The following is a 45,955-nucleotide window of genomic DNA, read 5'->3' on the forward strand; positions in this document are numbered from 1 at the left end:
TTTTTCGAAACCCCCCCGCCCCGGGGCCCCCGGGGGGGGGGCGCCCCACCCCCCCCCCCCCCACCCCGGCTCCCGTCGTCCGGCCCGCGACCGGCCGGCCGCTCAGGCCCCCGGCGCCCGGTGCCGCCACCGCACCGGGTCCACGGCCTCCGCCGCGCCCGGTGCGCCCGCCGCACCCGGTGCGGTCCGGGCCGACGGCCGGTGGGCGGCGGTGGAGAGCACCAGCAGCTCGTTCCCCCCGGGCCGGTACTCGTAGGACACCTGCTCCACCCGGCTCGGGACGCCGAGTTCGGCCAGTTCCCCGCGCAGCCGGTCCAGGCCCTGGTAGCGGACTCCCGTGTCGTACACCACGAGCGGGAAGATCCGGACCTCCCGGCGCGCCACCCGGGCGAGTTCCAGCAGGGCCGCCCGGTGGAAGTCCTCGTCCAGCCGGTTGCCGTAGGAGAACAGCAGGTGCGAGCTGAGCACCAGGTCGAAGGAGTCGTCGGCGAAGGGGAGTTCGGGCAGCGAGCCGGCCACGTAGCGCTCGGGGCGGGCGGCGATGTCGGCGCGGAAGGTGCGGGCGTTGGCGGTCCACTGGCGGATCATGTCGTCCGCGTCGGCGTACCAGGACCGGTCCCAGCCCTCGGTCTCCTTCACCAGCAGCTCGCGTTTGAACGCGGTCTCCCGCTCCACCAGCAGGCCCAGTTCCTCACGGTGTTCGGCGTACTGGAGGTCGACGGCTACGGCGTCGACACCGCGCCGCCCGGCCTCGGCGACGAAGCTCGCCGCGCCGGCCGGGCAGTCCAGGATGCGCTGCTCCAGGTCCCGCTCCCCCAGCGCGAACATCGCCCGGTACTCCGCGAAGGAGCGTGCGCTGACCAGCACGGCTCAACCCCGTCCGACGAACGGCATGGTGGTCGGCAGCACCACCAGGGACTGGATGGTGGTGTCCGGCGGCTGCGAGGCCATCAGCACCAGCGCCTCGGTGAAGCGGTCCACCGGGATGGTCGCCTCGACGGCCATGGTCCGGTCGGCCTGCATCGCGGCCGGCTGCGGGCCGCCGTCCACCGGGGTGACGTTGCCGACGTCGATCTGCCCGCAGGAGATGCCGTACGGCCGGCCGTCCAGGGCGAGCACCTTGGTGAGACCGAGGACGGCGTGCTTGGCGGCGGTGTACGCGATCGAGTTGGGGCGCGGCACGTAGGCCGAGGGCGCGCCGTTGTTGATGATCCGTCCGCCCTGCGGGGACTGGGTGCTCATCACCCGGAAGGCCTCGCGGGCGCAGAGGAATCCGCCGGTGACGATGGTGTCCAGCACCCGGTTCCAGTCCTCGAACGGGGTCTCGGCGATCGGCCGGCGCGGGGCGGCGGCGCCCGCGTTGTTGAACAGCAGGTCCAGCCGGCCGTACCGGTCGAGGACGGTGTCGAAGAGCCGGGCTACCTCCTCCGGGCTGCGGATGTCGGTCGGGACGGGCAGCACCCGGTCGGCGGCCGGACCGGCCAGGGCCGCGGTCCCCTCCAGCGCGTCCTTGCGGCGCCCGGCGACGACCACGGTCCAGCCGGCCGCCAGCAGGGCCAGCGCCGAGGCCCGGCCCAGCCCGCTGCCCCCGCCGGTGACGATCGCCACCCGTCCGTGCGGTGCGGTCACCGCACCGCGATCTCCTCCGGTGGTCACGGCGCCCACTCCTCCCCCTCGTTCACCCAGACCCGCAGCATCCGCCGGGAGTACGGCCCGGGCTCGTCGACGAACGGCGAACGCCCGTGCAGCACCCGGCTGTTGCGGATGATCAGCAGGTCCCCGGCGGCCATCGGCAGCCCGAAGGCGATCTCCGGCCGGTAGAGCACCTCGTCCAGCACGCCGAGCGCCTCCCACTGATGGTCCGTCAGTTCCGGTCCGCCGCGGTCGGGCGAGGAACGGACGGTGCGGGTCTGGTAGTAGCAGCCGACCGTCCCGTCCTTGCGGTCGTACAGGATGGGGGTGACCACCACCTGCGGGCCGGCCCGGCCGCTGCGCTCGAAGGTCCACTCCTCGCGGAGCGTGGCCAGCGCGTCGGGCCGCTCCCGCTGGATCAGGTCGTGCACGTGCCGGGCGCTCGCCAGCTTGGTCAGCCCGCCGCCGTCGAAGGCGGGCCGCAGGCACAGCAGGACCAGCAGGTCGCAGGTGTCGCAGTGGAAGCCGAGTTCGGTGTTGCCGTCGCCGTCCTGGTCGTGCAGCACCGAGGTGAGGTCGCCGCGCCCGTTCTGCGGGACGATCCGGCCGAAGTCCCGCAGCAGGAAGGAGAGCACCTCGGTGATCTCCTGCTCCGGGCGGGCCGGGTCCACCAGGCCGCTCACATGGGTGATGCCGACCGAGTCGGCGGCGTTCCGGACGAACTCCCGCAGCCGGGCCCGCACCTCCCCGGCCGCGTCCCACCGCCCGGCCCGCGCGTCGGCCCAGAGCAGCCGCCGCTCCTGCTCCCCCAGCGGGAGCGACCAGAGCTCCCGCCGGGCGTCCAACTCCAGGCTGCTCCAGCCGATTTCGGTCACCGCATCCATGTCCTCTCCTCCCTACCGGCCGCCGGCCGCAACGGCCTTCGCCCACAACTCCAGGCCCTCGTCGATCTGTTCGGCCGTGACGACCAGCGCGGGGATCATCCGGACCACGTTGAGGTGGATCCCGCACAGCAACAGCAGCAGCCCGTGCTCGGCCGCGGCCTGCTGGGCGCGCCGGGCCGCCTCCGGGTCCGGCGTGCCGTCGGGACGGCAGAACTCGCTGGCGGCCATCAGCCCGAGCCCGCGGACGTCGGCGATCCCGGGCGTCCCGGCGGCCACCGCCCGCAGCCCGGCCAGCAGCCGGACGCCCTGCTCGGCCGCGTTCTCGACCAGCCGCTCCTCGCGCAGCACGTCCAGGGTCGCCAGCGCGGCGGCGCAGGCCACCGGGTTGCCGCCGTAGGTGCCGCCCTGCGAGCCCGGCCAGGCGCGCCCCATCAGCTCGGTGGACGCGGCGATCGCGGACAGCGGGAAGCCGCTGGCCAGCCCCTTGGCGGTGATCAGGACGTCGGGACGGACGCCGGCCCCGTCCGGGTGGGCGCTCTCGTGCTCGTGGGCCCAGAACCGGCCGGTACGGCCGAAGCCGGTCTGCACCTCGTCCACCACCAGCAGGATGCCGTGCCGGTCGGCCCGCTCGCGCAGCCCGGCCAGGAAGCCGGGCGGGGCCGGGACGTAGCCGCCCTCGCCGAGCACCGGCTCGACGAACACGGCGGCCGTCTCGGCGGGCGCGGAGACGGTGGCGAGCACCTCGTCCAGTCCGCGCAGGGCGTGCGCGACCGCCTCGTCCTCGGACAGGCCCAGCCGGAACGCGGCCGGGAAGGGCGCCACCGCGACCCCGGGCATCAGCGGGCCGATACCGGCCCGGAACCGGGTGCCGGCCGTGGTCAGCGAGGCCGCGCCCATGGTCCGACCGTGGAAGGAGCCCTCGAAGACGATCACGTTCTGCCGTCCGGTGGCGTGCCGGGCGAGCCGCAGCGCGGCCTCCACCGCCTCGGTGCCGGCGGTGGCGTAGAACAGCGAGTCCAGGCCGGGCGGCAGCACCTCGCCGAGCCGCTCGGTGAGCGTGAGGAGCTGGTCGTGCAGCACGGTGGTGTACTGCCCGTGGATCAGCCGGCCGGCCTGCTCCCGGACGGCCTCGACCACCTTCGGGTGACAGTGGCCGGTGCTGGTCACCCCCACTCCGGAGGTGAAGTCGAGGTAGCTGCGGCCTGCGGCGTCGTAGAGGTGGAGTCCTTCGCCGCGTACGGCGACGACCGGGGTGGCCTGCTTGAGCACCGGGGAGAGCTGGGACACGGGGCCTGCCTTCACGGGTTGGTCCTGCCTTCACGGATGTCGTCACGACGTCGGTCGCGACGTTCGTCACGGATGTCGTCACGGATGTCGTCACGGGTGGGTGGGATCGGGCCGGCGCCCGGCAGGTAGCCGGCCTCGGCGGCCCAGGTGAGCGCGGCCGACCACCACTGCGGGGTCGGCGCGGCGAAGCGCACGCCCAGCCGGTCGAGCACCGCGGTGGTGTACGCGCTGTCCACCAGCACCCGGCGTTCCTCCTGCGCCGCCCACGCGGCGGCCACCCGGACGGCCGTCGGGTGGCGGCGCTCGGCCCGGGCCAGGGCGGCCGCGAAGCCCTCCTCGTCGGTGAGCCGCACGGGGTGGCCGTGCCCGGCCAGCCACCGCACCAGCTCGTCGTGCGGGACGGCGTGCGGCGTCTCCACGTGGTACGCGCCGGGCGCGGCGTACGGGTCGAGGGCGATCGCGGCGATCCCGGCGGCCACCGTGTCCACGTACGAGAACGCGAAGGCGGTGTCCGGCCGGCTCGGCGCGGCGCCGGCCAGCAGGTAGCCGCGGATCAGCTGGTAGATCCGGTTGTCGCCGGCGTTGGCCTGGAACGCGCCGGTCCGGCTGTGCGCCGCGATGTGGCCGCTGCGGTGCAGGTGGGCGGTGTGCCCGCGGGCGGCCCAGGCCCGGACGGCCTGCTCGGCCCGGTACTTGGTCCGCTCGTACGGGGTGCGGAAGTACTGGCCGATCTCCAGGTCCGCCTCGCTGAAGCGGCGCGGCGGGCCGTCGACGCCGCCGGAGACGGCGAGCGTGGAGACGTGGTGGAGCCGGGCGTCCGGCGCGTTCTCCCCGAGCCAGTCGAGCAGCCGCCGCACCGCCGTGTGGTTGGTGCGCTCCAGCTCGTCGGGCGAGGCCACCAGCCGGACGTCCGCCGCCGCGTGCACCACCAGGTGGGCGCCCCGGGCGAGTTCCAGCCCGGCCGGGGAGAGGCCGAGGCCGTCCCGGTCGATGTCCCCGGCGAGCGCGCGGACGGGGCCGGCCGCCCCGGCACCGAGCCGCTTCAGCGCCTCGGCGTCGTCCGCGGCCCGCACCAGGCAGGTGACCTCGGCCCCGCGTCGGAGGAAGGCCTCCAGCAGGTGCCGCCCGAGGTAGCCGGTGGCGCCGGTGAGCAGCACCCGGGCGGGTTCGCCCACCCTCGCCCGGGCCGCCGGGGCGACGCCGGGGTGCAGCAGCTGGCCGGAGGTGGACAGCGGCGCCCGGACGACCGGTGCGGCCTCCGGGGCCCGCGCCTCGGCCGCCACCGCCCGGGCGAACCGCCCGGTGATCCGCTCGGCGGCGGAGTGCGGCAGGCCGGGCCGCCCGTACACCAGGTCGGCGACCAGCCGCTGCTCCACCACCCTTGCGGTGAGGCGCAGTTCGTACAGCGGGTCGCCCCCGGTACAGCGGGCCGTCCCGGCCTGTTCGGCGGCGACCGTCCAGTCCAGCGCGGGCTCCTCGGGCAGCCGGAAGGTGCCGAGGAAGTTGAAGCCGACGGCGGGACGCCCGCCGGGCGCGTCCATCGGCCGGACGGAGGCCTCGCGCAGCCGCCGCGCCACGGTGTCCGGGGCGGCCCCGGCGTCCAGAGCGACGTGCTTGACGGCGGTGAACCAGCCGACGGTGTCCAGGAATTCGCCCTCGTCGCCGACCGCGTCCCGGCCGTGGGTCTCGACCTCCACCGCGAGCCGGGGACGGCCGCTGTCGCCGGTGACGGCCCCGGCGAAGGCGGCCAGCAGCACGGCCTCCAGCCCGGACCCGGCGCCGTGCCGGGCGATCAGCCGGGCGGTGGCCGCCGGGTCGAGCGCCCAGCTGAGCGCACCGGGCTCCTGGACCTCTCCGACGGCGGCCTCCCCGACGACGGGCTCCCCGACCGCGGGCTCCCCGACCGCGACCTCCCCGACCGCGGGCTCCCCGGCCTCCCCGGCGACCGGCTCGACGGCGGGAGACGCGGCCGCCGCCCAGGCGTAGAAGTCCGCCGTCGGCGGCAGATCGGCCGGCTTCCGGTCGAGCACCGCCCGGTACGCGTGCGCCAGGTCGTCCAGCAGGATCCGCCAGGACAGCCCGTCGACCACCAGGTGGTGCGCGATCAGCGCGAGCCGGTCGTCGGTGCCGGGCGGACCGGTGAACAGGTGGGCGCGCAGCAGCCGGCCGGCCGCCGGGTCGAGGCTGCGGTGGAGTTCGGTGCAGACCCCGGCGACGGTGTCGGCGATCTCCCCGGCCGCACGTGGGATCCGGGAACAGGAGACCGGGTCGAGGCCGGCCACCTCCCGGAGCTCGCCGCAGCCGTCGGGGGTGACCGGGCGGCGCAGCGCCGGGTGCCGCTCCAGGACGGCCGCGACGGCCGCCGAGAGCGCCTCCGGGTCGACGGCGGTGCGGCAGCGCAGCAGCACGGACTGGTTCCAGTGCCGCGGCTCCCGCAGCGACCGCTGCCGGTACAACCAGCGCTGCGCCGGGGCGAGTCGGTAGCCGCCGGCGTCACCGCGCGGGGCGGGGACGGACGGCACGGCCGGGACGGCGACCGCCGCCAGGCCCTCGGCCGTCGGGTGCCGGTAGAAGTCCTCGTAGGCGACCCGCAGGCCGGAGCGCCGCAGGAAGGCGATGGTGCGCATGGCGAGGATGGAGTCCCCGCCGAGGGCGAGCACGTCGGCGCGCGGCCCGACCGCGGGCAGGCCGAGGGCGCCCGCCCAGAACCGGGCGATCTCCCCGGCCGGGCCGCTCCCGGCGGTGCCGCTGGACTCCGCCCGGGCCTCGACCAGTTCGGCCGCCAGCTCGGCCAGCCGCTGTCGGTCGAGCTTGCCGTTCGGCCCGACCGGGAACTGCGGCAGCACCAGGATCGGCTGCGGCACGGAGTAGCCGGGCAGCCGGTCCCGCAGGTACGCGCGCAGGTCCTCCAGCGTCTCCTCCCCCGCCGACCCCGCCGACCCCGCCGACTCCGTCGGCCCTGCTGTCCCCTTCGGCCCCTTCGGCCCCTCCGAGCCGCCGACGCCTCCCGACAGCCGGACGACGCCGATCAGTTGGTTGCCGAGTGCGGTCTCCCGCAGCAGCGCCGCCGAGCGGGCGACGCCGGGGTGGCCGTCCATCGCCCGCTCGACCTCGGCGAGGTCCACCCGGTAGCCGCGGACCTTCACCTGGCGGTCCACCCGGCCCAGGAAGACCAGGTCACCGTCCGCCCGCCGGCGGCACAGGTCCCCGGTGCGGTAGACGAGTTGGCCGTCGTGCCGGACGAAGCCGCGTGCGGTCTCGGCCGGCCGCCCGTAGTAGCCGGCGGTCACGCCCCGGCCCCCGATGAGCAGTTCGCCGACCGTGCCGTCCGGCACCGCCCGGCCGGCGCCGTCCACCACGGTCAGCAGCACCTCGCCGATCCCGGTGCCGATCGGTACGGTCGGCTCCTCGGCGGGCAGTTGGCCGGCGGAGGCGACGAGCAGGCAGGTGGCGCCGACGGTGGTCTCGGTCGGGCCGTAGTGGTTGGCCAGCCGCACGGTGGTGCCCCGGTCGAGCAGGGCGGCGGCCAGCGGACGGGGCAGCGGCTCGCCGCCGAGCAGCACGGTGTGCAGCGGCGGGGAGTCGGCCGGACGGCCCTCCAGCAGGGCGGTCAGGTGCGAGGGGGTGGTCTTCAGCACGTCCACCCGGGCCCGCCGCAGCGAGGCCCAGAAGGCCTCCGGGTCGCGCACCTCGCGGTCCGGCACGAGGTGCACCGAGCCGCCGGTGGCCAGGGCGAGCAGCCAGGCGGTGTGGCCGAGGTCGGCGGCCAGGGTGGTGACGTGCGCGGCGCACGGGGCGTCGGCCTCGGTGAGGCCGAGCCGCCCGGCCAGCGCCCGGGCGTAGTGCACGGCGTTGGCGTGGGTGACGGCCACCGCCTTGGGCTCGCCGCTGGACCCGGAGGTGAAGGAGAGGTAGGCGAGGTCCTCGCCCCGTACCTCGACGGTCGCCGACCGCGGCCCCGGCAGCGCCTCGACGGTCGGCGCCTCGGCGTCCTCGGCGCCCGGCGCCTCCGCGCGCTCGACGCCCGGCGTCCGCCCGGCCCCGACGTCCACCACCTCCCCGCCGAGCCCGCCCTCGGTGGCCAGCACCCGGGCCACCCGCACGGACGCCAGCCGCCGGGCCAGGTCGGCCGCCGACCAGTCCGGATCGGCCAGCACGGCCGCCGCGCCCGAGCGCAGCACCCCGTACAGCAGCACCAGCATCCGGGCGTCCCGGGGCCCGACCAGGGCGACCCGGTCGCCCCGGCCGGTGCCGGCGGCGGCCAGCCTGGCGGCGATCCGGCCGGCCGCGGCGTCGACCGTGCGGTAGTCGAAGCTGCGGACCCCGTCGCCCAGGGCGGGCCGGTCGGGGTGGGCCCGGGCGAGGTGCGCGAGCAGTTCGGGCAGCGAGCGGGCACCGCGGACGGGGTCGGCCGCGTGGCCGCGGGACGCGGAGCGGAGGTGCTGCGTCGCGGGGGTCACGCCGAATCGCCCCCCGTCCGGCCCGCCCGGGCCGGCCCGGCGACCACCCCCGGGTCGCCCACCAGGTACCCGTCGAGCAGCGCCCGCTCGGGCAGCCGGCCGGCCAACTCCCAAGCCAGCATGCGGTGCAGGCCGTCGAGGTGGATCAGCCCGGACCGGACCGCGAGGTCCCCGTAGTCGGAGTGGTCGACCGGCGCGGTGCTGAGGAAGACGGGCGTGAACGGTGCCCACCGCAGCAGCCGCAGCTTGGCCGCGCAGACCGGGTTGGCGACGGCCCAGGCGGCTCCGCCGGCGCGGACCCGCTCGGCCGCCTCGGCCACCGTCAGCCCGGAGCGCGGCACCGTTTCGAGTTCCCCGCCCTCACTGAGGTGCCAGGGCAGCACGACGCCCAGGACGTCCGCCCGGGCGAGCCGGATCCGCCACCAGCCGCCGGGGATGCGGTCGGCACGTTCGAGGTTCTCCTCGCCGTACATGTTGCTGTTCGCCTCGTGGGCCCGCTCCACCGGGTGGTCCCGCAGGTAGGCGTCGTGGACCTCGGGGAAGGCGACGGCGGTGACGATCTCCACGGCAGTGCTCCTCAGACGGTTCCGGTGTACTCGGTGCGGGCGTGTTCGCCGGCGGTGTACTCGGTGAAGTGCCGCTCGGCGAACAGCTCGGGCCACTGGCCGTCGGCCAGGTCCAGTTCGCGGGCCCGGGCGAGCATCTGCCGCCAATAGGGCTTCACCGGGCGCCAGCGCGCCCCCACCTGGCAGTAGGAGGCGTCGACGAAGTACCGGGGGTGGCCCGGTCCTTCGGGCGCCGGTCTGCGGGTGTGGAACAGCGCCGAGTTGAGCAGCACCGTCGAGCCGGGCGGCAGCCGGTCGAGGACCACCTCGCCGGGCAGCTCCGCGGTGCCGTGGTGGGCGAAGGCGGACTTGCCGACGGTGCGCAGGTGCGAGCCGGGCAGCACGGCCAGGCTGCCGACCCGCTCGTCCAGTCCGCCGAGGTAGTGCAGCGCGTGGACCATCAGCAGCGACGGGTCGGAGCGGTCGTTGGGCTCGCAGTCGTGGTGCCAGGCCTTGCCCGGGATCCCCGGGTCCTGACGGTCGCTGTGCAGGTGGTGGAAGACGAAGTCCGGCCCGAGCAGGCGGGTCAGGGTGCGCAGCAGCGGTGGGTGGGTGAGGAGTTCGCCGTGGGCGGGCAGTTCCAGTTCCAGCAGCGGGGGCGGTCCGTGGCGTAAGGGGTCGGCGCACGCGGCGATCGACCGGGCCCGCAGGCCCTCGTCCACCCACCGGTCGACCTCGGGGGCGAGCCGTTCGCGCAGCGCTTCCGGCAGCAGGCCGGGCAGGACCAGGTACCCGGACTCCAGGAACTGGCGGCGGTGCTCGGTGTCGAGGGCCTCACGCCCTCCGGAGTGCAGCGTCACCGAACCGATCCCCTCCTTCCGTCGGGCGGGCACACACAGGGTCGTGACGCCACAGGACGTGGCGCGGGCAGTGGAGGCACACGGTGTCGTCCAGACCTCGGGTGGCGGCGGTGCGTCCGTCACAGGCGTCTCGGCCGCCACAGCTGAATCGCGATCACCACGAAGAGGCATGCGTTGATCACGCAAAGTAGTCCGCCCCAGGAGTATGAACCTGTCATCGCGTCCACGACAAGGCCTATACCAGCTCGTGGACACCTTCCCGCCACCGTGCCGTTCAGCTCCGGCCACCAGTCGGCTCCCGTCCCACGGGGAACTCCGGGCCGTTCGCGCCCCGGTGATTCGCCGCCGTCACGGCGGATGCGGCACAGTGAGGTCATGAGCGACAGGAGTCACCCCGCCCCCGGACCGGTCAGGCGCCGCCCGGTCCAGCAGCGCAGCCTGGAGCGGTACGGCCGCATCCTGGACGCCTGCGCCGGGCTGCTGGACGAGGTCGGGGCGACCGCGCTCACCACCAAGGAAGTCGCCCAGCGCGCCCAGGTGCCGATCGGCACCCTCTACCAGTTCTTCGCCGGCAAGGAGGACCTGCTGGCCGCGCTCGCCACCCGCAACCTCGACCACTACCTCCAGCGCCTGGACGCCCGGCTGGCCGCCGCCGCGCCGGTCGGCCCCGCCCTCTTCACCGACCTGGCCGTGGAGGAGTTCGTGGCGATGAAGCGCGCGGTGCCGGGCTTCGGCCAGCTGGACTTCGGCCTGGCGGGCCCGGCCGTCCCCACCGGCGTCCAGGACGACCTGCACCTGCTGGACGCGGGCGTGGACAACAACACCGCCGTCGCGCTGCGGCTCCAGGCGCTCGGCGGCGAACTGTTCCGGACGGGCGACCCGTCGGCCACCACGCTGGCCCTGCGGGTGGCCCTGGAGGCCGCCGACGCGGTGCTCAAGCTGGCCTTCCGGGAGGCGCCCGACGGCGATCCGGCGCTGATCGCCGAGTGCAAGCGGTTGGTCCGCGGCTACCTCGCGCAACAGTCCTCCGCCCGCTGACGCAGGACCCCGCGCCCCTCGCGCGCCCCGTCCGCCCGAGGCGTTGCGCGCCCGCCGCACCCGCAGCACAGTGGATAGCGGGAACGGCCGTGGAGGCGGCCGGGCACACGACCCGAGGGAGCAGACCATGCAGGCAGCGGTAGGTGACCAGCTCCACATCCACAGCAGGTCGGTGGGCATGGTGGACCAGAAGGGCGAGATCGTCGAGGTGCGCGGCACCGACGGACAGCCGCCGTACATGGTCCGGTTCGAGGACGGCCACGAGGGTCTGATCTACCCGGGCCCCGACTGCAACATCGAGCGTCGCGAGGCGAACCTCTGACCGACACCCCCGTCACCCCGCCCCGCGCGAGGTGGTGAGGAGCGGTGTCCGCTCCCACGACCCCGCTGCCCGGGGCACTCGCCGGGCTCGCGCCACTGCTGGACCACTACGGGTACCTCGCGGTGGCGCTGCTCGTGCTGCTCGACAACTGCGGCATCCCGGTGCCCGGGCAGACCGTGCTGGTGCTGGCCTCGGTGTACGCCGGCGCCGGACACCTCGACTTCGCCGCCGTCCTGCTGGTCGCGACCGGCGCCGCCGCGCTCGGCAACAGCCTCGGCTACCTGATCGGCCGCACCGGCGGCCGCGCCTTCGTCCACCGCTGGGGCCGCTACGTGCTGCTCACCCCGGCCCGGATGGACCGCGCCGAGGACTTCTTCGCCCGGCACGGCGGCAAGGTGGTCACGGTCGCCCGCTTCGTGGACGGGCTGCGCCAGTACAACGGGATCATCGCCGGGACCACGGAGATGCCCTGGCGCCGGTTCCTGCCGTTCAACCTGCTGGGCGCGGTGCTGTGGACGGCGGTCTGGGGCACCTTCGGCTACCTCGCCGGGGCCAACATCGGCGCGGTGTACCGCACGGCGCTGCGCTACCAGGTCTGGTTCGCGGTCGGGCTGGGCGTGCTGGTCGCCGCCGTCCTGCTCCGGCAGGTGCTGCGCCACCGGCGCCGGCGCCGCACGGGCGCCGGCACCGGCATCGACACGGGCTCCGGCACAGGAACAGGAACAGGCACCGACACCGGCACCGGGCCCGAGTAGCCGCGGGTCAGCGCAGCGGGAACACCTCGAACGGCACCGCGAAGCGCGTCCCCAGCCGGCTGCCCGCGCCCCGGCCGAAGCCCTCCAGGAACTCCCGCGGCTCCGCCATCGCCCCGCCCAGCCCGGCCAGGTACGCCTTGTGCTCCTCCAGCGAGGCGACGCCCCGGTCGAAGTGCGCGGTGGTGTCCACCGCGTGCCCGGCGTCCGGCGAGGCCACCGCCCAGATCTGCCGCACGCCGTTCCACGGCTCGTGGCCCTCGGCCAGCAGCTCGCGGAACACCCAGCGGTTCCCGGCGTCCCGGACCCCGTCCAGGGTGGCCCGGCCGACCGCGATGTGGTCCGCCTGGTTGAGGAACTGCCCGCCGTAGGTGTCCCGGAAGTTGCTGGTGATCACGATGTCCGGCCGGTGCCTGCGCACCACCCGGGCGATGTCCCGGCGCAGCGGCAGCCCGTACTCCACGACCCCGTCCGGGTGTCCGAGGAACTCGACGGTGTCGACGCCGACCACGCGCGCCGAGGCGATCTGCTCGGCCTCGCGCAGCGGGCCGCACTCGGCCGGGTCCAGCGAGTCGATGCCCGCCTCGCCGCTGGTGACCATCGCATAGACGACCTTCTTGCCCTGCGAGGTCCAGCGGGCGACGGCCGCGGCCCCGCCGTACTCCATGTCGTCGGGGTGGGCGACGATCGCCAGCGCGGTCTGCCAGTCCTCGTCGACGGGCTCGAAGGGCTCGGGGGCCTGCTCGGTCATGCTGCTCGTTCCTCTCGGTGCGGCTCGCGGTCGTACGGACGCACCACAGTCGCACGGCCGTACCACCCGTGACTCTAGAAGACCGGCTTCCCCCACGCCCCGTCGGACACCGCCGACCCGTCGGACACTGCCGACCCGTCAGACACCGCCGCCCCCGGTCGGCTTGCCCCTGACGCAAGCGTCAGGGGTTAGCGTCCGGGCGTCCCGCGGCGGCACCGGCCGCCGCCCCCTCCTGCTCCGAGGAGCGCCGCCATGGCCCTGCCCACCACCGCCCGCGTCGTCCGGCTGACCTCCGCTCCGGCCGGGCTGCCGACCCCCGGGGACTTCACCGTCACGGAGGAGCCGCTGGCGGCGCCCGGCCCCGGGGACGTGCTCGTCCGCAACCGGGCCTTCCTGGTCTTCCCCGGCCTGCGCACGCTGATCGGCGGCGCGGGCTCCGGCCTGCCGGTGCCGCACATCGCCGTGGGGGACGCGCTGTTCGGACCGGCCCTCGGCGAGGTGCTGGCCGCACCGCAGGACGGACCGCTGCGCCCGGGCGACCTGGTCACCCACCCGCACGGCTGGCGGGACCACGCGCTCGCGCAGGCCGCGCAGTTCACCCCCGTCCCGTCGGACTTCCCGGACCCGCTCGCCCTGGTCTCCGCCGCCTCGGCCGGCTACGGCGGGCTGACCCGCTCCGCCGGGGTGCGCCCGGGCGACGTGGTGCTGGTGACCGGTGCGGCCGGCGCGGTCGGCACGGTGGCCGGGCAAATCGCCCGGCTGCTCGGCGCCGCCCGGGTGATCGGCACCACCCGCTCCCCCGCCAAGGCGCGGCGGCTGACCGCCGAACTCGGCTACGACGCGGTGCTGGTGCCCGGCGGGCGGCCGTTCGCCGAACAGCTGGCCGGGGCCGCGCCGGACGGCGTCGACGTCGTGCTGGACCTGGTCGGCGGCGAGCAGCTCACCGCCGCCGTCGACGCGGCCCGGCGCGGCGCACGGTTCGCCCTGGTCGGCGCGCTGGCCGGCCAGCTCGCTCCGGAGCGCCCGGGCGGCGACGGCCCGGTGGTGATCGACGGCTTCCGGGTCGTCACCCTCGGCCTGACCCTGCGCGGTTTCACGGTGCTCGACCACCCGGACCTGGAGGCCGAGTGGCGGGAGCGCCTGGCCGGCTGGCTGCGCGCCGGAGAGATCACCTTCCCCCGGACGTCGGTGGCGGGCATCTCCCGGGCCGCCGCGGCGTTGACCGGACTGTTCACCGGCGACACCTTCGGGACGACCGTCGTGGAACTCTGACGACCAGGGAGCGGGCATGCGGATCGGGGACGCGGCGGCAGCGGCGGGCACCACACCCAGGGCACTGCGCTTCTACGAACAGCGCGGCCTCCTCCCCCCGCCCGCCCGCTCCGCCTCCGGCCAGCGCGAGTACGGACCGGCCGAGGTCGCCCGGGTCCGGGTGATCCGCCAACTCCTCGCCATGGGGCTGACGGTGGAGGACCTGGCCGGCCGCGCCCACCGGCTCGACCTGCTCGCCCAGGACCCGCCGGTCCGCTGCTCCGAGACCCCCGGCCCCGACACCTTCGCCCCCGTCGTCCACGCCCGCCTGGCCACCCTGGACGCCGAGATCGCCCGCCTCACGGCCCTGCGCGGCAGGCTCGCCCACCACATCGCCACCGGCGGCTCGGACGTACCGGCCGGGCGCTGACGGGGCCCGGGCGGGTGTGCGGGAGGGTCAGCTCAGGTCGGCGGCGAGCAGAGGATCGGCGGGAGCGGCGGAGGTGTCCTGGCCGGGCCAGCGGATCCGGGTGGCGCAGAGGGAGACGACGGCCGCCGAGGCGGCGACGGCGGCCATGCCCCAGAGCAGGCTGGTGGCACCGGCGACGAAGCCGATCACGGCGGGGCCGGCCAGCAGGCCGGTGGTGCCCATGGCGGCGACCAGCGAGAGGGCGTCGGCGCCCTGCCTGGCGGCGGCGACGTAGACGCACGGGGTCACCGCGGCCACGCCGAGGCCGACGCAGGCGAAGCCGAGCAGGGTCGGGACCACGCCGCCGACCGCCAGGGCCAGGGCGAGTCCGAGGCCGGCCAGCAGGCTGCCGGTGCGCACGATCCGGCCGTCGCCGAAGCGGGTGCGCCAGCCGTCCGCGAAGATCCGGGCGCAGACCATCATCACCGAGACCACCGCGATGCCCATCGGGGCGAGCCCCGCGCCGGCGTGCACGTAGTCCTTGAGGTAGAGCGCCGACCAGTCGTTCATGGCGCCCTCGGTGACGGTGCCGAACATCATCGCCAGGCCCATCCAGAGGGTCGCGACGGTCGGCAGCACGAAGCCGCGGCGCCGCTTCCTCTCCTCCGGTTCGGCGGCTGAGGCCGGCCGGTCCGCCAGCAGCCCCGGCCGGGCCGCCACGACCAGCACCGCGAGCAGCGCGGCGGCCACCCCGAAGTGCACCGCCAGGGTGCCGGTGACGGAGGTGACGCCCGAGGCCAGCAGGGCGGCGAGCAGCGAACCGGCGCTGAAGGTGGCGTGCAGCCGGGACATCGTGGCCCGCTCGAAGCGGGCCTCCAGCGCGGCGCCCTGGGCGTTCATCGCGACGTTCAGGCAGCCGACCGCGACGCCGTCGAGGAACAGCACCAGCAGCATCACGGGGTAGTTCGGCACCACCGACAGGGCGAGCAGGATCACGCCGAGGGCGAGCGCGGACAGCACCGAGAGCAGGCGGGAGCCGAGCCGCCGGGTCAGCACCGCGACCAGGGGGAAGGACACCGCCGCGCCGATTCCGCAGGTCATCAGCAGCAGGCCGATCCGGGCCTCGCCCAGATCGAGCCGGGCCTTGAGCGCGGGCACCCGGGAGACCCAGGTCGCGTACTGGAATCCGAGGACGAAGAACAGGGCGCCGATGGCCACTTGGGACCGGCGGAAGTCGTCGCGAACGGGGGACATCGGTATCAGCCCACTTCGGCTCTGGAGTACGGCCCGCGGATCGCGGTGGAATGCGGCAGCGGCCGGACCGGCGCGGCGTCCAGCGGCATCGCCATGTAGACCGCCCGGGTGCCGTAGCTCTCGGGCAGGTCGATCTCGGGCCGGGCGCGGTAGCCCAGCGGGGTCCACAGCACGTGCGAACCGCGGACGGCGACCAGCGAGGCGCTCCGGTAGCCGGCCGTCCGGGCGGTGTGCTCCAGGTGCCGCAGCAGCCGCAGGGACAGGCCCCGGCCGCGCAGGTCCTCGGAGATCACCAGGTCGTGGGCGTGCATGTTGGTCGGCCGCTCGCCCGCGTCGGCCCCGTCCTCGCCGCGGCCGAGGTCCGGGCAGCGGAACAGCGGGTACGGCAGGGCGAGCAGGTAGCCGCCGAGGCCGCCCGGGTGCTCCAGCACGAAGCAGGTGTCCGGCGAGGCCCGGTGCCGGGAGCGCAGCGCCTCGCGGCCCTCGGACAGGCCGCTGGCGGCGTAGGCGCGCTCCTCCAGCGCGACCACGGCGTCCCAGTCCTCCTCCCGGAGCAGCCGGATGCGGTACTCGCTCATCTCTCTCCTCCCTCGCGGCGCCCGCCGATGCAGCTGTACGGCAGCGGCGCGAAGCCGTTGAACCCCTGGGTGGCGTAGGCGGTGGCGTACGCGCCGCAGGAGTGGATCCAGACCGGTTCGCCGGAGCCGATCGCGCGCGGGACGCGCACCAGGCCGCCCTCCTGGGCGTACGCGTCGTCGCTGTCGCAGGTCGGGCCGGCCACCACGGCGTTGACGAACTGACCGCCCGGGTGGGTGGGGAACTCCAGCCGGTACTGGAGCTGGTCCATCTCGTACAGGCCGTTGAACTTGCCGCAGCTGAGGTAGAGCCAGTCCTCCCGGGTGCCGTCGGGGCGGTGGCGGGAGGTGAGCCGGGAGACGTGCGCGCGGATCGCGCCGTGGTCGGCGACCAGGTGCCGCCCCGGCTCCAGCAGGAACTCCAGCGGCCCGGCGTTGACGGCGCTCAGCCGCTCCATGCCCTCGCGGATCACCGCGAACATCTTGTCCAGCGGCGGGTCGAGCGGGCGTCCGCCGCGGTCGAGGACGCCGAGGGCGGGCAGGCCGCCGCCGAGGTTGATCCGGGTCGGGGTGATGCCGCGCCAATTGAGCGCCTCCAGTACGGCGGCCAGCGACTCCACGGCGGCGCTCCAGGCCTCGGCGGTCATCTGTTGGGAGCCGACGTGCACCGACAGTCCGGACGGCACGAGCCCGGCGGTGCGGGCGGCGTCGAGCACCCGCAGCGCGTCCTCGGGCGAGCAGCCGAACTTGTGACTCAGGCCCCACAGCGCGCCCTCGCCGGTGGTCGCGATGCGGCAGAACACCCTTGCGCCGGGAGCGTGTTCGGCGATCGCCGCGACGTCCTCCAGGCTGTCGGTGGCGAAGTCCCGCACGCCCAACCGGTGGGCCTCGGCGATGTTGCGGTCGGACTTGACGGTGTTGCCGTAGTGGACCAGTTCGGGCGGCACGCCGGTGCGCAGCGCCTGGGCGATCTCCTGCGGGCTCGCCGCGTCGAAGCCCGAACCGAGGGCGGCGAGGTGGTCCAGCACCTCGTCCACCGGGCAGGCCTTCATCGCGAAGCGGACGGCCACGCCGGGCAGTTCGGCGCAGAGCGCGGCGTACTGGCGGCCGATGCCGTCGAGGTCGTAGATGATCCGGTCGTCGGTGGCGGCGGCGAGTGCGGCGCGCAGCGCGGTGCGGTCGTGCTCGTCGGCGCGGCGCGTCTCGGTGTGCACCGCGGAGACGGCCGGGGCGCGGTGGGCGGGCGGGTGGGCGGCGCTGTGGCCGCCGGCGCGGCCGCCGGGGTGGCCGGCGGCAAGGCTGGCGGCGTGGCCGGTGGCATGGCTGGTGGTCTGGCGTATCACGTGGAGTTCCCCGTCCGGCTAGCGTGGCCGCCGGTCGACGGGGGTGGCCCTGCTCGCCCGCACCAGCGGGCCCCACGCGTCGATCAGCGCTGCGAAGTCCTCGATGTCCGTCTGCGCCTCGTCGAGCAGGCGTGCCCGCAGGGGCGCCAGGTGGTCCGCGAACTCGGCGTACTTTCCGCCGAGGCGTCGGTAGCAGCGGTCGAGTTCGGCGAGCCTGCGGTGGTTCTCCGCGCGGTCCGTCGCGGCGCTGCGACGGGCGGATTCGGCGATCGGTTCGGGGCGGACGCGGTGCTGTTCGTCCAGCAGGGCGCCGCCGGCCGCCTCCATCTCGGAGTAGACCGGGTAGAGGTAGAGCATGGAGAGCAGGAACTTGGCGTAGCGCAGCTGGTAGGCGGTGAAGCCGGGGCCGGTGCGCCGTTCCGGGGTGTGGTAGTTGACGATGTGGCGGTTGTGGGTGACGCCCGGCAGGGTCGCGTCGCGCACCAGGTGGTGCAGGAAGTAGTCGCTGCCGATGGTGTCGGTGGCGGGCGGCAGCGGCACCCGTTCGTAGACCTCGTGGTGGAGGCCGATGTTGCACATGTCGATGTGCCAGATGTCGGGCAGGTCGAGCACCGCCCGGTCGGCGGTGAAGGGCTCGGTGCCGCCTCCGGTGAAGGACTCGGCGACGAGTTCGCGCTTCTCCTCCTCGCTCGCGCCGGTGGGCGCCCAGAGCGCGACCACGTCGTGGTGGACCTCGGGGTCGAGTTCACGGATCTCGCCGACGTCGACGGAGAGTTCACCGACGAAGGAGGCGCCGACCAGTGCGACCGGCTTGTCCGCGTGCGCCGCGTCGAGGGTGTACTCGGTGACGGCGGCGGCCGCGTCGGCGGCCTTCAGCCCGAGCGTGGCCAGCTCGTGCTCGATCGGGAACACCGGTTCGCCGTCGAGCAGTTGGTAGCGGCTGTCGGAGTCCCGGCGGTGCACCGACTCGCAGCCGAGCGCGGCGGCCAGCAGGAACGCCCGGTTGGTGCAGGCGCCGTAGGAGACGGCGTCGGGCAGCATCAGGCGCAGCAGCCGGTCCGGGTCGACCGCTCCGGAGCGGTCGATCACCTCGCGCAGGAAGGCGCGCTGGGCGTCCTCGTCCAGGTGGTGGACGACCACGCCGTCGACGGCCGGCAGGCCGGCGAGGGCCCCGGCGTGCCGGGCACGGTCCGCGGGCTCGGCGGAGTCCAGCACCAGCAGGTGCACCCGGACGCCGAACCGCCGTACGGCGTGGGCGGCTTCGGCGCCGATCGCGGTGATGGTGTCCGCGCACGCGCGGTTGGTGGGCAGGGTCAGGCAGACGTCGCGCATTCCCGCTCCCCCGTGTCCCCGCATTCGTCGAACGGCTTGCCGCTCCAGGAGCGCAGGCCGAGCAACTTCTCCCCCAGCTCGTTGAGTTCGGCGGTTCCGTAGCGCTGCGCCTCGGGCCGGTCGGCGTCGCCGACCAGCGTGCGGTTCCAGTCCGGCGTGCCGAGCGTGCGCCAGGACTCCACCCGGGAGCGGCGCAGCTTCTCGGACTCCTCCAGCGCGGGCATCATCGACAGGTACTGCACCGCGCGCACACCGCCCGCGGAGGTGTTGGGCGCCACCCCGTGGGCGAGCAGGCCGTTCCAGATCAGCAGGTCACCGGCCTCCAACTCGGGCCGTACGACCGGGAACTCGGCGCGGTCGACGTCCGGGCGGATCGGGTCGCGGTCGGCCGGCTGGGCGGCCCGCCACTCGTCGAAGCGGCGGAACAGCTCCGGGTCGCACTGGAAGCCGCCGTGGTCGGGGGCGGTGTCGTTGAGCGCGATGATGCCCTGGACGCGCTGCGGCAGCATGTCCCGGGTGGTGTCGACGTCCCAGTGCAGCTCGATGTCGAAGCCGCGGTCGGTGGGCTCGATCAGCGCGCGGTCGCGGTTGCGGACGTTCGGCGGGTTGAGGTTGAGCCGGTCGAGGGTGACCCAGAGCTCCTCGCAGTCCCACACGTCCACGAAGGCGTCGTAGACGCGCTGCGACTGGCGGCTGTCCCAGATGAGCTGGTGGTGGTAGGCCTCGACGAAGCCGTAGACGTGCAGGTGCCGGTCGAGTTCGTCGCGGTACTCGCGCTCGCGGTACCAGTCCTCGGGGCGGTCCGGCGACAGGCCCTGGAACTCCCAGGCGAAGTCGAGCAGTCGGCGCGCGGCCCCGGCCGGGATCGCCTGCTTCACCACCACGTAGCCGTAGGTCCGCCAGAACGCGTGGTCCTCCTCCGAGAGCACCCGCAGCGGGTGCTTCTTGCGGACCTCGCGCAGCGCGGTCGGGGCGAGGTAGCTCTCGGTGTCGGCACTGAAGTAGGGGCGCTGCGACGCGGCCCGGTACAGGTATTCCCCGTCGGGTCCGTCGGGGTGTTCGGCAGGGCTCGGCATGGGCAGTCACTCCATGGTTCGTAGTCGACGCAGCGCTTCCTCGCGGGCTCGATGCGGGCACGGCGAGTCGACGGCCGGCCACCGGCCGCAACAGGAATTCGAGTGCGGCCCGGAGGGCCGTCCGCATACGGTCCTTCTCGCCCCGGCCCGCGGGCGCGGAACAGCGCCACGTCAGGGGGCCAACTCTCCCGCCCGGCAAGGCACCTCACCCCGCATCAGCCTTTGCCGAACCGCGCTCCCCATACGTTGGACTAGACCAACTAATGGTGTCAACCCTTTCCTGCGGGTTACCGATTGGGAAATCAACGCAGCTCACGACGCCTCTCGGGGTTCGCTTTATGTTTCGGAGACTGACATAAGAGCGGGTATGTTTCTGGAATTGACATATTCGCGCGCACAGTGAACCGGTCGGGCCGGCCGTACGTTGGGCTCATGGCACCCGCGCTGACGGCTCCCCCGTGGCTGACCGAGGGTCTGCGGCCCCGGGCCGCGCCCGTCCCCTGGGCCGCGGTCGCCCGCGCGTCCGTCGCCCTCTCCGCCCCGCTCGCGGTGGGAACCGCCACCGGACGGCCCGCCTACGGCGCGCTGGTGTCGATGGGCGCGCTGTCCGGAGTCATCGGGGACACCGCCGACGCGTACCGGATGCGGGTCTACAACATCGCCGTGCCCCAGCTGTTCGGCGCCCTGGGGATGCTGCTCGGCACCCTGGTGTTCGGCGCCGGCTGGACGGCCGTCGCGACGGTGACCGTCGTCGCGCTGGTCTCCGGCATGATCTCCTCGATCGGCGCCGTCGCCTCCGTCTCCGGGCTGCTCCTGCTGCTCAACGCGGTCGTCGGGGCGGGGCTGCCACTGCCCTCCCCCTGGTGGCTGCCGCCCGCCCTGCTGCTGCTCGGCGGCCTGGTGGTGCTCGCCCTGACCCTGCTCGCCTGGCCGCTGCGCGTGGGCGTCCCCGAACGGGCGGTGGTGGCCGGCACCTACCGGGCGGTCGCCGACCTGTTGGAGGCGGCCGGCACTCCGGAGTACGACGGACGCCGCCGCGAACTCACCCGGTCGCTCAACCAGTCCTACGACCTGCTGCTCGCCCGCCGGGCCCGCCGGCACGGCCGCTCACCCACCCTGGTACGGCTGCTCGCCCAGCTCAACGCGGTGATCCCGGTGGTCGAGGCGGCCTCGGCGGCCCAGCTGCGCCCGCCCGAGTTCGGCCCGCTGGCCGCCGGCTACCCGGCCGCCGTGCGCGCACTGGCCGACGCCGTCGAGCAGAACCGCACCGGCCCGCCCCCGCCGCTCGGCCTGCCGGTCCCGGCCGGCCCGTCCACCCGCGCGCTGGTCCAGGCGATCGGGCACGCCGCCGTCGTCGTGCACGAGGCCGCACCCGACCCGTACGCCACCGGCGACCGGCTGGGCCGCCCCGCCGGGATCGAGGTCCGGGCCCGGCGGGCGACCAGGGCACTGCTGCTGTCCGGCGCGTCCTGGCGGTACGGGCTGCGACTGGCACTGTGCATCGGGCTGGCACAGGTGCTGGTCTCGGTGATCGCGGTGCCCCGCTCGTACTGGGTGACGCTGACCGTGACCTTCGTGATGAAGCCCGACTTCGGCTCGGTGTTCTCCCGCGCGGTGCTGCGCGCGCTCGGCACCGCCGCCGGGCTGCTGATCGCCGTCCCGGTCCTGGCCGAGGTGCCGCACGGCTGGTGGGACGTCCCGGTGACGGCGGCACTGGCGGCCCTGATCCCGGCCCTGTCCGCCAAGGGGTACGCCTTCCAGACCGCGGCCATCACCCCGGTGATCCTGCTGCTCTCCGACCTGCTCAACCACCAGGGCTTCCACCTGGTGCCGCCCCGGCTCTACGACTCGCTGATCGGCTGCGGCATCGCGCTGCTGGTCGGCTACCTGCTGTGGCCGGACTCCTGGCACACCCGGATCGGCGACCGGCTCGCCGACGCCGTCCAGGACACCGCCTCGTACGTGTCGCTGGCCCTCGCCACCGCGCCCGGACGGGACGAACCGGCCCGCGCCCGCTACCGGCGCCGCCTCTACCGGGACCTGTCCACCGTGCGCAGCGAGTTCCAGCGGGCGCTCACCGAGCCGCCGCCGGTCGGCACCCGGGCGGAGGCCTGTTGGCCGGTGGTGATCGCGGTCGAGCGGATCGTGGACACCACCACCGCCACCCGGGTGCGGATCGAGCACGGCGCTCCGGTGCCGACCGCCGCCGAGGTCGCCACCGTCACCCGGGAGCTGACCGGCCTGGCCGAGGCGCTGCGCACCGGTGGGCCGCCGCCGGGGGCGGAGCCGGACGCGCTGGCGCCGGACTGCGCGCTGGCCCGGCTCCACCACGAGGTGCGCGCCGCCCGGTCGGTGGTCGCGCCGATGCCCCGAACCCCCGCGCCGGCGCCCTGAGCGCGGCCGGTCCCGGAGCCGCAGCGTCCGGTCCCGGAGCCGCAGCATCCGGTCCCGGCCCCTCGGCGTTCGATCCCGACCCGCGGGTTCGGTCCCGGGTCCGCCGGGTGCGCCCCGCCCGCCGGTTTCAGTCCTGGATCCGCCGCCAGGGCCGGTCCGCCTCCAGCGCGAAGGCCAGCTCCAGCAGCAGCCGCTCCTGCCCGTGCGCCGCCGACAGGTGCACCCCGACCGGGAGCCCGCCGGGCTCGGAGCCCGCCGGCAGCGCGATGCCCGGGCCGCCGGTCACGTTGTTGACCGGGGTGAAGGCGACGTAGCGCATCAGCCGGTCCATCAGCTCGTCGAAGTCCACGTTCGGGCTCAGGTAGCCGATCGGCGGGGCGGTGTGGGCGAGCACCGGGGAGAGGATCACGTCGTGGTCGCGGAAGATCCGCGCGTACACGCCCTCGGCCCGGCGCAGCCGCCGCAGCACTCCGGGGGTCTGCGGGAACTCCGCCTGGAACCGGCGGCGCAGTCCGGTGGTCAGGCCGTCCAGCTTCCCGGCCCGGAAGCTCGGGTCGATCAGCAGCCGGCCGGTGGCGGCGATGGCCCAGGCGATGTAGCCCCAGTAGCTGACGAAGTCGCGGGAGAACTCCTCGCCGAAGGGCAGTGCGGTCGGCTCGACCAGGTGGCCCATCGCCTCCAGCCGGGCGGCGGTCTCCTCGACCACCTGCCGGGTCGGCCCGTCGGTCTTGGCGATCGGCGAGTCCACCACCAGGCCGATCCGCAGCCGCCGGTCGCCCGGCCCCTCGACCAGGCCGAGCGGGGGCAGCCCGGGGTTGCCGCGGTGCCGCTCGGCGGCGGCGAAGAAGGCGGCGGTGTCGCGCACCGAGCGGGTCAGCACGCCGTCGGTGACCAGGTCGATCGGCAGTTTGCCGCTCTGGGCATTGGTGACCAGTCGGCCCCGGGTGGGCTTGAGCCCGACCAGCCCGCAGCAGGCCGCCGGGATGCGGATCGAGCCGCCGCCGTCGTTGGCGTGCGCGATCGGCACCACGCCGGCGGCCACCAGGGCCGCCGAGCCGCCCGAGGACGCGCCGGGCGAGTGCGAGGGCTTCCAGGGGTTGCGCACCGGCTGGGCGGTGGCGAACTCGGTGGAGGCGTTGAGGCCGAACTCGGGCAGTCTGGTCTTGCCGAGGACGGCCAGGCCGGTGGAGAGGAACTGGTCGGTGAAGCGCGCGTTGCGGCGGGCCGGGCGGGCGCGGTAGGCCTCGCTGCCCATCGCGGTCGGCAGGCCGCGCAGGTCCACGTTGTCCTTGAGGTAGGTCGGTACGCCCCAGAGCGGACCGCCGATCCCCTCCCGGCTGATCCGCGGTTTGTCGTACGAAGCATGGGCGACGGGCAGCAGCGTGCCGTCCACCCGCGCGGCCCGGTCGGCGGCCGCGCCGACCAGTTCCCTCGGGTTGACCGCGCCGGCCCGGACCAGCGCGGCGAGCGCCACCGCGTCGTGGGCGCCCAGGGCGTCGTCGGCGAACGCGTGGACCCGCTCGTCGGTCATCCGAACTCCCCACTCCCTGCCGGACGTTCCACCGTCCGGCGATCGCACCGGTTGGTCGTACCTGCCCGGTTCTACTGACCGGTAATCTCGCAGGGCTTCGAGTGTAGGCACGACCGGCGGCCGTCGCCCGACCGGGGTCGGCCCTAACGGGTAAACGCTCCATCAAATCTTCGAGGGCGCACGACCGTTCGGCCCGCGCCCCCGCGTTCACCCCGTCCGCCCGTCCACGATCGTTTCGCCGCACGCCGCCGGGAAAGATCACGTTCGCGATTCGTCCCGGTCCTCCCGCCCCAACCAAGGTGACGCCCGTGCCGACCCCCTTCTTCCCGACCGCCCGGTTCACCGCGGCCACCGCCCCCGGCGGCCTCCCGCTGCTCGGCCACGCCCCCGCCCTCCTCCACCGCCCGCACGAGTTCGTCGCCGGCCTGCCCGCCCACGGCGACCTCGTCCGGCTGCGGCTCGGCCCGCTCCACGCGTACGTGGTCTGCCACCCCGAGCTGGTCCGCCGGCTGCTCGCCGACGACCGCACCTTCGACAAGGGCGGGCCCCTCCTCGACAAGGCCCGGGAGGTCCTCGGCAACGGCCTCGCCACCTGCCCCGCCGCCGCCCACCGGCGCCAGCGCCGCATGCTGCAGCCCGCGTTCCACCGCGACCGGCTGCCCGGCTACGCCGCGCTGATGGCCGAGGAGATCGGCGGCGCCACCGCCCGCTGGCGCGACGGCGACGTGATCGACGTCCCCACCGCGATGCACCGCCTCTCCACCGCCGTCACCGCCCGCTGCCTGTTCGCCGCGCACGAGCGGGCCGGCACCCTGCCGGTGCGCCGCTCCATCGACGCCGTCACCCGCGGCGTCGGCCGTCGGGTGATGCTGCCGCTGCCCGGCGCCGACCGCCTCCCCACCCCCGGCAACCGCCGCTTCCGCCGCGCCCGGCAGGACCTGCGGGAGATCACCCGGCGGCTGATCGCCGACCACCGCGCCGCCGGCACCGACCGGCACGACCTGCTCTCCACGCTGCTCGACGCGACGGACGAGGACGGCCGGGGCCTGACCGACGCCGAGGTCCACGAGCAGGTGGCCACCTTCCTGCTGGCCGGCACGGAGACCACCGCCGCCACCCTCTCCTGGGCCTGGACGCTGCTCGCCGCCAACCCGGCCGTCCGGATGCGGCTGCACGCCGAACTCGACACCGTCCTGGACGGCCGGCCCGCCCGCCACGAGGACCTGCCCGCCCTGCCGCTCACCGCCCGGATCGTCAGCGAGACCCTGCGGCTCTACCCGCCGCCCTGGATCCTCAGCCGCACCGCCACCGCCGACACCGAGCTCGGCGGCCACCGCATCCGGGCCGGCGCCACCCTGCTCTACAGCCCCTACCTGCTGCACCGCCGGGCCGACCTCTTCCCCCGCCCCGACCGCTTCGACCCCGACCGCTGGCTCACCACCGCCCGCCCCGCACCCGGCACCTACGCGCCCTTCGGCCTCGGCGCCCGCCGCTGCATCGGCGACGTCTTCGGCACCACCGAGGCCGTCCTCGCCATCGCCACCATCGCCGCCCGCTGGACCATCGCCCCCACCCCCGGCCGGCCCGTCCGCCCCACCCGCGGCTCCTCCCTCGCGCCCCGGCCCTTCACCGCGACACTCACCCGCCGGGTCCGCTGACCGGACGGCGACCGGGCTCCGACGCCGTCCGCGCCGGGTCCGCCGACCGGATCCCGGCCCGGCTTCGGTACTGTCCCGGCGTGGCCGGCCGCACGGGCGCCGGCCGGAACCACGCCGCTCGACCGGGACGCCACCAGACCATGAACGCTCGAACCCCCTCGGGGCTCCTGACCGGGCTGCTGCGCGCCGCCCGGACGTACCCGCGCCGCTCGCCGCTGACCTTCGGCTACGTCGTCCTGCTCCTGCTCGGGCACGTCTGGGTCGAGAACCTGCTCGCCGCGGACCGCGCGGACGCGCTGCGCGACCACATCAGCACCAACCTCGACAACCTGCACGACCACCCGGTCGGCGCCCTGCTCGGCAGCGCACTGCTCTTCGACGGCACCCTCACCGAGATCCTCTCCACCGGCTTCGGCAGCACCCTGATCACGCTGGGCCTCGGCGTCTGCTGCTGCCTCGCCTGGACCGAGCGCCGCTTCGGCGGCCTGCGCGCCGCCGCCGTGTTCCTCGGCGGGCACATCGGCGCCACCCTGATCACCGCCGCGGTGATCCTGCTCGCCCTGCGCCACGGCTGGTACCCGGAGAGCGTCCGCGGGGCCTCGGACTACGGCATCAGCTACGGCGCCCAGACCGTCCTCGCCCTCGCCACCCTCGCCGTGCCCCGTTGGGCCCGGCTGCCCTGGGCCGCCTTCGTCGTCGCCTGGCCGCTCTCCGGCGGCGACTGGCCCGGCCCCCTCCCGGGCTTCACCACCGTCGGGCACCTCCTCGCCGCCGCCCTCGGCTTCGCCCTGGCCGCCGCCGTGGCCCTCGGCGCCTCGCGCCGCCGGCGTGCCGGGGCCGAGCGGCCGGCAGACGTCCACCCGTGACCGGCCCCCCGGCTCTCCAGGGCCTCCCGGCTTCCAGGGCCCGTCGGGGCCGGGGGCCTGTCGGTTCCAAGGCCTGTCGGCTCCAAGGCCTGTCGGTTCCAAGGCCTGTCGGTTCCAGCGCCTGTCGGTTCCAGCGCCTGTCGGGGCGGGGGCCGGAGGCCCGGGCGGCGGTCAGCCGGGCGGACGCCGGTCGCCGGCGATGGCGGTGAGCAGCCGCTCGATCTCCTCCAGCCGGCGCCGCAGGTCCTCGACGTCGCTCCGGGTGGCGCTCTGCTCGCCCGCCTTGAGGGAGACCAGCAGCTGTCCGTCCGGCTCCAGCCGGGCCCGGGCGACGTCGCCGACCTTGTCGCCGTTCTGGATCCGGATGGCGTGCTCCAGCTCGGACGGGCGCAGCGCCAGGCTGTGCAGCGCGCCGGCGACCAGCTTGCCGTCCTTCACCACGGTGGTGGGCCGGCCCTCCAGGATCCGGGCGGCCCTCGGATCGCGCGCGAGCCAGCGGGTGACGGCGGCGTTCACCGCGATCAGGGTCACCGCCCCGATCGCGCCGCCGAGCAGGCTGTTGTCATTGCCGATGATGGCGTTCTGCACCACGTTGGAAAGCAGGAAGACGACCACCATGTCGAAGGTGTTCAGCCCCGCCAGCCCGCGCTTCCCGGCGAGCCGGAACAGCACCAGGATCAGCACGTAGACGGCGATCGTGCGGAGGACCTTCTCCACGATCGGAATCTGGACGGCCATCAGGTCGTGCCACACTGCCCCGCTCCTCCCGCCTCGACCGCTGCGAACGGGGCAGACGCTACGCCACGGTCACCGCTTGGGCCTGCCGCGCCGGGCCGCCGCGCCCCGCCCGCCGGCCTTGGCTCCCCCGGCCTTCGGCGCCCCGGCCCGCTGCCCGCCGGACTTCTGCCCGCCCGCCTTCTGCGCACCGCTCTTCTGCCCGCCGGCCCGCTGCGGCTGCGGCTTGCCCCGGCCCGCCGCCGCCTTCTTCGGCTGCGCCTCCGGAGCCGCCTGCCCGGCCCCGCGGCCGCGCGAGCTGTTGACCGTACGGCCGCGGACGATCCCGATGAACTCCTCCACCAGGTCCGTCGTCCGCTCCTGCGGCCAGGACAGCGCCACCTGGGACTGCGGCACGTCCGCCACCGGCCGGAAGGTGAGGTCCCGGCGGTGGTGCAGCCGGGCCAGGGACTGCGGCACCAGGAGCACGCCGACGTTCGCCGCGACCAGCTCGACCGCGTCCGCGGTGCTGTCCGGACGGGCGACGGCGGGGCGCCCGGGCAGGGTGTCGGCGGTGAGGCCCAGGGTGTCGTCGAGCGGGTGGAAGACCACCTCATCGGCCAGGTCCGCCACCGAGGCCTCCTCGGCGGCGGCGAGCCAGTGGTCCTTGGGGAAGACCACGACGGTGGTCTCGGTGTAGAGCGGGATCGCGCTCAGCACGTCCTTGTCGACCGGCAGCCGGACCAGCCCGGCGTCCGCGCCGCCCTCGCGGAGGGTCCGCTCGGCGTCGCCGGACGCGACCGCGAGGAGGTCCAGCGGCACGTCCGGGAGCCGCTCCTCCCAGACCCGGACCCATTTGCCGGGGGTCACGCCCGGGACGTACACGAGCCGGAAGGTCGGGTTCACCTGCATGTCTGTCACAGGGCAAGGCTACCGACCGTGACCGGGAGCGCCCGCGCACTCCCTTACCCTTGTCACCATGACATCGCTCAAGCAGAAGACCAGCCAGACCATGAAGCCGGCCACGGCGGCCAAGAAGCTGGGGATCTACCTCGACGCCGCGCCGACCGACTTCCAGGAGGGCGTGGTCTCCCGCGAGGAGCTGAACGCGCTGCAGGCCGAGCCGCCGCAGTGGCTCCAGGACCTGCGCAAGAACGGCCCGCACCCCCGCCCGGTGGTCGCCGCCCGGCTCGGCATCTCGATCTCCGGCCTGGCCCGGGGCGGCGTGACCGAGGCGCTGACCACCGAGCAGATCGAGGCCCTCCGGGCCGAGAACCCGCTCTGGCTCCAGCACGAACGCGCCAACCAGGTGGACCTCCGCAAGGAGACCGCCCGGATCAAGGAGAAGCACGAGAAGGAGGCCGCCGCGGCCGCCGCCAAGGCCGCCAAGGAGGCGAAGGCCGCCCAGGCCCGCTGACCCGCCCTCCCCGGGCCCGGCACGACGGCGCTCCGGCGCCGGCTGCCGGGCCCGTTCTCGTCGGGCGCCGCTCGTCGGGCCCGTGCTCGCCGGGCGCCGCTCGTCGGGTCCCTAGATGCGGACGGTCCGCAGGACGGAGTCCCCGCCCTTGAGCCCGGCCAGGTAGAGGGTGCGGCCGTCCGCGCCGAGCTGGACCTGGACGACGGAGTCCAGGCCGAAGCCGGTGACGGTCTCGCCGGGAACGGCCGCGCCGGTCGCGGGGTCGTACGACAGCAGTGCGGCCTGCGGGGTCCTCGCGCCGGTGAACACGTGGACCCGGCCGGAGTCCGGGCTCGTCCCGAGCAGCCGGGGGCCGTCGGCGAAGGCCCCGAGGCCGAAGGCGGACCGGAAGGTGTTCGTCTCCGGGTCCAGGATGTCGGCGGTGACGGTGCCGTAGTCGCGGTAGCCGCTCGCGTAGACGGTGCGGCCGTCGGCGGCGAGCACGATCTCCTCGGCGGAGCCGAAGTCCGCCACCGGGTCGACGACCTCCGGGGCGGCGCCCTCGACGTCCAGGTGGTAGAGGTTGTCCGCGGTGCCGACCCAGGCGTCGGTGGCGTCGGGGCCGAGCAGCACCCGGCCGACGGTGTAGCCGGTGAGGGTCACGCCGCCGGTGAAGGTCCGGGTGGCGGGGTCGTAGGCGAGGACGCGGCCGGCCCGGCTGCCCAGGCGCACGCCCCAGGGGCCGTACTGGGACAGGTACACCCGGGTTCCGTCCGGGCTGACGGTCACCCCGTTCAGCGCGCCCTTGGTCATGGCCCCGGGGCGGGGCTGGTCGGGCGTGGCGACCCGGGCGAGCTGCTGTCCGGTCGCGGCGTCGAAGGTGAGCAGGTCCCAGTCGACGGTCACGTAGACCCGGCTGCCGTCCGGGCTGACGGTCGGACGGCCGACGCTGTCGAAGCCGGTGACGGTGAGCAGGTCGGTGCTCGCCCCGGTACGGGTGTCGATGCTGCGGACGACCCGGGCCGAGTGGCCGGGGTCGACGGCGTGGCCGACCACCGCGTAGACGCGGGTGCCGTCCGGGACGACGGCGAACGACTCGGCCGTGCCGCCGAACGCCAGGGTGTCCGCCGTCGGGACGGCCCGGGCCGCGCTGACCGGCGGGCCCTCGGGCGCCGCGGCCGCGGCCTCCGTCCCGGTCAGCAGCAGCGCCCCTGCCGCCGCCACCGCTCCAAGCCAACGCGCTTTGCGCACAAGCCTGTTCATGCTTCCCCTCCCGCCGGTCGGATCGCGGCCCTGCCGCGTCCGCGTCAGGCTACGACACGGCCCGCGGACGGCGAAGCGGTTCGGTCGCACACTGCCCGGCTCCGTCCGGACACAGCCCCTTCACGGCATCGACAGAACCGGAGCCGGCCATCGGCGGCGGCCGGATCCACCTGCGCCGCGGAAACGGTTCCGCACGCCCGGCGAAGGCTTCCCGCGCCCGCACGTGGCGTCACTCCGACGGCCCCGCGGACACGGTAGGGTCCGCTGGCGCGGCACCGGCCCGTCCGGCGGCCGCCGCCCACGCCCACCCCCGAGGGAGGAACCCCGTGCCGGCTCCCGCCCGCCGCGCTCCGGCCATGGCCGCGGCCGTCCTGCTCGCCGCCGCAGCCGCAGGCTGCTCGCCCGGCGGCGACCACGCCGCCAAGGGGGCCAAGTCCGCCTCCGCCCCGGCCGCTGCGGGTGATGCCGCGGCGGCCGCCCCGCCCCTGGCCGCCGCGATCGTCACCGGCCCCGGCCCGAAGGCGAGTTACGACGTCCAGCCGCAGCCCGCGCCGGGCAGCTGCCACTACCGCTACACCGCGGACAAGCAACCGCTGCCCGACCCCTCCTGCACCCCGGGCGCGATCAGCCCGGCGGTGAACCAGGGCAACCTCAAGGACACCATCTGCAAGCAGGGCGGCTACACCTCGACCATCCGCCCGCCGTCGAACATCACGGGCAAGGAGAAGGCCGAGAACGCCAAGTCCTACGGCTACGACGGCCCGATGGGCGACGCCGAGTACGACCACCTGATCAGCCTCCAACTCGGCGGCGACCCCAACGACCCGCGCAACCTGTGGGTCCAGCCGCCCTCCCCCGGCCACGTCCCCGGCAAGGGCCCGAACAACCCCAAGGACTCGGTGGAGACCCACCTCCACACCGCGATCTGCAAGGGCCAGGTCACCCTGGCCGCCGCCCAGCAGGCGATCGCCACCGACTGGACGACCGCCGAGGCCAAGCTCGCCCTCCGCGCCGCGTCCAGCCCGACCTCCGAGCCCGACGCCGACGGGGACTGACCGGCCGCTCCCCGAAGCTCGGACTCAACGACCCAGCACCGCACCGCCGTTGAGTCCTATCACCTGACCGGTCAGATACCCGGCGGCCGGGGAGGCGAGATAGGCGACCGCCTCGGCCACATCGGCCGGGGTGCCCGCCCGCCCGACCAGGGTGTCCGCGACCTTCCGGGCGTGGAACTCCTCGCTCCAGCCGGCCCCGAAGATCTCGGTGTCCTCGATGTAACCGGGCGCGAGCACGTTCACCGTGATCCCGTCCGGCCCCAACTGCCGGGCCAGACCGAACGCCCAGCCGTGCAGCGCGGCCTTGGCGGCGGCGTACGAGCCCGCCGAGTGCGGGCCCGCGCCACCGCGCTGGGCCGCGGCCGAACTGACCACCACCAGCCGGCCGCCGGGACGGCGCAGCCCGTCCTGGAGCGCGGTGGTCAGCAGCACGGCGGTGAGCAGGTTGCCGTCCAGGTCCCGCCGCCAGGAAGCGGCCAGCGCGCCCAGACTGCCGTCGGCCGGCGGCGTGACGATCGCACCCGCGTTGTTCACCAGCACGTCCACCGGCCCGAGTCCGGTGATCCGGGCCGCCGCCGCCTCGACCGCCGCCGGGTCGGTCAGATCGGCCGCGACCGGCACGACCCGCCCCGGACCGGCGGCCCGCTCGATCTCCTCCCGGGCCTGCTCCAGCACGGCCGGCCTGCGGCCCAGGATCACCACCCGGTGCCCGTCCCCGGCCAACCGCGCCGCGATCGCCCGGCCTATCCCGGTACCGCCACCGGACACCACTGCGAGCCGATCCACCGTCATCACTTCGTCCCCCGCTCGTCAACCGGCCGCACGCCGGTCGCGCCGACCCCGGATCGGGCCGCACACCCCCATCGTGGCAGCCCCGCCCCTTGGCCCCCACGCCGCACCCCGGTACCGTGACCGGGCACCTGGGGGGACGTGGGCGGGCACATGGGCGAGACGGCACCGGGGGACGGTCGCAGTGGCACGGACGCGGACCAGGGGCATCAGGGGCCGGGGCGAGGAGGTGCCCGACACGGTGCTCGCCGCACTGATGGGCGGCCTGACGGCGGTGAGCGACGGGTGGCTGCTGGTGCACCTCTGGCGCGACGCCCGCACCGGGTGGGTGGAGCGCGAACTGCCGCAGGCAACCCTGGCCCTGCTCGGCTTCACCGCCCTCACGGCCCTGCTCGGCGCGACCCTCGCCGGCCGGAGGTCGACCCCGCACCGCCGCTGGCGCTGGGCGATGCTCAGCGCGCTCCTCGGTCATCTGCTGGCACTGGGGGCCCTGATCGGCTACCTCCTGTTCCACCCGCGGGGATTCGTCGTCTTCCTCCTCCCCTGAGGCCCGTTCCCGACGGCCCGCCAACCCCTCGAACGCCCGCCCCGCCGATGCCGCCGCCCCTGGGCACCGCGCTCCTGGCGCGCTGGAGGGCACCCCGTTGCCCCGATCCGCGCTACCGGGCCTCCCAGGCCGTCAACCTCCGTGCCAGGTCGAGCAGTTCGGGCGCGCGGAGCACCCGCCCACCGAACCCGGGCAGCTCGACGTGCAGCGGCCCGGTCCAGCGCTCCGGGATCGCTGCCAGGCCGTACCTGGCACCGGCCAGGCCGCCGGTGACGGCGGCCACGGTGTCGGTGTCCCCGCCGAGGTCGATCGCGGCGCGCAGCGCCTGCTCGAAGCCCTCGGTGGTGCGCAGCGCCCAGACCGCCGAGCCGAGGCAGGGCCATACCGCGCCGTTGACCTCGGTGGCGCGCTCCGGGTGCCAGTCGGGGGCGAGGACGGTGGCGTAGCGCTCCCGGTGGCCGGGGTCGACGTGGGCGAGGACGGCGGGGAGCTCGGCCAGCGGGTCGGCGCCGTGGAGCGCGAGCCGGACGAGCTCGTGGAAGATCGCCGAGCCCTCCCAGGCGGCCCCGTCCCCGTGGGTCAGCGCCGCGATGCGCCGGGCCGCGTCCATGGTGGCCCGCCGCCCGGCGCGGGCGAACGCGACGGCGGAGGTCGAGGCCCGCATCAGGGCGCCGTTGCCGGCGGCGCGCAGCGTGGTGTTGAAGTGGACGGCGGCGGCGAGGTCCCAGGGCAGGCCGCTGGTCAGGACGGCTTCCGTCTGGATGCCGATGTCCCGGGGGTCGGCGGCGGCCCAGCGGCGGAACCGGTCGAAGACGTCCGGGAGGTCCAGGCTTCCCCGCTCGATCAGGGACTCGGCGACCAGGACGGCCATCTGGGTGTCGTCGGTGGCCTCGCCGAGCCCCCAGCCGCCGCCCGCCACCAGGTCACCGGGGGTGTCCGGGAAGCGGGCGGAGAAGGCGCCGGCCGGGCCGAACTCGTAGGGGGCGCCGAGGGCGTCGCCGACGGCGGCTCCGAGGACGGCCCCGGCGGCGCGCTCGTCGGGGCCGGTCATGCCACGGGCGGGACGACCGGCAGGTTGCGCTTGTGCTCGGTGCGGCGGTAGTGGCCCAGGACGGTGCGGAAGACGTCCTCGCTGACCGGCAGGCCCTCCAGGAAGTCGTCCAGTTCGTCGTAGCCGACCCCGAGGGCGTCCTCGTCGGGGCGGCCGGGGGCGAGGTTCTCCAGGTCCGCGGTCGGGACCTTCTTGACCAGCTCGGCCGGTGCGCCCAGCGCCTCGGCGATCGCCCGCACCTGCCGCTTGGTCAGGCCGGACAGCGGCATCACGTCGGCCGCGCCGTCGCCGAACTTGGTGAAGAAGCCGACGGCGGCCTCGGCGGCGTGGTCGGTGCCGACGACCAGCCCGCCCTTGGCGCCCGCCGCCGCGTACTGGACCACCATCCGCTGGCGGGCCTTGACGTTGCCGCCGACGAAGTCCTCGTGGCCGTGGTCGGTGTAGGTCAGGCCAGCGGCCTTCAGGGCGGCGAGCGCGCCGTCGGTGGCGGGCTTGACGTCGACGGTCAGCACCTCGTCGGCGCGGATGAAGCCGAGCGCGAGCTGGGCGTCCGCCTCGTCCGCCTGGACACCGTACGGCAGCCGCATCGCGGTGAAGGTCACCTGGCGGCCCTCGGCCCGCAGCCGCTCGACGGCGAGCTGGCAGAGCCGTCCGGCGGTGGTGGAGTCGACGCCGCCGCTGATGCCCAGCACCAGGCTCCGCGCGCCGCTGGTCCGCACCTGGTCGGCCAGGAACTCCACCCGGCGCTCGGCCTCCGTCGCGGGGTCCGGCACGGGCGCGACCCCGAGGGCACGGGCGATCTCCCGCTGGACGTCGGCGGGCAGGGGCTCGGTCATTCCGACTCCTCGGGACGGTGGTGGGTGGCGCGGTCACGAGGATACGACCACCGGCGATGCGGCCGTCACGGGCGGGGGGTCTCCCCCGGGCCGTCCGCGTCCGCCGGCCCGTCCACGTCCGCCGGCCCGTCCACGTCCGCCGGCCCGTCCACGTCCGCCGGCCCGTCCGGCTTCCGCAGCGAGACCGGCCGCGCGGGGCCCGGCGCCGGGTGCGTCAGGATGTCGAGCACCACCGCACCGTCCACCGTCTCCTGGGCCACCAGCAGCGCCGCCAGCTCGTCCAGGTGGTGCCGGTGCTCGGTGAGCAGGCCGAGGGCCCGCCGCTCGGCCTGGCGCAGCAGGCCGGCCACCGCCTCGTCCACGGCGCGCTGGGTCTGCTCGGAGTACGGGCGGCGCAGCAGGTCCTCGGGGTTGTCGCCGAGGTAGTGCGGGGTGCCGCTGGAGTAGCCGACCGGCCCGAGCTCCGGGGAGAGGCCGAATTCCCGGACCATCCGGGTGGCGACCGAGGTGGCGTTGGCGAGGTCGTTGGCGGCGCCCGTGGAGCCTTCGCCGAAGACCACCAGTTCCGCCGCGCGGCCGCCGAGCTGGACGGTGAGCAGGTCGGTCAGGTAGCCCTCGCTGTACAGGTGCCGCTCGGCCTCGGGCAGCTGCTCGGTGGCGCCGAGGGCGACGCCGGCCGGGAGGATGGTCACCTTGGCGACCGGGTCGGCGCGCTCGCACAGCGCGGCCATCAGCGCGTGCCCGGACTCGTGCACCGCGACGGCGTGCCGCTCCTCGGGCAGCAGCGCGTTGGAGGACTCCCGGCGGCCGAGCAGTACCCGGTCGCGGGCGGTGTCGAGGTCGTCGGCGGTGAGGGTGGCCCGGTCGGCGCGCACGGCGTTGATGGCGGCCTCGTTGACCAGGTTGGCGAGGTCGGCGCCGGAGAAGCCGGGGGTGCCGCGGGCGAGCCGTCCGAGGTCGACGTCCGGGGACAGGGTCTTGCCGCGGGAGTGCACGGCGAGGATGGCGGCCCGCTCGGCCTGGTTGGGCAGCGGGACGGTGACCTGCCGGTCGAAGCGGCCGGGGCGCGTCAGGGCCGGGTCGAGGGCGTCCGGGCGGTTGGTGGCGGCGATGACGACGATGCCGGTGCTCTGGTCGAAGCCGTCCATCTCGGCGAGCAGCTGGTTCAGGGTCTGCTCGCGCTCGTCGTTGCCGCCGAACCGGGTGCCGCCCGCGCGCCGGCCGCCGACGGCGTCGATCTCGTCGATGAAGATGATCGACGGTGCGCGTTTGCGGGCCTCGTCGAAGAGGTCGCGGACCCGGGAGGCGCCGACGCCGACGAACATCTCCACGAAGCCGGAGCCGGTCACCGAGAGGAAGGGCACCGAGGCCTCGCCGGCGACCGCCCGGGCCAGCAGGGTCTTGCCGGTGCCCGGCGGCCCGACCATGATCACCCCACGTGGCCCCTTGGCCCCGGCGGCGGCGTACCGCTCCGGGCTGCGCAGGAAGTCGACCACCTCGCTGACCTCCTGCTTCACTCCCTCGTACCCGGCCACGTCGGCGAACCCGGTGTCCGGCCGCTCGGCCTCGATGATCTTGGCCCGGGACCGCCCGATGGCGCTCAGACCGCCGCCCAGCGAGCGGGCGGCCATCCGGCCGGACCAGAGGAAGAGCGCACCGAAGATCAGCAGCGGCAGGAACAGCAGCAGGGTCGACCAGATCGAGCCACTGCTGCTCCGGCTGCCGGTGACCGTCACGTGGTGGTCGGCGAGCGCGCCGCTGAGCTGGGAGGTGTCCAGGGCGGTGGGGATCTGGCTGGTGAAGTGGGTGCCGTCCTTGAGCGTGCCGCTCACCCCGCCGGTGTCGCTGACGTTCACGGTCTGCACCTGGCCGGAGTCCACCCGGCTCACGAAGTCGGAGTAGCCGTAGCGCGTGCCGGGCTTGCCGGAACTGGAGAAGAGCACCAGCAGGAGCAGCGTGACCAGCACCGCGACGGGCAGCAGCCAGCGGCGCCACGACGGCGGAGGCGGAGCTTTGGCCGGACCGCCGGGGCCCTGGTTCCGGCCCTGGCCGGGGCCCTGACCGGGGCCCCGGTTCCGGCCCTGGCCGGGGCTCGGGCCTCGCGGCTGGCCCCAGCTCTGCCTCGGGCGCGGGCCCGGGTCGGAGCCGCGGTCGGCGCCGGGGTCGGGGCTGGAACCGGGACCAGGTGGAGTCGCGGAGTGACGGACAGCGCGCAGCCGGATTCGTACGATCATCCACGCTCACCGCCTCTCGGGGGGCCGAACAGCCTCCGCCCCTCCATGGTCGGACGGTCCGGGCCCGGACGGGAGCCCGAAGGGGGTGGTAACGGTCCACTCGGGGGAGAACGACCCGCTCGACGCCCCGGCCCGCAGCGCCGGATCGGGCTCGGGCGTCGGGCTCGGCGTCGGGCACGGGAGGCGGACTCGGGCACGCCGAAGGCCGATCCGGTACGTGGGGGCGGGCCGTCGCGAACGGTTTGCGGAAGCCTGCCGGGGGCTTCCACCGCACCCGGCGAAGCCTTCGCCCGGCCGCTTGTTCGGCCGCTCCTTCGGCCGCTCCTCCGGGCGCGCTCAAAGATCCTCGGGCCGTGCGGAGTTGGCGATCGAGCCGCCCACCAGGACGATTCGTGACCTAGAGTAGCCGCATGGTCAACGAGGAACTGCCAGCCCTGCACAAGACGCCCGAGGCCGCCGTGGAACCCCGGGCCGGGGACAGCGACCGGGAGGCGGTGGCCGAGCAGTTGCGGGTCGCCGCCGGTGACGGCCGCATCGACCTCGGGGAATTGGAGGAGCGGCTCGACCGCACCTACGCCGCGCGGACGTACGGCGAACTCGACATCCTGGTGGCCGACCTCGGCGGCCGGGTGGAGGCCCGGGAGGCGTCCGCGGCGGAGGAGGTCCTCACGCTCCGGCCCCGGATGAACAACATGGTGCAGAGCGGCCGCTGGTCCGTGCCCCGCCGGATCGTCGCGGAGACCAAGATCTCGCTGCTCACGGTCGACTTCACCGAGGCCGTCTGCCCCCACAAGGAGATCACGGTCGAGGCGTCGACCGGCATGGGCCACATCCGGCTGATCGTCCCGCGCGGCTGGGGCGTACGGATCGACCCGTCGAGCACCAACACCGGAAACATCGTCAACAAGGCCGCCGAGCAGGCGGAGCCGGGCGCCCCGGTGCTGACCGTGATCGGCCACCCCCGGTCGGGGCCGATCAGGATCAAGCAGCGCCGCCGGGGCTGACGGGCCGGAGGCCGGGCCCGCAGCAGTCCTCCGTGCGGGCACCGTGGGGGCTCGGCGGGGGTCCGACGAGGGCACGGCGCGGGCACGGCGCGGCCTCCGCCGGGGTGGCTCAGGAGAAGTCGAGCCCGCCCGTCCGGGTCCGCTTGAGCTCGAAGAACTTCGGGTACCCGGCCAGCAGTCGCACGCCCTCGAAGACCCGTACGGCGTCCTCGCCGCGCGGGATGGCGCTCAGCACCGGGCCGAAGAAGGCGACGCCGTCCACGTGGATGGTCGGCGTGCCGACCTCCTCGCCGACCGGGTCCATGCCCTCGTGGTGGCTCTTGCGCAGGGCCTCGTCGTACGCGGTGCTGTTCGCCGCCTCGGCCAGCTCCTCCGGCAGCCCCGCTGCCACGAGCGCCTCGCGGATCACGGCGTCGTCGGCCTCGCGGTCCTGGTCGTGCAGTCGGGTGCCGAGCTCGGTGTACAGCTCGCGCAGCACCTGCGGACCGTGCTGTTCGGCGGCGGCGATGCAGACCCGCACGGGGCCCCAGCCGGTGGTCATCAGGCGCTGGTAGCGCTCGGGCAGGTCGGTGCGGCCCTCGTTGAGGACGGACAGGCTCATCACCCGGAAGTTCAGGTCGAGTTCGCGCTGCCGATCGACCTCCAGGATCCACCGGGAGGTTATCCAGGCGAAGGGGCAGACGGGGTCGAAGTAGAAGTCGACCTTGACGGTGTCGCTGTCGGCCCGGTGGCCGTTGTCGAGGTGCTGGTCGAGCTGCTGGGCAAGCTGCTGGGCGGGCGCGCCGGTCGTCATATCGTTCGTCACATCGTTCGTCACACCGGAGAGGCTAGTGGACCGAGTGGCCCACTCTCCAGAGCCAATCAACAGCTGCCGCAGTGGGCCACTTTCCCGCCGCCCGGCCGCTCAGCCGCACGTCGTCCCGTTCGCCGGCACCGTGCCGTCCAGGAGGTAGGCGTCCACCGTCTGCTTCAGGCACGGGTTGCCGGTGTTGTAGCCGCCGTGCCCCTCGCCCTGCAGGGTGACGGTGACGCCGACGCCCGCGCCGAGCTGCTCCGCCATCGTGCGGGCGCCCTCCACCGGGGTCGCCGGGTCGCCGGTGGTGCCGACCACCAGGACCGGGGCGGCTCCCGGCGCGGAGACGTCCGGGTGGGCGGCCCTACCCGGGACGGGCCAGCCGGTGCAGGCGGTCAGGCCCCAGGCGGTGAAGGACCCGAACACCGGGGAGACGGCACGGAACTGCGGCAGCTGCTGCTGCACGTCCTGGTCGGAGTAGCGCTGCCGGGCGTCCACGCAGTTGATCGCCCGGTTCGCGGCGTTCAGGTTGGTGTAGTGCCCCTGCGCGTCTCGCCCGTTCAGCGCGTCGGCGAGCTGGAGCAGCGTGTCGCCGGTCCCCAGCTCCATCGCCTCGGTGAGCCCGGTGGCCAGCGCGGGCCAGGTCTCCTGGCTGTACAGGGCGGCCGCGATACCGGTGACGGCCAGGTTCTCGGTGAGCTGCCGCCCCTGCTTGGTGGGCAGCGGCGACTGCGCCAGCTTCTGCACCAGTGCCTCGACCTTCGCGGTGCCGTCGTCGCCGCCCGCACCGGTCGGGCAGGCGGTCCCGGCCTGGGCGGCGCAGGCCTTCATGAAGTCGCCGAGGGCGAGCTGGAAGCCCTGGGCCTGGCCGAGCGCGGACTGCTGCGGGTCCTTGGTCGGGTCGACCACCGAGTCCAGCACCATCCGTCCGACCTGCTGCGGGAACAGGTGCGCGTAGACGCCGCCGAGCTGGGTGCCGTAGCTGATGCCGAAGTAGGAGAGCTTCTGGTCGCCCAGCACCTGCCGCATCAGGTCCAGGTCGCGCGCTGCGCTCTCGGTGTCCACGTACGGCAGCACCGCGCCGGAGTTGTGCTCGCAGGCGGCGGCGAAGCCCGCGTTGTCGGCGTCCAGGGCCTTCACCGCTTCGGGGGTTTCGGGGGTGCTGTCGGCGGCGGTGGCGGCGTCCATCGCCCGGTCGTCCAGGCATGTCACCCCGGCGCTGGCGCCGACTCCGCGCGGGTCGAAACTCACCAGGTCGTAGCGGGAGTTGAGGGAGCTGTAGCTTGCGGCGAGGGCGGGCAGGGTGGCCACGCCGGAGGCGCCGGGGCCACCGAAGTTGAACAGCAGCGAGCCGATCCGGTGCTCCTCGTCCTTGGCCCGGCTGCGGATCAGTGCGAGGTCGATCGTCGCACCGTCCGGTTTGCCGTGGTCCAGCGGGGCCTTGAGGGTGGCGCACTGCCAGTCGTCGGCGGCGGGAGCGGTGCCGCTGCCCTGGGCGCTGATGGGGGCGGAGCAGGCGTGCCAGTCCAGCTGTTGGGCGGCCGCTCCGGTGGCGGCGCCGGTCCCCGTCCCCGCGCCGACGGCCGCGGAGGTGGGCGCGGGCTCGGCGGCGGAGGAGCCGTCGCCCTGGCAGCCGGTGGCGGCGGTGAGCAGCAGGGCGGCCAGGCCGAACGCTCCGGCGCCGCGGACGACGGTGTGCATGGGGTGGGTCCACCTCTCGGGTCGGCCGGGCACCCGGCACGCGGCCTCGGGCCGGCCGGACGCCCCGGCGCTCGGCGGGACGGCGTACGCCCGGCGCTCGGTTCGTCGACGCACCACAGACCCTAGGGGCCGGATCCCGCGGATGCCTGGTGGAACCCCCTGGACGGGGGCGTGCGCCGAACCGGATTCCACCGGCCGACCGGGTGAAGGACGGGGCCGCACGGCCCGGCTGCGAAGGCTCGCGACGACGGTGGGGCGCGTCTTCCCCGGCCCCGTCCTGCCCTGGCCCTGCCGATCGGCAGGGCCAGGGCAGGGATTGCGCCTCGGGAACCTCCCGATCGGCACATGTGCGACGAGCAGCCGGCGCGCAAGGATGGCGGCCATCGGGGCCCCGCCGGTGGGGCCCGGAAAGGAACCCTGCCGTGACCACCCTGTTCCCGTCGCTTCCGCGTCTGCCGCTCCCGTTCCTGTCCCTCCCGCGTCTGCCGTTCCTGTCCCTCCCGCGTCTGCCGTTCCTGTCGCTGCCGTTCCCGCCGCTCCCGCGTCTGCCGTTCGCCCTGCCCTCCGTCTGCCGGGCCCTCCTCCGCCCCCGCGTCAACGCTTCGCGGGCCATCGATGCCGGGGGTCGCCGGAACAGCACCCCCTCAGCGCAGCGCCATGCCCGGGGTTCCCCGCACCGCGTACGCCGGCAGGCGCAACCCGCCGAGGGCGGCCCGGGGCAGGCTCAGCCCGAAGCGCCGCTCGACGGCACCGAGGGCGCGGCGGCGGGCGGCCCCTTCGGGCTCGCGCCCGGGGTCGCGGGGGGTCACGCCGTCGGCCTCCAGGACTCCGGCGGCGACCAGGTCCGGTACCAGCAGGTCCGGCTCCTGGCCCCAGCGCCAGCGTTCCTCGCCCAGGCCGAAGCCGCACAGCACGGCGCCGTCCCGGGCGTAGTCGAGCAGGGCCGGCCGCTGCTCCGGCATCGGGCGGAAGTGCACCACCTCGACGCCGTCGCGCGCTATCTCGATGAGCAGTTCGCCACCCGTGGAGTCGCCGTACTCGATCGCGAACGACCAGCCAACGCACTCGCCGACCCGGATCACGCCGTCGCCGTCGTCACCGGGGCGGTAGACCTCGATGTCCAGGTCCCGGATCTCGGTGTCGCTGATCGGCTCGGTCGCGGTGGCCGGGTCGGCGCCCATCCGGCGGGCGAGTTCCTGGGGCGTGATCCCCCGGGCGAAGACGACGCCGCCGACCTCACCGTCCGGGTCGGGTCCGGCCGTTGACGGTCGGCCGGTTGACCGGCGTCCCGTTGTCGGTCGACCCGTGGCCGGCCGGCCGATCTCGGCGAGCCACTGGATGCCGTCCCCGTCCTGTCCCACTCCCCCGTGCGTGCCGTCGGTCATGCCGCCCTCCCCTCGCGCATGGCCTGCGGTGACCGGGCGCGCAAGTGGGCACCCTAACCGACCTTGCCGACACCCGGCCGCCGGTCGCCGGATCAATGCCGGAACCGGCCGTGCGCGGGCCGACAACCACCCCTGATCGATCGCAAGGAGGCCGATCCGGAATCGAACCCACCCGGCCCGCACCGCCGTTCACCGGGCGCCACCGTTCACCCGGCCTGCGCCGCCGTTCACCCAGCCCGCGCCACCGTTCACCCGGCCCCTGCGCGGCCCGGCTCCCCGGACACTCACCCGGACCCGGCGGGCACCTTCCGGCCCACGGCTTCGAACAGCAGCTTCGCGGCCACCGTCGCCCCGTCGGTGCGGATACCGCCGGCCACCGCCCCCGCCCGCACCCGGGTCCCGGGCGCCAGGGCCGTACCGAGCGCGGCGGAGAGCGAGTCAACGGTCGGCGTCCGGTCGAGGTGGGCCGCGCCGATGCCCAACTCGGCGACCCGGGCGGCCCAGTACGGCTGGTCGGCGATCCGGGGGACGACCACCTGCGGCGCGCCCGCCACGGCCGCGGTCGTCGTGGTGCCGGCGCCGCCGTGGTGGACGACGGCGGCCACCCTGCGGAACAGGGCCTGCTGGTTCACCTCACCGACGACGTGACAGTCCTCGCGGTCGTCGATCGGGGCGAGCCCGGCCCAACCGCGGGCGAGCAGCACCCGGCGGCCGTGCGCACGGCTCGCTTCGACGGCCACCCGCGCGATGCCCTCCGGGGCGTGCGCGGCCATGCTGCCGAAGCCGACGTACACGGGTGGTTCACCGGCGTCCAGGAACGCCTCCAGGTCGGCCGGGAGCGGGCGGTCGTCGGGGAGGATCCACGCCCCGGTCGGCACCACGTCGAGTTCTGTCATGCCCTCCGACGGGCACAGGGTCGGATCCGCCGCCAGCCACGGCCGCTCGGTGAAGACGTGGTCGCGGACGTTCTCCACCGGCGGCAGACCGATGGCCGCCCGGTGATCGTTGAGCGCCTCCCCGTACAGCCCGTTGACCCGCTGGGCGTCCTGCTCCCAGAGCTTCCGGTGGTCGGTCTCGTCCTGCGGGGACGGCGTGCCCGGCCGCCGGCCGGGACGGAAGTGCCGCGAGGGCAGTCCGAAGATGTGGAAGCAGGCCAGCACGTAGTGGAGGCCGAGCTTCTCCGCGACGTCCCGCGCGCCGGCCGGCATCAGGCCGGTCGCCAGCAGCACGTCACAGCCCTCGGCCGCCGCGGTCAGCGTCTCGAACCTCGCGGCGACCAGCTCGCGGGCCAGCCGGAAAGCGTCCTCCGCCGTCGGCGCCCTAGGACCGGCGACGATCGAGCGCACCGACGGGCCGAGCGGCACCAGCGGCACCCCGACCCTCGCCAGCAGGGCCGCGAACTCCTCGTCCGGCGGCGCGCACACCCGTACCTCCGCGCCGAGCCCCCGCAGCGCCGCCGCCAGCCCCGCCAGCGGCTCGACATCCCCGCGCGATCCCCATGTCGTCATCACCACGCGCATTTCACGACTCCCGTTTCCGCAGGTCATGGCCTTACGGTCGGGATTCTGCGCCACAAAGGGGGCCTTGCCGCAAGCCCCGGGTCACGCTGTAGCTTGATAGTGGCAGGAGGATCCACTCTCCTTGCCATTTCCTTTGGCCGCCCGGTCCCACCCGCTCCCCGGAACCGGCCGCACCGGCCGCACCGGCCGCACCGGCCGCACCGGCCGCACCGGCCGCACCGGCCGCACCGGCCGGCCACCCGCCATGAGCGGGCGGCCAGGCAGGCAGGCAGGGCGACCGGCAGCCCGGCACACCGCCGCGCGCTACACGCCACGCCGACGCATCAGCACCCCGTACAGCACCGCGGCCACCACCGCACCCACCGGCAACGCCAGATCCACCCCGGCCAACGCCGCCAACGGACCCGTGTAGAGCGTGTCCACACCGAGCGCCGCTGCCGTGACGCCGCCCGCGAGGGCGACGGCGCCGGCCGGGTTGACACCGGCGCGGTACCAGAAGGGACTGCCGGGGCTCTCGTCGCCGGGGGCGCGGCCGTCGTAGCGGTTGCGGCGCAGCAGGATGTCGGTGGCGTAGACGGCGGTGCTGGGGCCGAGGAGGACGACGGTCAGCTGGAGCACGTTGCTGACGGTGTCGAGGAAGTTGGAGACCAGCAGGGCGTACAGCGTCAGCGAGACCGCGACCGCGCCGTCCACCAGCACGCTGAGGGTGCGGCGGATGCGGATGCCGACGGCCTGGAGGGCGAGTCCCGCGCTGTAGGCGGTGAGGGCGTTGACCGCGAGGGAGAGCAGGAAGACGGGGTTGAACCACCCGGGCAGGATCTGCGGGAGGGTGGCCTGCGGGTCGGTCATGTCGACGGCGGTGGCGCCGAGCACGCCGAGGCCGCCGACCACCACGCTGGGCAGGAAGCCGCCGAGGGCCGTCCAGCCGAGGACCGCGCGCGGGGCGGTGGTCGCGGGCAGGTAGCGGGAGAAGTCCGCGCTGGTGGTGTACGAGAGCGGGCCGGAGGCGATCAGGGTGGGAACAGTTCGCGGGCGCGCCCGCGCCGCTCGGTCTGGGGGATGTGGTCGATGCCGTGGACCTCGACCCGGCCGCCCCGTTCCTGCTGGGGCGGGGCGGCCGGGCGCGGGGGCAGGTCCGGGGAAATGCGGGGGTGGTCCGGGAGCGTGGACGCCATTGGGGGCCCTCCGTGGGGGTGTCGTGCCCACCTGCTTGCTTATTGGTCGCACACTCAATAGCATCCGGAAACATGACGTCGAGCGTTCAGCGCAAACGGGTTCGCAAGTCCCCCGAGGACCGCCGGGCGGAGATCGTCGGCGCCGCGGCCGAGGTCGCCCTCACCGAGGGACTGGAGTGCATCACCCTGCGCCGGATCGCCGAGCAACTCGACGTCCGGCCCGGCCTGATCAGCCACTACTTCCCCGCCGTCGAGGACCTCGTCGCCGAGGCCTTCGGCAGCGCCGCCACCGCAGAGCTGGAGGCACTGCTGCCCACCGAGCCGCCTGACGGGTCCGCGCTGCGACACCTGGCGCGCTTCTTCGCGCGCACCACCGGCCCGTCCTACGACGACATGAGCCGGCTCTGGCTCAACGCCCGCCACCTCAGCCGCTACCGCCCCGTCCTGCGCGAGCGCGTGCTCGACCAGGAGAACGGCTGGCGCGGCCGACTCGGCGGTGTCATCGCCGCCGGGGTCGAGCAGGGCGAATTCCACACCGACGACGCGGTGCTGACGGCCGTTCGGATCCTCGTCGTGATCGACGGCCTGGCCGTCCACGCCAACACCGGGCTGCGCGAGCACCCGTCCTCCGTCACCCGGCTCGCCGCCGCCACCGCCGAACGCGAACTGGGCCTGGCCGACGGCACGCTGAACCCCGCGGACACCACGAGCCCGGCGGACGCGCCCGCCCCCACGCCCCCCGCTCCTGCCCCGGTCGCCGAGCAGTCCTGACCGAAGCCCCCGCACCCCCGCAACCCCACCCCGCCCCCACCCGCAGCACCGCTGGAGCCGAAGTGCGCACCTCCCTGGTCCTCCTCTCCGCCCGTCTGCTCGACCCCGCCTCGGGCGGTTTCCTCCCGCAGACCGCCCTCGCCGTCGTGGACGGCCGGATCGCCGCCCTCGGCGACGACCGCACCGTCCGCGAACTCGCCGACCCCACGACCACCGTGATCGACCTCAAGGGCTCCGTGGTCACCCCCGGCCTGGTGGACGGCCACCTGCATCCGGTCACCGGCGCCGAGCTCACCCACGGCCTGGACCTCTCCGCCTGCACCGACCTGGCCGGCGTCCGCGCCGCCCTCGCCGCCGAGGCCGCGCGCCTCGCCCCCGGAGCCTGGCTGCACGCCTGGGGTCTGGACCCGAACGTCTTCGGCGACCGTCCGGTGGAGTCAGCCGCCCTCGCGGCCGTCCTGGACGGCGTCCCGGCGCTGCTCCAACTCTTCGACGCCCACTCGATGCTCGCCAGCCCGCGCGCCCTGGAGCTGGCCGGCGTGGACGGACCGCGCAGCTTCGACCAGGCCGCCGAGGTGGTCTGCGACACCGAGGGCCGCCCCACCGGCCTGCTGCTGGAGGACGCCGCCTGTGAGCTGGTCGAGCGCGCCGCCCCCCGGCCCACCCGCGCCGAGCGCCGCGACCGCCTCGCCGTCGCGCTGCGCGCCATGGCCGCCACCGGCCTCACCGGCGGCCACGCGATGGACGCCAACGGCGACAGCCTCGACCTCTACGCCGACCTGGACGAGGCGGGCGAGCTGCCGCTGCGGCTGCGCGTCGCCCCCTGGTGCCAGCCCGGCGTGGACGCGGACGGGCTGAGCGCGCTGATCGGGCAGCAGGACCGGGGCGGTCGGCTCTGGCAGGTGGACGGCGTCAAGCTGTTCATGGACGGCACGATCGACAACGGGACGGCCTGGCTGGAACGCCCGGACTGCCACGGCGAGTCCACCCACGCGTTCTGGCCGGACCCGGCGCACTACACCCACGTCATCGGGGAGCTGCACCGCGCCGGGGTCCCGACCGCCACCCACGCGATCGGCGACGCCGCGGTCCGGCACGCGCTCGACTCGATCGAGAAGGCGACGACGAGCGGGCCGACGAACGGGGGCACGACGCCCGGGACCTCCCCCGTACGGCACCGGATCGAGCACATCGAGACCGTTCCGGACGCGGTGGTCCGGCGGTTCGCCGAGCTGGGCGTGGTCGCCTCCATGCAACCCACCCACTGCTGCGACTTCACCCGCGCCGACCACACCGACAACTGGTCCCGCCGCCTCGGCGAGGAGCGGGCCGACCGCGCGTGGCGCTGCCGGGACCTCTGGGACGCGGGCGCCACCGTCGTCCTCGGCTCGGACTGGCCGATCGCCCCCTACCCGCCGCTGGGCGTCATGGCGGGCGCCCGCCACCCCCCCCCCCGCCCCAACCTGAGCCCGGCCCCCCCCCACCCCCGCCACCCGCGCCC

Annotated in this window: 41 protein-coding genes and 1 pseudogene; 14 read left to right on the forward strand and 28 right to left on the reverse strand. The window is 75.1% G+C overall.

Going from position 1 to position 45,955, the window contains the following annotated elements; all coding sequences use genetic code 11:
- Positions 1–102: 102 nt before the first annotated feature.
- The 7 genes from ACFWJ4_RS07915 to ACFWJ4_RS07945 are packed head-to-tail and all read right to left on the reverse strand — an operon-like array spanning position 103 to position 9,668.
- Positions 103–867, reverse strand: a complete 765-nt coding sequence (locus ACFWJ4_RS07915) for a methyltransferase domain-containing protein (RefSeq protein WP_380540497.1) — start codon at positions 865–867, stop codon at positions 103–105.
- Between the two features lie 3 nt (positions 868–870).
- Positions 871–1,629, reverse strand: a complete 759-nt coding sequence (locus tag ACFWJ4_RS07920) for an SDR family oxidoreductase (protein ID WP_380540500.1) — start codon at positions 1,627–1,629, stop codon at positions 871–873.
- 23 nt (positions 1,630–1,652) lie between these two features.
- A complete protein-coding gene (locus ACFWJ4_RS07925; protein ID WP_380540503.1) occupies positions 1,653–2,516 on the reverse strand; it encodes a TauD/TfdA family dioxygenase in 864 nt (287 codons plus the stop codon).
- A 12-nt stretch (positions 2,517–2,528) separates the two neighbouring features.
- Positions 2,529–3,803, reverse strand: a complete 1,275-nt coding sequence (locus ACFWJ4_RS07930; RefSeq protein ID WP_380540700.1) for an aspartate aminotransferase family protein — start codon at positions 3,801–3,803, stop codon at positions 2,529–2,531.
- Between the two features lie 11 nt (positions 3,804–3,814).
- Positions 3,815–8,263, reverse strand: coding sequence for an AMP-binding protein (locus ACFWJ4_RS07935; RefSeq protein ID WP_380540506.1), 4,449 nt, complete (start codon positions 8,261–8,263; stop codon positions 3,815–3,817).
- Positions 8,260–8,829 carry a DUF6309 family protein gene (locus ACFWJ4_RS07940; protein ID WP_380540509.1) on the reverse strand — a complete coding sequence of 190 codons (570 nt, stop codon included), beginning with the start codon at positions 8,827–8,829 and terminating at the stop codon, positions 8,260–8,262. The genes ACFWJ4_RS07935 and ACFWJ4_RS07940 overlap by 4 nt, the downstream gene beginning before the upstream one ends.
- 11 nt (positions 8,830–8,840) lie before the next feature.
- On the reverse strand, positions 8,841–9,668 hold the full coding sequence (locus tag ACFWJ4_RS07945) for a phytanoyl-CoA dioxygenase family protein (RefSeq protein WP_380540512.1): 828 nt from the start codon (positions 9,666–9,668) through the stop codon (positions 8,841–8,843).
- 375 nt (positions 9,669–10,043) lie between these two features.
- On the opposite strand from ACFWJ4_RS07945, the gene ACFWJ4_RS07950 reads away from it, so the two are divergent.
- The 3 genes from ACFWJ4_RS07950 (at position 10,044) to ACFWJ4_RS07960 (ending at position 11,783) form a co-directional block, all read left to right on the forward strand.
- Positions 10,044–10,706 carry a TetR family transcriptional regulator gene (locus tag ACFWJ4_RS07950; protein ID WP_380540515.1) on the forward strand — a complete coding sequence of 221 codons (663 nt, stop codon included), beginning with the start codon at positions 10,044–10,046 and terminating at the stop codon, positions 10,704–10,706.
- Between the two features lie 127 nt (positions 10,707–10,833).
- Positions 10,834–11,028, forward strand: a complete 195-nt coding sequence (locus ACFWJ4_RS07955) for a DUF1918 domain-containing protein (RefSeq protein ID WP_359898515.1) — start codon at positions 10,834–10,836, stop codon at positions 11,026–11,028.
- Positions 11,029–11,072: 44 nt separating this feature from the next.
- Positions 11,073–11,783, forward strand: a complete 711-nt coding sequence (locus ACFWJ4_RS07960) for a DedA family protein (RefSeq protein WP_380540518.1) — start codon at positions 11,073–11,075, stop codon at positions 11,781–11,783.
- A 7-nt stretch (positions 11,784–11,790) separates the two neighbouring features.
- Here the strand turns inward: ACFWJ4_RS07960 and ACFWJ4_RS07965 are convergent, their stop codons facing one another.
- Positions 11,791–12,531 (reverse strand): PIG-L deacetylase family protein, encoded by a 741-nt coding sequence (locus ACFWJ4_RS07965; RefSeq protein ID WP_380540520.1) that lies wholly within the window; start codon positions 12,529–12,531, stop codon positions 11,791–11,793.
- Positions 12,532–12,783: 252 nt separating this feature from the next.
- Between ACFWJ4_RS07965 and ACFWJ4_RS07970 the strand changes: the two genes are divergently transcribed.
- On the forward strand, positions 12,784–13,803 hold the full coding sequence (locus ACFWJ4_RS07970; protein WP_380540523.1) for a zinc-binding dehydrogenase: 1,020 nt from the start codon (positions 12,784–12,786) through the stop codon (positions 13,801–13,803).
- Positions 13,804–13,819: 16 nt separating this feature from the next.
- Positions 13,820–14,212, forward strand: a complete 393-nt coding sequence (locus tag ACFWJ4_RS07975) for a MerR family transcriptional regulator (RefSeq protein WP_380540526.1) — start codon at positions 13,820–13,822, stop codon at positions 14,210–14,212.
- 27 nt (positions 14,213–14,239) lie between these two features.
- Here ACFWJ4_RS07975 and ACFWJ4_RS07980 read toward each other — a convergent pair whose 3' ends face one another.
- The 5 genes from ACFWJ4_RS07980 to ACFWJ4_RS08000 form a co-directional block, all read right to left on the reverse strand.
- Entirely contained in the window at positions 14,240–15,445 is a 1,206-nt protein-coding gene (locus ACFWJ4_RS07980; protein WP_380540529.1) for an MFS transporter, read from the reverse strand.
- Between the two features lie 5 nt (positions 15,446–15,450).
- Complete coding sequence (locus ACFWJ4_RS07985; RefSeq protein WP_380540532.1) at positions 15,451–16,023, reverse strand: GNAT family N-acetyltransferase; 573 nt, start codon at positions 16,021–16,023, stop codon at positions 15,451–15,453.
- Positions 16,020–17,189: a type III PLP-dependent enzyme gene (locus tag ACFWJ4_RS07990; RefSeq protein ID WP_380540703.1), complete on the reverse strand. Its 1,170-nt coding sequence runs from the start codon at positions 17,187–17,189 to the stop codon at positions 16,020–16,022. Before ACFWJ4_RS07990 ends, ACFWJ4_RS07985 begins: the two co-directional genes overlap by 4 nt.
- 192 nt (positions 17,190–17,381) lie before the next feature.
- Positions 17,382–18,695 carry a DUF6271 family protein gene (locus tag ACFWJ4_RS07995; RefSeq protein ID WP_380540535.1) on the reverse strand — a complete coding sequence of 438 codons (1,314 nt, stop codon included), beginning with the start codon at positions 18,693–18,695 and terminating at the stop codon, positions 17,382–17,384.
- Positions 18,677–19,771: a phytanoyl-CoA dioxygenase family protein gene (locus tag ACFWJ4_RS08000; RefSeq protein ID WP_380540538.1), complete on the reverse strand. Its 1,095-nt coding sequence runs from the start codon at positions 19,769–19,771 to the stop codon at positions 18,677–18,679. The genes ACFWJ4_RS07995 and ACFWJ4_RS08000 overlap by 19 nt, the downstream gene beginning before the upstream one ends.
- Positions 19,772–20,203: 432 nt before the next feature.
- Between ACFWJ4_RS08000 and ACFWJ4_RS08005 the strand changes: the two genes are divergently transcribed.
- Complete coding sequence (locus tag ACFWJ4_RS08005) at positions 20,204–22,165, forward strand: FUSC family protein (protein WP_380540541.1); 1,962 nt, start codon at positions 20,204–20,206, stop codon at positions 22,163–22,165.
- Between the two features lie 127 nt (positions 22,166–22,292).
- On the opposite strand, the gene ACFWJ4_RS08010 is transcribed toward ACFWJ4_RS08005, so the two are convergent.
- Positions 22,293–23,696 carry an amidase gene (locus ACFWJ4_RS08010; protein WP_380540544.1) on the reverse strand — a complete coding sequence of 468 codons (1,404 nt, stop codon included), beginning with the start codon at positions 23,694–23,696 and terminating at the stop codon, positions 22,293–22,295.
- Positions 23,697–24,004: 308 nt separating this feature from the next.
- Here ACFWJ4_RS08010 and ACFWJ4_RS08015 point away from each other — a divergent pair, with 308 nt between their 5' ends.
- Together ACFWJ4_RS08015 and ACFWJ4_RS08020 are read left to right on the forward strand one after the other, a co-directional pair.
- Positions 24,005–25,354, forward strand: a complete 1,350-nt coding sequence (locus ACFWJ4_RS08015) for a cytochrome P450 (protein WP_380540547.1) — start codon at positions 24,005–24,007, stop codon at positions 25,352–25,354.
- Positions 25,355–25,494: 140 nt separating this feature from the next.
- Complete coding sequence (locus tag ACFWJ4_RS08020) at positions 25,495–26,220, forward strand: rhomboid-like protein (RefSeq protein ID WP_380540550.1); 726 nt, start codon at positions 25,495–25,497, stop codon at positions 26,218–26,220.
- A gap of 171 nt (positions 26,221–26,391) precedes the next feature.
- On the opposite strand, the gene ACFWJ4_RS08025 is transcribed toward ACFWJ4_RS08020, so the two are convergent.
- Both ACFWJ4_RS08025 and ACFWJ4_RS08030 read right to left on the reverse strand, forming a co-directional pair.
- Positions 26,392–26,973: a DUF421 domain-containing protein gene (locus tag ACFWJ4_RS08025; RefSeq protein WP_380540552.1), complete on the reverse strand. Its 582-nt coding sequence runs from the start codon at positions 26,971–26,973 to the stop codon at positions 26,392–26,394.
- Between the two features lie 54 nt (positions 26,974–27,027).
- A complete protein-coding gene (locus ACFWJ4_RS08030; protein ID WP_380540555.1) occupies positions 27,028–27,855 on the reverse strand; it encodes a LysR family substrate-binding domain-containing protein in 828 nt (275 codons plus the stop codon).
- Between the two features lie 58 nt (positions 27,856–27,913).
- On the opposite strand from ACFWJ4_RS08030, the gene ACFWJ4_RS08035 reads away from it, so the two are divergent.
- On the forward strand, positions 27,914–28,351 hold the full coding sequence (locus ACFWJ4_RS08035) for a DUF5997 family protein (protein ID WP_380540558.1): 438 nt from the start codon (positions 27,914–27,916) through the stop codon (positions 28,349–28,351).
- Positions 28,352–28,462: 111 nt separating this feature from the next.
- On the opposite strand, the gene ACFWJ4_RS08040 is transcribed toward ACFWJ4_RS08035, so the two are convergent.
- Complete coding sequence (locus ACFWJ4_RS08040; protein WP_380540561.1) at positions 28,463–29,554, reverse strand: YncE family protein; 1,092 nt, start codon at positions 29,552–29,554, stop codon at positions 28,463–28,465.
- A gap of 395 nt (positions 29,555–29,949) precedes the next feature.
- Between ACFWJ4_RS08040 and ACFWJ4_RS08045 the strand changes: the two genes are divergently transcribed.
- Complete coding sequence (locus tag ACFWJ4_RS08045; RefSeq protein ID WP_380540706.1) at positions 29,950–30,648, forward strand: hypothetical protein; 699 nt, start codon at positions 29,950–29,952, stop codon at positions 30,646–30,648.
- A 24-nt stretch (positions 30,649–30,672) separates the two neighbouring features.
- Here the strand turns inward: ACFWJ4_RS08045 and ACFWJ4_RS08050 are convergent, their stop codons facing one another.
- On the reverse strand, positions 30,673–31,440 hold the full coding sequence (locus ACFWJ4_RS08050; RefSeq protein WP_380540564.1) for an SDR family NAD(P)-dependent oxidoreductase: 768 nt from the start codon (positions 31,438–31,440) through the stop codon (positions 30,673–30,675).
- 226 nt (positions 31,441–31,666) lie between these two features.
- Between ACFWJ4_RS08050 and ACFWJ4_RS08055 the strand changes: the two genes are divergently transcribed.
- A complete protein-coding gene (locus ACFWJ4_RS08055; RefSeq protein ID WP_380540567.1) occupies positions 31,667–31,984 on the forward strand; it encodes a hypothetical protein in 318 nt (105 codons plus the stop codon).
- 112 nt (positions 31,985–32,096) lie between these two features.
- Here ACFWJ4_RS08055 and ACFWJ4_RS08060 read toward each other — a convergent pair whose 3' ends face one another.
- From ACFWJ4_RS08060 to ftsH, 3 genes are all read right to left on the reverse strand, one after another.
- Positions 32,097–33,035 (reverse strand): ADP-ribosylglycohydrolase family protein, encoded by a 939-nt coding sequence (locus tag ACFWJ4_RS08060; RefSeq protein WP_380540570.1) that lies wholly within the window; start codon positions 33,033–33,035, stop codon positions 32,097–32,099.
- Entirely contained in the window at positions 33,032–33,871 is an 840-nt protein-coding gene (gene nadE, locus ACFWJ4_RS08065; protein WP_380540573.1) for an ammonia-dependent NAD(+) synthetase, read from the reverse strand. The genes ACFWJ4_RS08060 and nadE overlap by 4 nt, the downstream gene beginning before the upstream one ends.
- A gap of 65 nt (positions 33,872–33,936) precedes the next feature.
- Positions 33,937–35,838 carry an ATP-dependent zinc metalloprotease FtsH gene (gene ftsH, locus ACFWJ4_RS08070; RefSeq protein WP_380540576.1) on the reverse strand — a complete coding sequence of 634 codons (1,902 nt, stop codon included), beginning with the start codon at positions 35,836–35,838 and terminating at the stop codon, positions 33,937–33,939.
- Positions 35,839–36,515: 677 nt separating this feature from the next.
- Here ftsH and ACFWJ4_RS08075 point away from each other — a divergent pair.
- Entirely contained in the window at positions 36,516–37,109 is a 594-nt protein-coding gene (locus ACFWJ4_RS08075) for a DUF1707 domain-containing protein (RefSeq protein WP_380540579.1), read from the forward strand.
- A gap of 109 nt (positions 37,110–37,218) precedes the next feature.
- On the opposite strand, the gene ACFWJ4_RS08080 is transcribed toward ACFWJ4_RS08075, so the two are convergent.
- From ACFWJ4_RS08080 to ACFWJ4_RS08110, 7 genes and pseudogenes are all read right to left on the reverse strand, one after another.
- Positions 37,219–37,926 (reverse strand): DsbA family protein, encoded by a 708-nt coding sequence (locus ACFWJ4_RS08080; protein ID WP_380540582.1) that lies wholly within the window; start codon positions 37,924–37,926, stop codon positions 37,219–37,221.
- A gap of 87 nt (positions 37,927–38,013) precedes the next feature.
- Positions 38,014–39,603, reverse strand: a complete 1,590-nt coding sequence (locus tag ACFWJ4_RS08085) for an alpha/beta hydrolase (protein ID WP_380540585.1) — start codon at positions 39,601–39,603, stop codon at positions 38,014–38,016.
- 644 nt (positions 39,604–40,247) lie between these two features.
- A complete protein-coding gene (locus ACFWJ4_RS08090; RefSeq protein ID WP_380540588.1) occupies positions 40,248–40,988 on the reverse strand; it encodes a DUF6461 domain-containing protein in 741 nt (246 codons plus the stop codon).
- Between the two features lie 284 nt (positions 40,989–41,272).
- Positions 41,273–42,508: a glycosyltransferase gene (locus tag ACFWJ4_RS08095; RefSeq protein WP_380540591.1), complete on the reverse strand. Its 1,236-nt coding sequence runs from the start codon at positions 42,506–42,508 to the stop codon at positions 41,273–41,275.
- A gap of 81 nt (positions 42,509–42,589) precedes the next feature.
- A complete protein-coding gene (locus ACFWJ4_RS08100; RefSeq protein ID WP_380540594.1) occupies positions 42,590–42,802 on the reverse strand; it encodes a 4-fold beta flower protein in 213 nt (70 codons plus the stop codon).
- A gap of 9 nt (positions 42,803–42,811) precedes the next feature.
- Positions 42,812–43,525: pseudogene (locus ACFWJ4_RS08105) on the reverse strand (cytosine permease); the annotation flags it as partial.
- A complete protein-coding gene (locus tag ACFWJ4_RS08110; protein ID WP_380540715.1) occupies positions 43,519–43,683 on the reverse strand; it encodes a hypothetical protein in 165 nt (54 codons plus the stop codon). The pseudogene ACFWJ4_RS08105 and the gene ACFWJ4_RS08110, both read right to left, overlap by 7 nt.
- Positions 43,684–43,755: 72 nt before the next feature.
- On the opposite strand from ACFWJ4_RS08110, the gene ACFWJ4_RS08115 reads away from it, so the two are divergent.
- Positions 43,756–44,454, forward strand: coding sequence for a TetR/AcrR family transcriptional regulator (locus tag ACFWJ4_RS08115; protein WP_380540597.1), 699 nt, complete (start codon positions 43,756–43,758; stop codon positions 44,452–44,454).
- Between the two features lie 62 nt (positions 44,455–44,516).
- Positions 44,517–45,955: amidohydrolase (locus ACFWJ4_RS08120; RefSeq protein ID WP_380540600.1), on the forward strand; the 1,439-nt coding region annotated here is incomplete at its 3' end.

The sequence above is a fragment of the Kitasatospora sp. NPDC127067 genome (assembly GCF_042724755.1).
Lineage (GTDB): Bacteria > Actinomycetota > Actinomycetes > Streptomycetales > Streptomycetaceae > Kitasatospora > Kitasatospora lactacystinica.

Coding starts and splice junctions, on each gene's coding strand:
- ACFWJ4_RS07925 (WP_380540503.1), bottom strand. CDS start 2,516: ATGGATGCGGTGACCGAAATCGGCTGGAGCAGCCTGGAGTTGGACGCC.
- ACFWJ4_RS07950 (WP_380540515.1), top strand. CDS start 10,044: ATGAGCGACAGGAGTCACCCCGCCCCCGGACCGGTCAGGCGCCGCCCG.
- ACFWJ4_RS07955 (WP_359898515.1), top strand. CDS start 10,834: ATGCAGGCAGCGGTAGGTGACCAGCTCCACATCCACAGCAGGTCGGTG.
- ACFWJ4_RS07965 (WP_380540520.1), bottom strand. CDS start 12,531: ATGACCGAGCAGGCCCCCGAGCCCTTCGAGCCCGTCGACGAGGACTGG.
- ACFWJ4_RS07970 (WP_380540523.1), top strand. CDS start 12,784: ATGGCCCTGCCCACCACCGCCCGCGTCGTCCGGCTGACCTCCGCTCCG.
- ACFWJ4_RS07975 (WP_380540526.1), top strand. CDS start 13,820: ATGCGGATCGGGGACGCGGCGGCAGCGGCGGGCACCACACCCAGGGCA.
- ACFWJ4_RS07980 (WP_380540529.1), bottom strand. CDS start 15,445: ATGTCCCCCGTTCGCGACGACTTCCGCCGGTCCCAAGTGGCCATCGGC.
- ACFWJ4_RS07985 (WP_380540532.1), bottom strand. CDS start 16,023: ATGAGCGAGTACCGCATCCGGCTGCTCCGGGAGGAGGACTGGGACGCC.
- ACFWJ4_RS07995 (WP_380540535.1), bottom strand. CDS start 18,695: ATGCGCGACGTCTGCCTGACCCTGCCCACCAACCGCGCGTGCGCGGAC.
- ACFWJ4_RS08000 (WP_380540538.1), bottom strand. CDS start 19,771: ATGCCGAGCCCTGCCGAACACCCCGACGGACCCGACGGGGAATACCTG.
- ACFWJ4_RS08005 (WP_380540541.1), top strand. CDS start 20,204: ATGGCACCCGCGCTGACGGCTCCCCCGTGGCTGACCGAGGGTCTGCGG.
- ACFWJ4_RS08010 (WP_380540544.1), bottom strand. CDS start 23,696: ATGACCGACGAGCGGGTCCACGCGTTCGCCGACGACGCCCTGGGCGCC.
- ACFWJ4_RS08020 (WP_380540550.1), top strand. CDS start 25,495: ATGAACGCTCGAACCCCCTCGGGGCTCCTGACCGGGCTGCTGCGCGCC.
- ACFWJ4_RS08035 (WP_380540558.1), top strand. CDS start 27,914: ATGACATCGCTCAAGCAGAAGACCAGCCAGACCATGAAGCCGGCCACG.
- ACFWJ4_RS08045 (WP_380540706.1), top strand. CDS start 29,950: ATGGCCGCGGCCGTCCTGCTCGCCGCCGCAGCCGCAGGCTGCTCGCCC.
- ACFWJ4_RS08050 (WP_380540564.1), bottom strand. CDS start 31,440: ATGACGGTGGATCGGCTCGCAGTGGTGTCCGGTGGCGGTACCGGGATA.
- ACFWJ4_RS08060 (WP_380540570.1), bottom strand. CDS start 33,035: ATGACCGGCCCCGACGAGCGCGCCGCCGGGGCCGTCCTCGGAGCCGCC.
- nadE (WP_380540573.1), bottom strand. CDS start 33,871: ATGACCGAGCCCCTGCCCGCCGACGTCCAGCGGGAGATCGCCCGTGCC.
- ACFWJ4_RS08075 (WP_380540579.1), top strand. CDS start 36,516: ATGGTCAACGAGGAACTGCCAGCCCTGCACAAGACGCCCGAGGCCGCC.
- ACFWJ4_RS08085 (WP_380540585.1), bottom strand. CDS start 39,603: ATGCACACCGTCGTCCGCGGCGCCGGAGCGTTCGGCCTGGCCGCCCTG.
- ACFWJ4_RS08090 (WP_380540588.1), bottom strand. CDS start 40,988: ATGACCGACGGCACGCACGGGGGAGTGGGACAGGACGGGGACGGCATC.
- ACFWJ4_RS08095 (WP_380540591.1), bottom strand. CDS start 42,508: ATGCGCGTGGTGATGACGACATGGGGATCGCGCGGGGATGTCGAGCCG.
- ACFWJ4_RS08110 (WP_380540715.1), bottom strand. CDS start 43,683: ATGGCGTCCACGCTCCCGGACCACCCCCGCATTTCCCCGGACCTGCCC.
- ACFWJ4_RS08115 (WP_380540597.1), top strand. CDS start 43,756: ATGACGTCGAGCGTTCAGCGCAAACGGGTTCGCAAGTCCCCCGAGGAC.